The sequence below is a fragment of the Streptomyces sp. NPDC054770 genome (genome assembly GCF_053611985.1).
Genome location: NZ_JBSHBL010000008.1, coordinates 56,630 through 109,613, shown reverse-complemented (window position 1 = coordinate 109,613; position 52,984 = coordinate 56,630). Strand labels below are relative to the sequence as shown.

Annotated in this window: 39 protein-coding genes, 1 tRNA gene and 1 pseudogene (1 of these 41 only partly in view); 18 read left to right on the top strand and 23 right to left on the bottom strand. The window is 70.0% G+C overall.

From position 1 onward, the window contains the following. Positions 1-161: 161 nt before the first annotated feature. Together ACWGKQ_RS10435 and ACWGKQ_RS10430 are read right to left on the bottom strand one after the other, a co-directional pair. The gene (locus ACWGKQ_RS10435; RefSeq protein ID WP_453291474.1) at positions 162-1,190 is read right to left on the bottom strand and encodes an amidohydrolase family protein; all 1,029 of its coding nucleotides are present in this window, start codon (positions 1,188-1,190) and stop codon (positions 162-164) included. Between the two features lie 47 nt (positions 1,191-1,237). Beyond that, positions 1,238-2,857 carry an FAD-dependent oxidoreductase gene (locus ACWGKQ_RS10430; protein ID WP_453291552.1) on the bottom strand — a complete coding sequence of 540 codons (1,620 nt, stop codon included), beginning with the start codon at positions 2,855-2,857 and terminating at the stop codon, positions 1,238-1,240. A 285-nt stretch (positions 2,858-3,142) separates the two neighbouring features. On the opposite strand from ACWGKQ_RS10430, the gene ACWGKQ_RS10425 reads away from it, so the two are divergent. After that, positions 3,143-4,447 (top strand): cytochrome P450 family protein, encoded by a 1,305-nt coding sequence (locus tag ACWGKQ_RS10425; RefSeq protein ID WP_453291473.1) that lies wholly within the window; start codon positions 3,143-3,145, stop codon positions 4,445-4,447. 488 nt (positions 4,448-4,935) lie between these two features. Next, a complete protein-coding gene (locus ACWGKQ_RS10420) occupies positions 4,936-5,247 on the top strand; it encodes a recombinase family protein (protein ID WP_453291472.1) in 312 nt (103 codons plus the stop codon). A gap of 166 nt (positions 5,248-5,413) precedes the next feature. Here ACWGKQ_RS10420 and ACWGKQ_RS10415 read toward each other — a convergent pair whose 3' ends face one another. The 4 genes from ACWGKQ_RS10415 to ACWGKQ_RS10400 form a co-directional block, all read right to left on the bottom strand. Beyond that, positions 5,414-5,932, bottom strand: coding sequence for a hypothetical protein (locus tag ACWGKQ_RS10415; protein WP_453291471.1), 519 nt, complete (start codon positions 5,930-5,932; stop codon positions 5,414-5,416). Positions 5,933-5,980: 48 nt separating this feature from the next. Next, positions 5,981-10,249, bottom strand: coding sequence for an nSTAND1 domain-containing NTPase (locus ACWGKQ_RS10410; RefSeq protein ID WP_453291470.1), 4,269 nt, complete (start codon positions 10,247-10,249; stop codon positions 5,981-5,983). Between the two features lie 24 nt (positions 10,250-10,273). Next, the gene (locus tag ACWGKQ_RS10405; RefSeq protein WP_453291469.1) at positions 10,274-10,594 is read right to left on the bottom strand and encodes a CU044_2847 family protein; all 321 of its coding nucleotides are present in this window, start codon (positions 10,592-10,594) and stop codon (positions 10,274-10,276) included. Between the two features lie 277 nt (positions 10,595-10,871). Beyond that, entirely contained in the window at positions 10,872-11,069 is a 198-nt protein-coding gene (locus ACWGKQ_RS10400; protein WP_453291468.1) for a hypothetical protein, read from the bottom strand. Positions 11,070-11,665: 596 nt separating this feature from the next. Here ACWGKQ_RS10400 and ACWGKQ_RS10395 point away from each other — a divergent pair. Next, positions 11,666-12,686 (top strand): annotated as a pseudogene (locus ACWGKQ_RS10395) (recombinase zinc beta ribbon domain-containing protein); the annotation flags it as partial. A gap of 359 nt (positions 12,687-13,045) precedes the next feature. On the opposite strand, the gene ACWGKQ_RS10390 reads toward ACWGKQ_RS10395, so the two are convergent. The 4 genes from ACWGKQ_RS10390 to sucC form a co-directional block, all read right to left on the bottom strand. Next, a tRNA-Leu gene (locus ACWGKQ_RS10390) sits at positions 13,046-13,130 on the bottom strand. Between the two features lie 249 nt (positions 13,131-13,379). Beyond that, on the bottom strand, positions 13,380-14,915 hold the full coding sequence (locus ACWGKQ_RS10385) for an aldehyde dehydrogenase family protein (RefSeq protein ID WP_453291467.1): 1,536 nt from the start codon (positions 14,913-14,915) through the stop codon (positions 13,380-13,382). A 3-nt stretch (positions 14,916-14,918) separates the two neighbouring features. Continuing rightward, positions 14,919-15,815, bottom strand: a complete 897-nt coding sequence (gene sucD / locus ACWGKQ_RS10380) for a succinate--CoA ligase subunit alpha (protein WP_453291466.1) — start codon at positions 15,813-15,815, stop codon at positions 14,919-14,921. 11 nt (positions 15,816-15,826) lie between these two features. Next, positions 15,827-16,957, bottom strand: a complete 1,131-nt coding sequence (gene sucC / locus ACWGKQ_RS10375) for an ADP-forming succinate--CoA ligase subunit beta (RefSeq protein ID WP_453291465.1) — start codon at positions 16,955-16,957, stop codon at positions 15,827-15,829. A gap of 144 nt (positions 16,958-17,101) precedes the next feature. Here sucC and ACWGKQ_RS10370 point away from each other — a divergent pair, with 144 nt between their 5' ends. The 7 genes from ACWGKQ_RS10370 (at position 17,102) to ACWGKQ_RS10340 (ending at position 26,842) form a co-directional block, all read left to right on the top strand. After that, a complete protein-coding gene (locus ACWGKQ_RS10370) occupies positions 17,102-18,784 on the top strand; it encodes a thiamine pyrophosphate-binding protein (RefSeq protein WP_453291464.1) in 1,683 nt (560 codons plus the stop codon). A gap of 12 nt (positions 18,785-18,796) precedes the next feature. Continuing rightward, positions 18,797-20,029, top strand: a complete 1,233-nt coding sequence (frc, locus tag ACWGKQ_RS10365; protein WP_453291463.1) for a formyl-CoA transferase — start codon at positions 18,797-18,799, stop codon at positions 20,027-20,029. Between the two features lie 4 nt (positions 20,030-20,033). Beyond that, positions 20,034-22,178, top strand: a complete 2,145-nt coding sequence (locus ACWGKQ_RS10360) for an acetate--CoA ligase family protein (RefSeq protein WP_453291462.1) — start codon at positions 20,034-20,036, stop codon at positions 22,176-22,178. 126 nt (positions 22,179-22,304) lie between these two features. Then, positions 22,305-23,693, top strand: coding sequence for an OFA family MFS transporter (locus tag ACWGKQ_RS10355; RefSeq protein ID WP_453291461.1), 1,389 nt, complete (start codon positions 22,305-22,307; stop codon positions 23,691-23,693). A gap of 1 nt (position 23,694) precedes the next feature. Continuing rightward, a complete protein-coding gene (locus ACWGKQ_RS10350; protein WP_453291460.1) occupies positions 23,695-25,092 on the top strand; it encodes an OFA family MFS transporter in 1,398 nt (465 codons plus the stop codon). A 282-nt stretch (positions 25,093-25,374) separates the two neighbouring features. Continuing rightward, positions 25,375-25,758 (top strand): VOC family protein, encoded by a 384-nt coding sequence (locus ACWGKQ_RS10345; RefSeq protein WP_453291459.1) that lies wholly within the window; start codon positions 25,375-25,377, stop codon positions 25,756-25,758. Positions 25,759-25,852: 94 nt separating this feature from the next. Next, on the top strand, positions 25,853-26,842 hold the full coding sequence (locus tag ACWGKQ_RS10340) for a hypothetical protein (protein ID WP_453291458.1): 990 nt from the start codon (positions 25,853-25,855) through the stop codon (positions 26,840-26,842). 42 nt (positions 26,843-26,884) lie between these two features. Here ACWGKQ_RS10340 and ACWGKQ_RS10335 read toward each other — a convergent pair whose 3' ends face one another. The 4 genes from ACWGKQ_RS10335 to ACWGKQ_RS10320 form a co-directional block, all read right to left on the bottom strand. Continuing rightward, positions 26,885-27,562 (bottom strand): GntR family transcriptional regulator, encoded by a 678-nt coding sequence (locus ACWGKQ_RS10335; protein ID WP_453291457.1) that lies wholly within the window; start codon positions 27,560-27,562, stop codon positions 26,885-26,887. A gap of 140 nt (positions 27,563-27,702) precedes the next feature. After that, positions 27,703-28,650, bottom strand: coding sequence for a beta-ketoacyl-ACP synthase III (locus ACWGKQ_RS10330; protein ID WP_453291456.1), 948 nt, complete (start codon positions 28,648-28,650; stop codon positions 27,703-27,705). 147 nt (positions 28,651-28,797) lie between these two features. Next, a complete protein-coding gene (locus tag ACWGKQ_RS10325) occupies positions 28,798-28,932 on the bottom strand; it encodes an MFS transporter small subunit (protein ID WP_302832638.1) in 135 nt (44 codons plus the stop codon). Further along, positions 28,907-30,235 carry an OFA family MFS transporter gene (locus tag ACWGKQ_RS10320; RefSeq protein WP_453291455.1) on the bottom strand — a complete coding sequence of 443 codons (1,329 nt, stop codon included), beginning with the start codon at positions 30,233-30,235 and terminating at the stop codon, positions 28,907-28,909. The genes ACWGKQ_RS10325 and ACWGKQ_RS10320 overlap by 26 nt, the downstream gene beginning before the upstream one ends. 206 nt (positions 30,236-30,441) lie before the next feature. On the opposite strand from ACWGKQ_RS10320, the gene ACWGKQ_RS10315 reads away from it, so the two are divergent. The 5 genes from ACWGKQ_RS10315 to fdhD are packed head-to-tail and all read left to right on the top strand — an operon-like array spanning position 30,442 to position 36,865. Continuing rightward, positions 30,442-31,413, top strand: coding sequence for a 2-dehydropantoate 2-reductase (locus ACWGKQ_RS10315; RefSeq protein ID WP_453291454.1), 972 nt, complete (start codon positions 30,442-30,444; stop codon positions 31,411-31,413). After that, a complete protein-coding gene (locus ACWGKQ_RS10310) occupies positions 31,410-33,329 on the top strand; it encodes a molybdopterin oxidoreductase family protein (protein ID WP_453291453.1) in 1,920 nt (639 codons plus the stop codon). Before ACWGKQ_RS10315 ends, ACWGKQ_RS10310 begins: the two co-directional genes overlap by 4 nt. A gap of 5 nt (positions 33,330-33,334) precedes the next feature. Further along, a complete protein-coding gene (locus tag ACWGKQ_RS10305; RefSeq protein WP_453291551.1) occupies positions 33,335-35,152 on the top strand; it encodes an NADH-ubiquinone oxidoreductase-F iron-sulfur binding region domain-containing protein in 1,818 nt (605 codons plus the stop codon). Next, positions 35,149-36,009: a 2Fe-2S iron-sulfur cluster-binding protein gene (locus tag ACWGKQ_RS10300; RefSeq protein WP_453291452.1), complete on the top strand. Its 861-nt coding sequence runs from the start codon at positions 35,149-35,151 to the stop codon at positions 36,007-36,009. Before ACWGKQ_RS10305 ends, ACWGKQ_RS10300 begins: the two co-directional genes overlap by 4 nt. A gap of 7 nt (positions 36,010-36,016) precedes the next feature. Continuing rightward, positions 36,017-36,865, top strand: a complete 849-nt coding sequence (fdhD, locus tag ACWGKQ_RS10295; protein ID WP_453291451.1) for a formate dehydrogenase accessory sulfurtransferase FdhD — start codon at positions 36,017-36,019, stop codon at positions 36,863-36,865. A gap of 71 nt (positions 36,866-36,936) precedes the next feature. Here the strand turns inward: fdhD and ACWGKQ_RS10290 are convergent, their stop codons facing one another. Beyond that, a complete protein-coding gene (locus ACWGKQ_RS10290; RefSeq protein WP_453291450.1) occupies positions 36,937-37,767 on the bottom strand; it encodes a LysR family transcriptional regulator in 831 nt (276 codons plus the stop codon). Positions 37,768-37,906: 139 nt separating this feature from the next. On the opposite strand from ACWGKQ_RS10290, the gene ACWGKQ_RS10285 reads away from it, so the two are divergent. Next, complete coding sequence (locus ACWGKQ_RS10285) at positions 37,907-38,626, top strand: SDR family oxidoreductase (RefSeq protein WP_453291449.1); 720 nt, start codon at positions 37,907-37,909, stop codon at positions 38,624-38,626. Positions 38,627-38,630: 4 nt separating this feature from the next. Here ACWGKQ_RS10285 and ACWGKQ_RS10280 read toward each other — a convergent pair whose 3' ends face one another. Both ACWGKQ_RS10280 and ACWGKQ_RS10275 read right to left on the bottom strand, forming a co-directional pair. Further along, a complete protein-coding gene (locus ACWGKQ_RS10280) occupies positions 38,631-39,158 on the bottom strand; it encodes an isochorismatase family protein (RefSeq protein ID WP_453291448.1) in 528 nt (175 codons plus the stop codon). A gap of 104 nt (positions 39,159-39,262) precedes the next feature. After that, positions 39,263-40,285 carry a bile acid:sodium symporter family protein gene (locus ACWGKQ_RS10275; RefSeq protein WP_453291550.1) on the bottom strand — a complete coding sequence of 341 codons (1,023 nt, stop codon included), beginning with the start codon at positions 40,283-40,285 and terminating at the stop codon, positions 39,263-39,265. 186 nt (positions 40,286-40,471) lie between these two features. Here ACWGKQ_RS10275 and ACWGKQ_RS10270 point away from each other — a divergent pair, with 186 nt between their 5' ends. After that, entirely contained in the window at positions 40,472-41,335 is an 864-nt protein-coding gene (locus ACWGKQ_RS10270) for a LysR substrate-binding domain-containing protein (protein ID WP_453291447.1), read from the top strand. Positions 41,336-41,396: 61 nt separating this feature from the next. On the opposite strand, the gene ACWGKQ_RS10265 is transcribed toward ACWGKQ_RS10270, so the two are convergent. Next, entirely contained in the window at positions 41,397-42,377 is a 981-nt protein-coding gene (locus tag ACWGKQ_RS10265; RefSeq protein WP_453291446.1) for an Lrp/AsnC family transcriptional regulator, read from the bottom strand. Between the two features lie 351 nt (positions 42,378-42,728). On the opposite strand from ACWGKQ_RS10265, the gene ACWGKQ_RS10260 reads away from it, so the two are divergent. After that, the gene (locus ACWGKQ_RS10260; RefSeq protein WP_453291445.1) at positions 42,729-44,555 is read left to right on the top strand and encodes an AMP-dependent synthetase/ligase; all 1,827 of its coding nucleotides are present in this window, start codon (positions 42,729-42,731) and stop codon (positions 44,553-44,555) included. A 7-nt stretch (positions 44,556-44,562) separates the two neighbouring features. On the opposite strand, the gene ACWGKQ_RS10255 is transcribed toward ACWGKQ_RS10260, so the two are convergent. The 5 genes in view from ACWGKQ_RS10255 to ACWGKQ_RS10235 are tightly spaced (at most 12 nt apart) and all read right to left on the bottom strand, a layout consistent with a single transcriptional unit that may run on beyond the window. Beyond that, on the bottom strand, positions 44,563-46,593 hold the full coding sequence (locus ACWGKQ_RS10255; RefSeq protein ID WP_453291444.1) for a PQQ-dependent sugar dehydrogenase: 2,031 nt from the start codon (positions 46,591-46,593) through the stop codon (positions 44,563-44,565). Between the two features lie 11 nt (positions 46,594-46,604). Next, entirely contained in the window at positions 46,605-47,948 is a 1,344-nt protein-coding gene (locus tag ACWGKQ_RS10250) for a glycoside hydrolase family 27 protein (RefSeq protein WP_453291443.1), read from the bottom strand. Next, positions 47,945-51,181 (bottom strand): glycosyl hydrolase family 28 protein, encoded by a 3,237-nt coding sequence (locus ACWGKQ_RS10245; protein ID WP_453291442.1) that lies wholly within the window; start codon positions 51,179-51,181, stop codon positions 47,945-47,947. The genes ACWGKQ_RS10250 and ACWGKQ_RS10245 overlap by 4 nt, the downstream gene beginning before the upstream one ends. 12 nt (positions 51,182-51,193) lie before the next feature. Next, positions 51,194-51,982: a Tat pathway signal sequence domain protein gene (locus ACWGKQ_RS10240; RefSeq protein ID WP_453291441.1), complete on the bottom strand. Its 789-nt coding sequence runs from the start codon at positions 51,980-51,982 to the stop codon at positions 51,194-51,196. 5 nt (positions 51,983-51,987) lie between these two features. Beyond that, on the bottom strand, positions 51,988-52,984 hold the 3' portion of the coding sequence (locus tag ACWGKQ_RS10235) for a glycoside hydrolase family 88/105 protein (RefSeq protein WP_453291440.1). It continues 194 nt past the right edge of the window; the window shows 997 of its 1,191 coding nt (coding positions 195-1,191); its start codon lies beyond the right edge, outside the window — the gene reads right to left on this strand; its stop codon occupies positions 51,988-51,990.

Below are 52,984 nucleotides of genomic sequence, written 5' to 3'. Positions count from 1 at the left end.
GGGGGGGTGAATGTGACTGTGCCGTGGCGACCCCGGGCGTGGGCGGTGCGGCTCGGTGAGACGTGCCGCACGGCGAACGTCCGTCCGAGCGCCGAGCGAGTCGGGCAGCGATTCTCCGTGGCACCCACACACGCGGCACGAGGACGACCCACCGTGCGTGCTCAGGCCGACGCGAGGGCGGGCAGGAGACGCAGGGCGTTCCCGCGGTTGATGTGACCGCGCTCCTCGTCGCCGAGGGCGGGATCCCTGTCCAGAGCCGGAGTTGTCACATCGGCGACCACCCGGGTGGGGGTCGGCGGCCAGTCGCTTCCGTAGAGGATGCGGGAGGAGCCCGCGGCGGCCAGAAGAGTGGGGGTGGCCGACGGCGACATGGGCGCGGCCGTGTCGTAGTAGAAGCAGTGCAGGTAGTCGCGGACGCGGCCGGGATCGACGGCGGGGACGAGCTGGCGCCCGAAGACCTCGATCCGGCTCGCGATGTAGGGGAGGTACCCGCCCCCGTGCGGGAGGATGAACGTGAGCCGCGGGAAACGGTCCAGAGTGCCGTTCATGATCAGGCTCAGTGCGGCGCGGGTCGTGTCCATGAGGAAGTCGCACACGAACGGCGGTACACCCTCGGGGGCGCCGGAGGTGTTCACCTGCATGGGGTGCGTGCTGATCACAGCGGCGCGTTCGTCGAGTTCCGCCATGATCGGGTCGAGCCCGGGGTCGCCCAGATACGTGCCGCCCGTGCTGGTGCGCGCACTGACGCCCACCGCGCCGAGCTGGTCCATCCCATGAGTGACGGACCAGCGGGAGAGCTCGGCGTCGTCGAGGAAGACGGGTGTGAAGAAGGCGAAGCGGCCTGAGTGCCGGACGGCCAGGTCGCCCGCGGCCTCGAGGGCGACACGCGTGCTCTCCTTGCGTGTCGCCGCGTCCTGGAAGCGTCCCAGCATGGCGACGGTGAGGATGCTGGTGCGCGTGCCGGTCAGATCCATCAGATCCAGGGCGGCGGCCTCGTCCCACCGGGTCCACGGCGGCAGCCTGTCACGGTCCGCGATCCCGTTCTTCTCGGCCCACCGCACCCATTCGGGGGCGGTGTAGTGGTGGTGGACATCTATTCGTTCGTGCCGGGCGTCGTCGGCGCTCAGGGCGGTGCGCAGGCCTATGTCGCCCGGAGCCTGCGCGGCAGTGGTCTCGGCGGCGTGAGGCATGGAGGGCTCCCTGTGGTGGAACGGTTCGAGGGCGTCGGAGAGCGGGATCAGCGGCTGAGGAGGCCTTGCAGAACGTGCGTCAGCTCGTCCTCGGGGTTCGCAGGGAGGCCGCCGGAGCGCCAGGCGACCATTCCGTCGGGGCGCACGAGCACCGCGCCCTGCGGGGTGACCCCGTGCGTGGCGGCCCAGTCCTCGGCACCGGCGGCCAGGGCGGGCGAGGTGTCGACGTCGAAGTCCGGGCCGGCGCCGGCGCGGTAGGACACCAGGGGCACGCCGAGCCTGGCCGACGCGGCATGGGCGGCCGACGGCCACGGTCCGTCCACAAGACCGCAGAGGAGGACGAAGCACCGCTCGTACAGGTCGATGGTCGACTTGGTGTCCCCGTCGTGCACGACGGTCATATGCGGGGCGCGGGTGCCGGGGTCCGCCTGCAGGCGAAGCTTCTGCGGGATGGTCGGCGCGTCGGTGTCGGCGCCGGACACGGCCGAGGAGACATAGCGGTAGCCGAGGGACACGGTCATCAGGTCCGTGCTCTGGCCCGCCCCCTGCGCGGCGGTGTAGCCGGGGTGCTGCTCGCGTGCGGCCTGCTCGATGGCCCGGGCACTCGTGGCCAGTGCGACCGGGCGCCGTTCGTTCTCGTAGGTGTCCAGCAGGCCCTCTCCCGCCCAGCCGTGCAGTACGGCCGTGATCTTCCAGGCGAGGTTGTGCGCGTCCTGGATGCCCGTGTTGGATCCGAAGGCGCCGGTGGGGGGCATCTCGTGGGCCGAGTCACCGATGAGGAAGACGCGTCCCTGCCGATAGCGGTCGGCGACCCGGTCCGCCGCGTGCCACGGGGCGCGTCCCGTGACCTCGACGTCCAGGTCCCGTACGCCGGCGGCGGCCCTGATGTGGTCGGCGATGCGCGTGTCGGTGAAGGACTCGAGCGTCTGGCCGCGCTCGGGGAACCACGGGACGTGGAAGACCCACTTCTCCTCGTTGTCGACGGGCAGCAGGACCCCATCGCCCTCGGTTCCGTTCAGGTAGCACACCAGGAACCGCTTGTCCCCCACCACCTGACGCAGGAGCTTGCTGCGGAAGGTGACGCTCACGTTGTGGAACAGGTCGCCCCCGCCGCTCTGCCCGATGCCCAGCCGCTCGCGCACGGGGCTGCGCGGCCCGTCGGCCGCCAGGAGGTAAGCCGTGCGCGTGGAGTATGTGCGGCCGCTCTCCCGCTCGCGCAGTTCGCACGTCACGCCGTCCCGGTCCTCGGTGAAGGAGATCAGCTCCGTACCGAAGCGCACGTCCCCGCCCAGTGCACGGGCGTGTGCCAGCAGGACCGGCTCCAGGTCGTTCTGGCTGCACGCGCACCGCCGGGTGGAGCACACGTTCGTCTCTGGGGCTCCGCCGGTGAGACGGGCCGAGAGCCATCTGCTCTCACCGCCCGACAGCTTGTCCGTCTGCATGATGCCGTGATTGCCGGACAGGACGGCCGCGGCCTTTCTGATGTCCGGTTCCAGCCCGGCGGTGCGGAACAACTCCATCGTCCGCATGTTGTTCCCCCGGCCCCGGGGATGTTCGGAAGTGGCGGCCCGACGCTCGGCGACCATATGGGTGACGCCCAGTCTTCCCAGAAACACCGATGCGGACAGTCCGACAAGCGAACCGCCCACGATCAATACCGGCACCATTTCTCTGTCGCGCGTGTCCACAGCCCGTCCTCCTCCAGAGACCCAGCGGTAGTTCGGGCAGCGATTCGCAATTATGGCGGCCCTGAATCCGAACCTGTCACAGGCCCCCGGGGTCGGCAATCGGTCCTTCCCCCGGACGGCACACTCTGCCTTTCCGCTTCCGTACCGTGCCGACGACTTGGGTCCGCGTCAGGGTGAATCGCGTTTTCCCTTTCCGAGCGGCGTCAATGCATTCCAAGCTTGCAGCCGACCTGTGCCACCGTGGGAAGAGAAGAAGGACCGTCGATGACTCAGATGCAGGAGCAGGAGATCGCGGACGAGACAGCCCGGGCGGTGGACGCGGCATCCCGTGGTTGCCCGGAGTACCGGGCCAACCCGCACCCCCTCTACCGGCACCTGCGGGAGAACGCGCCGGTCTGCCGCATCACCCCGCCCCACGGTGTGCACTCGTACCTGATCACCCGGTTCGAGGACGCGAAGGCCGCCCTTGCCGACCCCAGGATCAGCAAGGACATGTACGCGGCCATCGACGCCTACCGGTCCATCTTCGGCGACTCCTCCATCGCCCTGGACGACAACATGCTGTTCGCCGACCCGCCGAAGCACACGCGGCTGCGCCGACTCGTCAACCGTGCCTTCGTGCCCCGCCGTATCGAGGCGCTGCGCCCACGGATCCAGGAGCTCACCGACACGCTGCTCGACAACTGCTCCACTCTGCAGCCCGTCGATCTGCTGTCGGCCTTCGCCTTCCCGCTGCCCCTGCAGGTGATCTGCGAGCTCATCGGCGTCCCCGAGGAGGAACGGCAGGAGGTCCAGCAGTGGTGCAGTGTCGTCGCGCGGACCGGTTTCAGCAAGAAGGACAAGGATCGCCTCGCCGAGGCGGAGAACACTCTCCGGGAGTACTTCGAGGTCCTGATCGCCCGTAAGCGCAAGGCCCCCGAGGACGACTTGCTCAGCGTCCTCATCCAGACGCGGGACGAGCAGGACTCGCTGACGGACGGTGAGTTGCTGTCCACGCTGTGGGTGCTGCTGTTCGCGGGCCACAAGACGACCGCCTACCTCATCGGCAACGCCGTCTACACGCTGCTCACCCATCCGGAGCAGCTCAGGCAGGTGATCGACTCGCCCGACCTCCTCCCGAACGCGATCGAGGAGATCATCCGCTTCGAGGGCTCGGTCGAGAACGCGACCTTCCGGCACGCCCTCGAGGACATCACCATCGCGGGGACGCTCATTCCCAAGGGTTCGCTGGTACAGATCGCGGTCACCTCGGCCAACCGGGACGCCGCCGCGTTCGAGAGCCCCGACACCTTCGACATCACCCGGCCGGGCGTACAGAGCAAACACCTGGCCTTCGGTACGGGGCCGCACTTCTGCCTCGGCGCACCGCTGGCGAGGATGGAGATGCAGATCGCCCTGGCCTCGCTCTTCCGCCGCTTCCCGAAACTCTCCCTGGCCCAGCCGGCGGACGAGGCCAAGTGGCTCACCGTGCCCTTCCCCGCCTTCCGGGGCCTGACCGAACTGCCCGTCGTCCTGGACCCCTCCAGGATCCTGGACGACTGGGCGTCCGGGATGGTCGACATCGCCTGACATCACGGGCGTAGCCCGCGACCCCGGCCAAGCACGCTGCCGGTACGGCCGACACGACGCCGGGGTCGCGGCGCACTCGCATGCCCGATCGCGAGAACGGCGCGGCGCTCCGGCGGCCCTGCTGGCGGCGATGACCGACACTGACTGGATTTTCGATGCGGTCGTCATCGGCTCCGGTGAACGCGCCTTCTACGGCGACCAGTTCCCGACCATGGCTCCGCTCTTCGACCACTACGGCAACGAGGTGTGGGTGCCGGAGCTTGGCGGCGCCGTAGACCCGCACACCGCCGGGCAGGAGGAGCTGATGATCCTGCTCGGCATCCTGTCCAAGCGGGAGATCGCCCGGGCCCGGATCCGGGTGCGGGCCGCGATGACCGTGCAGACCCGCGACCAGGGCCGCTACCTCGGCGGCCGCCCGCCCTACGGCTACCGCCTCGCCGACGCCGGCCCGCACCCCAACCGGGCCCTGGCCCCGCCGCGGCGTGCGCATGCAGCGCCTGGACACCGACCCCGAGTGCGGGCCGATCGTGTCCTGGATCTTCGCCCAGCGCCTGCCCGGGCACAGCATCGCCCGCATCACCCGCGCCCTCGACGACGCCGGTATCCCCTGCCCGTCCGCCGCCGACCCCACCCGCAACCCGCACCGCAGCGGCCGGCGCTGGGTGCTGAACACGGTGCAGGCGATCCTCACCAATCCCCGCTACACCGGCCGCCAGGTCTGGAACCGTCAGCGCACCGACCACGACCTCCTCGCCCCCTCCAACACCACCCTCGGCCACCGCGACGTCACTGCCGGCTGAGGCCGCCCGCGGCCGCACCAGCCCCGCGAGAGTACCGATTCAAGTGTCCGCGCCCGAGGCCCCGCGATTCCCGCAGTCCGGCTCCCATCAGGGCGGATGAGGTTTTCGGCAAGGGCAACCGCTTGGCAGCTCGACGCTGCGCAGGTGAGGCTCGCTGCTGCCTTGATCAGTAGCAGATTCCCGACGGCGCGCTGGGGGCGCACCAATTGAGGTTCAGCGCTTTGATGAGAGAGTTCGCCGTGTCGAGGGTGAAGGTAACCGGCCCTGTTGGTAGCCGAGAGCTGTCCGTGCTGTCCGTTATATCGCCTTTGGCGACCGTCCCGGACGTCGACTCCAGTGTCCCGTGCGCGATTGCGCCGTCGGTGATTTTTCCGTTGGTAGCCATGGAGTCGCAGGGTTGGGGATTCTCGTTGCAGTCCAGGTAGGTGCGTTCTTCCATGGTGAACGTGCCGTCGGCCTCAATGGTCATGTCGTTGCCGTGCCCGCTCCACTGCCCTGTGAATATGGAGTAATCGGGCGGGCTCGACTGCGCCGAGGATGAGGGGATGTGAGTGGTCGGGTCCGGTGCTGGCGTGGGTGCGCTGGTGCAACCGGCCGAGCAGGCCGCCGCCGCGATGATGATGCCGAATCCGGCGAGTCGCGGAGCGATGATCCTTCGCGGAGCCGCTGTTCGCGTTGAACCCATGGTTGATCCCCCCTCGAACGAACGTGAAAGCAATGCCCTGCTTTGTGGTCAGCCTGCGCTTCGGCATGGGTCGGAGTGGTCTGCGCCCGGCGCATACCGGGCCCACTGTTCCTTGGTGAGGGTGTCGCCGATGGTCTGGCACAGCCTCTTGACGACAAGGTCGGCGTCGCTGGTCCAGATCTGGGTACGGCTGATGTCGCCGGCGGTGACGGCCAGCCTGCCTTCGCGGGGAAGCCGGGGCGGTCCGACGGTGATCGAAGCCCCCTGCAGCAGGAGGCCAGACGGATCTGGCTGGTAGTAGGATCCGAGCAGTACTGGACTGGTCGCGGTTGACAGGTCCCACATGCGCACGGTGCCCGTGACGTCGACGCTTACCAGGAACCGCCCGTCCGCGCTGTAGCGCAGTGCGGCCACGACCGATCCGGAACCTGAAGTCGAGGTGAGCCGCTTCGGTTTGCCGCCGACTGTGACCTGCCAGAACGTGACAGCGCCGTTGGCGCTGCCGGCCGCCAGCACGGACGCGTTGGGCGCGAAGTCCATAGCGGTCACAGTGCCTAGACGGCCGGCTAGATCAGGCAGTGGCCTTGGCTTGGCCGGGTTCCGGATGTCCCAGATGCTGGCCCTGTGGGTGCCCTTGGGCTTTACGAGGACGTCACTCATCCCGAGCAGTGACCCGTTCGCGCTGATCGTCCCGGACCCGCCCGGAGTGCCGGTGAGGGCGGCGAGTACAGCGGGCTTGGTGACAGTTCTCGTATCGATGATCCAGGCTTTGGACAGGAACGCGTCCCGGGCCTCGAGCAGGTGTCCGTCCGGGCTGAACCGGATTTCGAGGTAGTCCGTGCCGCCGCCGGTTCCCGGGAGGCTGATCGAACCGCGTTGTGCGGGGTGGCTCGGGTCGCCAAGGTCCCAGAACGTGATCTTTCCTGGTGCCCCGACCGCCAGAGTGCGGCCCGAGAGAGAGACGCTCGCGCCGATGTCTCCTCCCCAGATGCGGTGCTTGTGCTGGGGATCGCTCACGTTCCAGATGCCGACGCCGATGCCCACTCCGGCTGCGGCGAGCAGCTTTCCGTCGGTGGAGAACTCGACCGAGGAATAGCCGACGATACCGGCGAGGGGCACGGTGGCGACCGCGGTCGGCATCCACGGGTTGGCCATGTCCCGGAGCTGGACCTGGTCGTTGGGGGATCGCAGGTCGCCCGACGCCTTGCCCAGGGTCGCGAGCGTGCTCCCGTCGGGGCTGAAGGCAAGGTCGGTATTCCCGCTCCCGTCGGGGAGGTTCGGCAGTGGCGAGGGGTACGCCGGGGTTGAGACGTCCCACAACTGCGTGGGTTCAGTGTCATTGACGCCGGTGGCGGCCAGGAACAACCCGTTGGGTGAGAAGGCCACCGAGGCCTTTGCGGGGGAGCCGGCTTTGTCGAGCACGGTCAGCGAGTCCGGTTTGCGGGCGTTGCGGGTACTCCACAGGTGCACTCGGCCGTCGACGCCGGCTGCGGCCAGCACATTGCCCAGAGGACTGAAAGCGACCGAGCGCATCGGCCGGTCGCCGTCGATTCGCGCCAGGAGAGTGGGGGCGGCGGGATGCGAGACGTCCCACAGGCCTGTAGAGCCGTCCGAGTTCGCGTCGGCCACCTGGTGCCCGTCCGGGCTGAAGGCGAGTCCTGCAATGGTGCCCGCTCCGCCGTCGAAGCGTGCCAGCGGGGCAGCGCCGCCGCCCGATCCCACATCCCACAGGCCGATACCGTGATCCGAGCCGCCAGCGGCGAGTAGTCGCCCGTCAGGGCTGAACGCGACGGCCTGGATCGACTTCTTCGTGCCGGTCAACCTCCTGTCGCGAACCGGGTGGTCCGGTTTCGAGACGTTCCAGATCTCGACGTCGCCGCCGATGGTGGCTGCGGCGAGAGTGCCGCCGTCGGGACTGAACGTCGCAGCGGTCACGCCTTGGGTCGACAGGCCGGAGATGAAGGCGTGGTCCTTGCGCTTCCACAGGCGCAGCCGCCCGTCGGCCGTGACGGCGATCAGATGGTTACTGATCGCGACATGGTCTACTCCTGGGGTGGAGATGGTTCCGGGCAGCGGCAGCCCTGTCGACAGCGCACCGAAGGCCTGTGTAGTCGGCGCCGTGCGGTAGGCCGCGATACGCAACTGTTTGGCGATGTCCGGCTGTGAGCCGTCCAGCGCGGCGGCTTGCGCGGCCAGTTGTCTGGACAGCGCGTTCTGGTGTTGCCGAACGCTGCTGCGATGCTGATCGATGGCGATGCCCGCCGCGATCGACCCGAGAGTGCAGACGGTCGCCACAGCCGCCGCGGCAATACGCCGTCGGCGCTTGCGACGGGCGGAGGCGAGTCGGCCGGCGTCGATGAAGGCGAGTTCGTCGGCGGTGATCTCGTCGCGGCGCTGCTGTGTCCACTCCTGTGCCGCCTCGACCTGTGCGGGGTGCAGGAGTCTGGAAGGGTTGTGCGAAGCGTTCTCCCACGCCCGTAGCGCCGTGCGCAATTCCTCCTGCCAAAGGCGGAAGTCCCGGTTCGCCTCAACCCATGCGGCCAGCCTGGGCCAGGCGCGCAGCAGAGCTTCGTGGGCGAGTTCGACGGTATGGATGCCTGTGGGCTGGCGGGTCGAAACCACCAGCCGTGTGGTGGCCAGTCGCTGGATCAGCGCCTGTTCGACGGCGCTGAACTGGTCCCGGTCGGCCACGCGTCGGGTGTCCGGAGCGCGCTCGCCCGCGTCGAGTTGGGCTCCGGGCCGAACCAGCTGGATGAAGATCCGTTCCAGGATCGTCTGCTCTGTCGAGTCCGCCCAGGACCACAGCGCCTTCTCAGCGGTGGCGGCCAGCGCGCCCCCTACTGCGCCGAGGGCATGGTACGACCGTGCCGTCAGTTCTCCGCGCCGCTGGTGCTGCCACAACCGGTCGAGGGTGAATTCGAGTAGTGGCAGTCCGGCCGCGCCCGCCGGGGTGTCGTCGAGGATGCGCTCGAGCAGGCCGTCGGCAAAACGTACGCCGCCGAATCCTGCCAGAGGCCGGGTGGCGGCTTCGCGCAGCTGATCTCGGGTCATGGGTGGGATCACGACCTGCGTGGCATTCCACGCCGCTGCGATCTGCGGAAGTGCCTCCATGTGGCGCAGGAAGTCGGTCCTGGAGACCGCCACCGCCTGAACTGCCCGCGCCCCGTCCGCTCGTCGCGCGGTGAGAGCCCCGAGGAGGGCGTCCAAGCGCGAAGCCACCTCGGGTGCTTCGGTGAGGAGCCCTTCGAGCTGGTCCGCGATCACCAGGAGGCGTGTGCCGTGCGGCCGACCCGCCAGCAACCGGTCGACAGCCACGGCCAGTTCGCTCTTGTCTCTGAGCCGCCCGACCAAAGCGCGCCATCGCGCATGCCACGAAGTTTCGTCCTGCGCCCCGTCATCGATTGGCGACACCAGTGCCCAGGCCAGCAGTTCCTCCGCCGTGTAGCGCTGGCCATGAGGAATCCGAGTGACGAGGTAGCGCCCCGATTGGAGCAGGTGACTGACCAGGCCTGCACTCACCAACGAGGATTTGCCCACCCCTGACGCACCCAGGATCGGCACGATTGCCGTGTTGTCGCGCTCCACCAGCTCGACCAGCCGACGCGTTTCGTGCTCCCGGCCGAAGAACACAGTCGCGTCGTCTTCGGTGAACGCGGACAGATCCCGGTAAGGATTACCTGCCAGCAGCGCTCTGCGTAACTCCGGCCAGTCGCGTTCGACCGCTGCCACCGTCAAGGCGTAACCCGTGCGCAGGCGCGCATCCGCTTCGACCGTGACGACGATGCCGACAACAGCGCCCAGCTCTTCGTCCCAGACCGGTCCGCCGCTGAAGCCCTGAGCGAGCGGGAACGCCGCATCCGGGTCGGCTCTTAGCTGCCACCAACCGGTGGCCTCCCGGCCTTCGATCAGACCCGAACTCCACACGCCTGCGTCTTTTCCGATGCCGCTCCGGGTGGGGAACCCGAACGCCCGCCATCGGTGCCCCGCCAAACCGTCGACGTCCGCCAACCTGAGTGGCACGACATCGGGAGGGGGATCGCCGGACAACTTCAGTACGGCGAGATCTCCGCTCAAGTCGGCACCGACCGGGCTGCTGAAGCAGACCTGGGCCTCCCGCGGGCCCGGCTGGACCGACAGGGGAAAGTCCACCACCGCGCTGCACCCCACCGGCAGCGCCTCATCAGCTGTGAGGCCGGCCACTTCCGCCACGACATGTGTGCACGTCAGCAGGTAGCCGTCGGCGACGAGGAAAGCGGCACCCTCAGGACGGTCACCGTCCAGAACCCTCGCGATCGCCGTTTCCCAACTCGATGCCACTGCCTTCTCTCCCCCCGGATCGGCTCACTCCGCCACCGCGGAGCGACTCCATTCGAGCTCAAGGACGAAATGGGCGTCGGCGGTCCCCTTCACGACGACCATGCCCGTCTCCGCCGAGAACTTGATGCCGAACTCGGCGCGAACACGGCTAGGCCCGTCTTCAACGGCGGCGAATCGCTGCACGATCATCTCCGCGATCTGTCCCACTCTGGCCAAACTCTCCTGGAACGTCTCCACCGACGCCTGGACCGCGTCCCGGCCACGCCCGGCTCGGACGACTCCCGGACCGCTATCGCTCTCGACGAGGAATGCCCGGCCGTCACTAAGCGGAACTTCGAGGTACAAGGATCCTCCCCAGTCACCATGCGGGATGCCTAGCCGATCATGTCGGGCGGAAGAACAGCCTAGTGAGCATTTCCGATCTACGTCCTGGCGATCGCAGATCGCTTCTGGGTGTTTGTGAAGACCGCGTGTGGGAGGGCGGTGATGCGCTTGGGGCTGATGCGGACGAGATCTGGCAAGTACCAACGCTTGAGGACGGCGAAAAACCGCTCGACGGGGGTTCGGGGCTTGGCGCGGGCGAAACTGCCTTGTTTCACGTAGCCGTTGGGGCACTGACCCTTCAGGCGTCGTACCGACGTACGGGCGATTCCACCGGCACCCAGGCAGACCAGGTCAGCGGCGGTTTCCGTATCAGCGCGAAGCCCAGCTTCCCCGCCCCGCGCCTGGCGTCGACCGGATCGCGCTTCTCGCGCAGGACCCTCCAGCGCTCGACCAACTCGCCCATGCCCCGGCGGGACCACGTTCTACGGCTGTGCATCCTGCCGCACTACTAGCCCCGCAGTACCGGAGCCCATCCACCGCGATCTGACCGTGAAACCCCCTCAGAAACTGCACCACGCCTGCGCGTGTGATCCACAATTTGGTGGCTGGCGCTCGCTTCGTCAACGCTCAGTGGATCTTGATATCGAATCCAGTCGCCGGTCACGTCCGCGGACGTGACCTCCCGTTGGGGTAATCTTCCCAGAGCTGCGAACTGCGCTGTGGCCGAGCGGTATCTCCTCAACTGACCGCGTTGCCGACCGTGCGAGGAGTTGCAATGACCGCCGCTGCCCCTGGGCCGCCCTTCGGGAGGACGGAGTGGCTCGCCTCATGATTACTGCTGCGGACGAGAACACGATCCGTGCCATCGTTACCAGCCTCGGCCCGCGCCACACCGTGTAGGAGCCCGATGTACGGCCTACCAGCGATGGTGTCGTCGCATCGCGGCTCTACCTGTTCGTTGGGAATCAGGCCGGCGAACCGGGGCGGGGAACGCTGGGTGCAGTCCTGCCGCCACGATCCTGTGCCGTTCAGAAACTCATCGCCGCTGCTCGGAGTAGGTCTGGCGCGATGGCCTCCTGGAACCCTGGCCGGATGTTCGTCTCACCGGTGTACGGGGTGACCCGGAAGCTGCTGTCGGTCCCGGCGGTGCTGGTGCGCCGGCGCGCGGCGAAGGATGCCGAGTTACTGGTGCTGCAGCATGAGAACGCGGCGCTGCGCAGGCACCTCACAAGCCCGGTGCGGTATGAGCCGACGGACCGACCGTGGTTCGCGGCACTGTCCGGGCTGATCCCGCGACGTCGGTGGGCCCGCGTGTTCCCGGTCACGCCCTCTTCCGGCGTGGCACCGAAGACTCATCGCACGCAAGTGGGACTACAGCAAGCGCCGGAGCAGGCCGGGCAGGCCGGCGACCATGAGCGCGGTAAGGGCGTTGGTGGTGCGGCCGGCCCAGGAGAATCCGCGTTGGGGCTGCCGTCGGATCAGGGGCGAACTCGTTCGTCTGGGGCATCCGATCGGCACCACGACGGTCTGGGAGATCCTGACGGCTTCCGGCATCGACCCGGCCCCGCGTCGCAGCGGACCAACATGGCGCGAGTTCCTGACCGCGCAGGCCGAGGGCATCATCGCCTGCGACTTCGTGCACTTCGACCTGATCGACCTGCGCCGCGTGTACGCATTGGTCTTCCTCGAGCACGGCACGCGCCGACTGCACATTGCGGGGGTGACTGCGCATCCGACCGGGCCGTGGACGGTCCAGCAGGCGAGAAACCTCGCCCTCGAGTTGGGTGTCCGGGTCGACTCTCTCCGCTTCCTGATCCGCGACCGGGACACGAAGTTCACCGAGTCCTTCGACACGGTCTTCGCAGCCGACCACATCGAGACCCTGAGGACCGCGCCGCGAGCTCCTCGGATGAACGCGCACTGCGAACGGACCGTCGGAACCCTGCAGCGCGAAGCCCGCAAGACGGCACCCGAACGCACCTATCTCCTGGCAGGGCTGCTGTGCTGCGGGGTCTGCGGCCGCCGCATGGAATCCCACTGGAGTCACCACCGTCCCGGCTACCGGTGCCGTCATGGCCACACCAGCGCCACCCGCCCAAAACCCGGCCGCACCCCCAACACCTACCTGCGCGAAGACCAGGTCCTGCCACATCTGCCGGCCCTGCACCTCCGCCTCACCAGCCAATTGGATCTTCTCCGCCCGGTGAGCCGTGCATCGGTGCGGCCCACACCTGCTCAGGCGATTGCCCACCTACGCAGCGAGGCGATCTCGCTGACCTACGACGCCGCAGCCAGAACCTTGACCGCGGACACACCCGAGACAGAGAGGATCGCCATCAGCTGACCGGACCCGCCGAAACGCCGATCGAAGGGAGAGTCCAAGCCGAGACGACAAACACCCGCCCCGGCCGAAGGCCGCAAGCGGGTGCCGATGTCCCCTGCCCTGAAACCGGGCGCTGCGGGGCTACTCTGTGTCCGAGGGGGGACTTGAACCCCCACGCCCGATAAAGGGCACTAGCACCTCAAGCTAGCGCGTCTGCCATTCCGCCACCCGGACTAGGTGTCTGCCGCCTGGCCGGGGGTGTTCCCCGCGGCGACATGGACAACAATACCAAGCTTTCGGAGTGCCTTTCACCTGCGTCTCCGTCGGCATACCCGCAGGTGGGCGCCCCCTCACCATGCGTGTCCGGCCCGCTACCGTACCGGCGGCGACCCGTGTCACGGTCACTGTCCGGGGTCCGGCCGGGACGGACCGCATCGTGAGGAGGGCGTCACGGTGCGGAGGCTGTCGCTCCGGTGTTCGGCGTCACGGCATGAGCTGGTACTCCGGGAAGTTCCCCGGCGGCCGCTCCCCCGCCGGTCCCCGCGTCACCGCCCGCACCAGCAGTTCCCCGCCGACGAAGGCGCCCCGCCAGGACGCTCCGAAGCCGCCGAACAGCTCGTCGCGGTCGCCGCGGGAGCGTGGTGTGCCGTGGCCGACCTTGAAGGCGCGGATCTGCGGGGCCAGCCGCGCGAACGTGGCCTCGTCGTCGGTGGAGAGCGTGGCGACCAGCGCGCCGTTGGAGGCGTTCATGGCGGCCAGCAGCTCGGCTTCGGTGTCGACCAGGACGATCGTGTCGACCGGGCCGAAGGGTTCCGCGTGGTGGAGCGGCGAGGACGGCGGCGGATTGAGGAGGGTGACCGGGTGGACGTACGACGACGTGTCCTGGCCGGGCAGGAAGCGGGCGTCGGCCGGGCTGCCGCGGTGCAGCGGGACAGCGCCGCGGTCGACGGCCTCGGCCACCTGGTCGGTCAGGTCCTTGGCCTTCGCCGCGTTGATCAACGGGCCGAAGTCCAGCTCGGGGAGCGGGTCGGCGGGATCGGCGACCGCGAGGGGGTGGCCGATCCGGAGCCGGCGCACCGCCGGGAGGTAGGCCGTGAGGAACTCGTCGAAGAGCTCGCGCTGGACGACGAAGCGCGGGTAGGCGGTGCAGCGCTGTTTGCCGTAGTCGAAGAGCTTGGGGACGACCGCGGTGAACGCGGGCCAGTCGGTGAAGTTCCAGATGCCCCAGGTGTTGAGTCCCTCCTGTTCGAGTACGTGCCGCTTGCCGAGGTCGGTGACGGCCGTGGCCACCGCCGCCCCCGTGTCCCGGCCGCCGACGAAGGAGACGCAGCCGATCTCGGGCGCCCGCACCAGCGCCGCCGACAGCTCGCCCCCGCTGCCGCTGAGCAGTGTCACCGGCAGGCCCTCGCGGGCGGCCAGTGCCGAGGCCAGGGTGAGACAGGCGACCCCGCCGTCGGTCGGGGTCTTCGCCACCACCGCGTTGCCGGCCAGAGCCTGGACCAGTACCGCGTGAACGAGCACGCTCATCGGGTAGTTCCAGCTGGCGATGTTGGACACCGGTCCGTCCAGCGGGGTCCGCCCCGCGAGCATCGGTTCGATCCCGTCGACGTACCAGCGCACCCCGTCGATCGCCCGGTCGACGTCCGCCTGGGCGAGCCGCCAGGGCTTGCCGATCTCCCAGACCAGGAGCAGGGCGAGGAGCTCGCGGTGTTCGGTCAGGGCGTCCAGGGTGGCGGCCACCCTTGCCCGGCGCTCCGCCAGCGGGACGTGCCGCCAGGCGCGGTGCTGGTCGAGGCAGGCGCGGACGGCCCGGCGGGCGGTGTCCCGGTCCAGGCGCGGGGCACCGGCTATGGGGCTGCCGTCGACGGGGCTGGTCGCGGGCAGCGGGCGGCCGTCGGGCCGCCACGCGGCGGCCCAGAGGTTGAGGACACGGTCGTCCCGGAAGGCCTCGGGGGCGAGGGCGAGGCAGCGCGCCCAGGCGTCGTCCCAGCCGGTGCCGGGCTTGCGGAGAAGATCCATGGCTCAGCTCCCTTCCGGCTGTCGCGCGTCCAGCAGTTCCAGGACCAGCCGGGCGGTCTCGGTCGGCGTGCTCCCCACCCGCACCCCGGCCGCTTCCAGCGCCTCCTGCTTGGCCCGTGCGGTGCCGGCCGAGCCGGAGACGATGGCGCCCGCGTGGCCCATGGTGCGGCCCTCGGGCGCGGTGAAGCCGGCGATGTAGCCGACGACCGGCTTGGTGACGTACTCGCGAATGTAGGCGGCGGCCCGTTCCTCCGCGTCGCCGCCGATCTCCCCGATGAGGACGACGAGTTCGGTGTCCGGGTCCTCCTGGAAGGCGGCCAGGCAGTCGATGTGGCTCGTCCCGACGACCGGGTCGCCGCCGATGCCCACGCAGGTGGAGAAGCCGATGTCCCGTAGCTCGTACATGAGTTGGTAGGTCAGCGTGCCCGACTTGGAGACGAGCCCGATCGGACCGGGCTTGGTGATGTCGGCGGGGATGATGCCCGCGCCGGACTGGCCGGGCGTGATCAGCCCCGGGCAGTTGGGGCCGATGATCCGGGTGCCCGTGCTCCGGGCGTACGACGTGAAGGCCACCGTGTCGTGGACCGGGATGCCCTCGGTGATCACCACCGCGAGTCCGATGCCGGCGTCGGCCGCCTCCAGCACCGCCGCCCTGGCGAAGGCGGGCGGCACGAAGACGACGGTGACGTCGGCGCCGGTCGCCGCCATGCCCTCGGCGACCGTGCCGAAGACCGGGACGGCACGGCCGTCGAAGTCGACGGACCGCCCGGCCTTGCGCGGGTTGACCCCGCCGACGACGTCCGTCCCGGCCGCGAGCATCCGGCGGGTGTGCTTCATGCCCTCGCCGCCGGTCATGCCCTGGACGAGGACCTTGCTCTCCTTGGTGAGGTAGATCGCCATGTCCCGGCTCCTCAGGCGGTGCGGGCGAGTTCGGCGGCCCGGCGGGCGGCGCCGTCCATGGTGGTGGCCTGTTCGACCAGGGGGTGCGCGCGACCGTCCAGGATGGCCCGGCCGCGGGCCGCGTTGTTGCCGTCGAGGCGGACGACGAGAGGCCTGGTCAGCCGGACCGTGTCCAGGGCCCGGACGATGCCGTCGGCGACCGCGTCGCAGGCCGTGATCCCGCCGAAGACGTTGACGAAGACGGATTTCACGGCCGGGTCGGAGAGGATCACCGCGAGACCGTCGGCCATGATCTGCGCGGACGCGCCGCCGCCGATGTCCAGGAAGTTCGCGGGCCCCGCACCGCACCCGGCCACCACGTCCAGGGTGGACATCACCAGGCCCGCGCCGTTGCCGATGACGCCGACCTCGCCGTCCAGCTTGACGTAGTTGAGCCCCTTCGCCGCGGCGGCCGCCTCCAGCGGGTCCCGGTGGCCGGCCTGCGAGGTACCCCAACGGGCCCGCCGGAAGCGGGCGTTGTCGTCGAGGGTGACCTTGCCGTCGAGGGCCAGGATCCGGCCCTCCGCGGTGCGCACGAGCGGGTTCACCTCGACGAGCAGCGCGTCCTCGCGGACCAGCACCTGCCACAGCCGTACCAGCGTGTCGACGGTCTGCGCGGGCAGCCCGGCGGCCTCGGCGATCCGCTGCGCCTTCGCCGAGGTGATGCCCTCGGCGGGGTCGACGGGCACCCGGGCCACCGCCTCCGGCCGGGCCGCTGCCACCTCCTCGATCTCCGTGCCGCCCTCGGCGGAGGCGATCGCCAGGAAGCCGCCGGCCGCCCGGTCGAGGACGTAGGAGACGTAGAACTCGCTCTCGATGTCGACGGGTTGGGCCAGCATCACCGTGCCGACCGGGTGACCCTTGATGTCCATGCCGAGGATCTGACGTGCCGTGAGTTCCGCCGCTGCCGGGTCGGCGGCGAACTTGACCCCGCCCGCCTTGCCCCGGCCGCCGGTCCTGACCTGCGCCTTCACGACGACCCTGCCGCCGAGCCGGCGGGCGATCTCCCGGGCCTCCTTGGGCGAGTCGGTGACCTCGGCCCTCGGGACCAAGATGCCGTGTTCTTCGAAGAGTTCCCTTGCCTGGTGCTCGTACAGGTCCATTTCGGCTCCTGTCTGGAAAGTGCCGCACGCCCCCTGGACACCACCCACCGGATGCGGGATAACAAGGTTCATACAGTATTCGTCGACTGTATGCAATGTACCGCGAGAGCCTTCCAACCCCCTACGAAGGGACAGGACTTCGCCATGCCCGACGACACCCAGGACGTGATTTCCGGTGGTCATCTCGTTGCCAAGGCGCTGAAGGCAGAGGGCGTCGACCGCATCTACACCCTGTGCGGCGGCCACATCATCGACATCTACGACGGCTGCGTCGACGAGGGCATAGAAGTCGTCGACGTCCGCCACGAGCAGGTGGCCGCCCACGCCGCCGACGGCTACGCGCGCATCACCGGCAGGCCCGGATGCGCTGTCGTGACCGCCGGTCCGGGTACGACCGACGCCGTCACCGGGGTCGCCAACGCCTTCCGCGCGGAGTCCCCGATGCTGCTGATCGGCGGCCAGGGGGCGCTCGCCCAGCACAAGATGGGGTCCCTCCAGGACCTGCCGCACGTCGACATGATGACGCCGATCACCAAGTTCGCGGCGACCGTCCCGGACACCGCCCGCGCCGCCGACATGGTCTCCATGGCGTTTCGCGAGTGCTACCACGGCGCGCCCGGACCCTCCTTCCTGGAGATTCCGCGCGACGTCCTGGACGCCAAGGTGCCGGCGGCGAAGGCGCGCATCCCCAGGGCGGGCGCCTACCGGGCCGCCACCCGCTCGGCCGGCGACCCCGAGGCCGTCGAGAAGCTCGCCGACCTGCTCGTGCACGCGGAGAAGCCGGCCATCCTGCTCGGCAGCCAGGTCTGGACGACCCGCGGCACCGCGGACGCCATCGAGCTGGTGCGGACCCTCAATATTCCCGCGTACATGAACGGCGCGGGGCGCGGCACCCTGCCGCCGGGCGACCCGCACCACTTCCAGCTCTCCCGCCGGTACGCCTTCTCCAACGCCGATGTCATCGTGATCGTCGGCACGCCCTTCGACTTCCGCATGGGCTACGGCAAGCGCCTCTCCCCCACCGCGACCGTCGTCCAGATCGACCTCGACTACCGCACGGTCGGCAAGAACCGGGACATCGACCTGGGGATCGTCGGGGACGCGGGCCTGGTCCTGAAGTCCGTGACCGAGGCGGTCTCCGGGCGCGTCAACGGCGGGGCCTCCCGGCGCAAGGAGTGGCTCGACGAGCTGCGGGCCGCCGAACAGACCGCGATCGAGAAGCGGTTGCCGCAACTGCGCTCGGACGCCTCCCCCATCCACCCGTACCGCCTGGTCAGCGAGATCAACGACTTCCTCACCGAGGACTCCATCTACATCGGCGACGGCGGCGACATCGTCACCTTCTCGGGGCAAGTGGTACAGCCCAAGTCCCCCGGCCACTGGATGGACCCGGGCCCGCTCGGCACCCTCGGCGTGGGCGTCCCCTTCGTGCTCGCCGCCAAGCAGGCCCGCCCCGACAAGGAGGTGGTCGCCCTCTTCGGCGACGGCGCCTTCTCCCTCACCGGCTGGGACTTCGAGACCCTGGTCCGCTACGACCTCCCCTTCGTCGGGATCGTCGGCAACAACTCCTCGATGAACCAGATCCGTTACGGCCAGGCCGCCAAGTACGGCAAGGAGCGCGAGCGGGTCGGCAACACCCTCGGGGACGTCCACTACGACAAGTTCGCCCAGCTGCTGGGCGGTTACGGCGAGGAGGTGCGCGACCCCGCCGACATCGGCCCCGCCCTGCGCCGGGCCCGCGAGTCGGGCAAGCCGTCGCTGATCAACGTCTGGGTCGACCCGGACGCGTACGCCCCCGGAACCATGAACCAGACCATGTACAAGTGAGGTGGAACGCCCATGACCACCAAGGCACTTGAGGGCATTCGCGTCCTCGACATGACCCACGTCCAGTCGGGCCCCTCCGCCACCCAGCTGCTCGCCTGGCTCGGCGCGGACGTCGTCAAGCTGGAGGCCCCGACCGGTGACATCACCCGCAGGCAGCTGCGCGACCTCCCGGACGTCGACTCCCTCTACTTCACGATGCTCAACTGCAACAAGCGGAGCATCACCCTCAACACCAAGACCGAGCGCGGCAAGGAACTCCTGACCGAGCTGATCCGGCGCTCCGATGTGATGGTGGAGAACTTCGGTCCCGGCGCGGTCGACCGGATGGGGTTCACCTGGGACCGCATCAAGGAGATCAACCCCCGGATCGTGTACGCCTCCATCAAGGGGTTCGGGGACGGCCCGTACACCGACTTCAAGGCGTACGAGGTCGTCGCCCAGGCGATGGGCGGCTCGATGGCGACCACCGGCTTCGAGGACGGACCGCCGCTGGCCACGGGTGCACAGATCGGTGACTCCGGCACCGGGGTGCATACAGTAGCCGGAATACTGGCGGCGCTCTTCCAACGGGAGCGCACCGGCCGCGGCCAGCGCGTCAACGTCGCCATGCAGCACGCCGTGCTGAACCTCTGCCGGGTCAAGCTCCGCGACCAGCAGCGGCTCACCCACGGCCGGCTCGCCGAGTACCCGAACGAGGACTTCGGCGACGAGGTGCCACGCTCGGGCAACGCCTCCGGCGGCGGCCAGCCCGGCTGGGCGGTCAAGTGCGCGCCGGGCGGGCCGAACGACTACGTGTACGTCATCGTGCAGCCCGTCGGCTGGCAGCCGATCACCGAGCTGATCGGCCGGCCGGAGCTCGCGGCCGACCCCGAATGGGCGACCCCCGAAGCGCGCCTCCCCAAGCTCAACAAGATGTTCCAGCTGATCGAGGAGTGGTCCTCGACGCTGCCCAAGTGGGAGGTGCTGGGGCGGCTCAACGCCCACAACATCCCGTGCGGGCCGATCCTCTCCACCAAGGAGATCATCGAGGACGAGTCGCTGGTCGCCAACGAGATGGTGGTCACCGTCCCGCACCCCGAGCGCGGCGAGTTCGTCACCGTCGGCAGCCCGCTCAAGCTCTCCGACTCCCCGGTCGACGTCACCGGTTCGCCGCTGCTCGGCGAGCACAACGAAGCGGTCTACATCGGCGAACTCGGGCTCGGCGACGAGGAGTTGCGCCTGCTCAAGTCGAACGGAGTGATCTGACGTGATGGCAGAGGACCGGGAACTGCGGGTCCGCGCGCTCCTCGACTCCGTGCGGGCCGAGGGTCGTACCGCGCTCACCGCGCCGGAGGGCAAGGTGATCGCCGACGCGTACGGGATCGCCGTACCGGGCGAGGAGTTGGCGACGGATGTGGACGAGGCGGTGGCGTACGCGGCACGCTTCGCCGGACCGGTGGTCATGAAGATCGTCTCGCCGGACATCCTGCACAAGACCGACGCGGGCGGGGTCGTCGTCGGGGTGGCGGGCGCGGCGGACGTACGCGCGGCCTTCCACCGGATCGTCGAGAACGCGAAGGCCTACGACCCCGCTGCCCGGATCGAGGGCGTCCAGGTCCAGGAGCTGCTGCCGAAGGGTACGGAGGTCATCGTCGGCGCGGTCACCGACCCCACCTTCGGGAAGGTGGTCGCCTTCGGCCTCGGCGGGGTGCTGGTCGAGGTGCTGAAGGACGTGACCTTCCGGCTCGCGCCCGTCTCCGCCGACGAGGCGCTGTCCATGCTCGACTCCATCCAGGCCGCCGAAGTGCTGCGCGGGGTGCGCGGACAGGCGGGCGTGGACCGGTGGGCGGTCGCCGAGCAGATCCGCCGGGTCTCCCAACTGGTCGCCAACTTCCCGGAGATCGCCGAGGTGGACCTCAACCCGGTGATCGCGACACCGGAGGGCGCGGTCGCCGCCGACATCAGGATCATCCTGGCCGAGCAACAGCCGCCACCCCGCAGGAAGTACACCCGCGACGAGATCCTGGCCTCCATGCGCCGGCTGATGCAGCCCCGCTCGGTCGCCGTGATCGGTGCCTCCAACGAGCCGGGCAAGATAGGCAATTCGGTGATGCGCAACCTCGTGGACGGCGGCTTCACCGGGGAGATCCATCCGGTGAACCCCAGGGCCGATGACATTCTGGGCCGCAAGGCGTACAAGAGTGTCACGGACGTTCCCGGTGAGGTGGATGTGGCCGTCTTCGCCATTCCCGCCAGGTTCGTGGCAGCGGCGCTGGAGGAGGTGGGCCGGAAGCGGATCCCCAACGCCGTCCTGATCCCGTCCGGTTTCGCCGAGACCGGCGAGCACGAACTCCAGGCCGAGATCGTCGCGATCGGCGAGCGGTACGGCATCCGTCTGCTCGGCCCGAACATCTACGGCTACTACTCCACCTGGCAGGACCTGTGCGCCACGTTCTGCACGCCGTACGACGTGAAGGGCGGGGTGGCGCTGACCTCTCAGTCGGGCGGGATCGGCATGGCGATCCTGGGCTTCGCGCGCACCACCGGGACGGGTGTGTCGGCGATCGTCGGCCTCGGCAACAAGTCGGACCTGGACGAGGACGACCTGCTGACCTGGTTCGGCGAGGACCCGCACACCCAGTGCATCGCGATGCACCTGGAGGACCTCAAGGACGGCCGCGCCTTCGTCGAGGCGGCGCGGAACACCGTACCGAGGAAGCCTGTCGTGGTCCTCAAGGCGGGCCGTACGGCGGCCGGGGCCAAGGCGGCCGGTTCGCACACGGGCGCGCTCGCGGGCGACGACGCGGTGTACGACGACATCCTGCGGCAGGCGGGCGTGATCCGGGCGCCGGGCCTGAACGACATGCTGGAGTACGCGCGCGGCCTGCCGGTGCTGCCGGCCCCGCGGGGCGACAACGTCGTGATCATCACCGGCGCCGGCGGCAGCGGTGTCCTCCTGTCCGACGCGATCACCGACAACGGGCTCTCCCTGATGGAGATACCGCCGGACCTGGACGAGGCGTTCCGGCGCTTCATCCCGCCCTTCGGCGCGGCCGGCAACCCGGTGGACATCACGGGCGGCGAGCCGCCGTCGACGTACGAGGCGACGATCCGGCTGGGTCTTGAGGACCCGCGGATCCATGCGCTCGTCCTCGGCTACTGGCACACCATCGTCACCCCGCCGATGGTGTTCGCGGAGCTGACCGCACGGGTGGTCGCGGAGTTCCGGGAGCGGGGCATCGAGAAGCCGGTCGTCGCCTCGCTCGCGGGGGACGTCGAGGTCGAGGAGGCCTGCCAGTACCTGTACGAGCGGGGGGTCGTGGCCTACCCGTACACGACCGAACGGCCGGTGGCCGTGCTCGGCGCCAAGTACCGCTGGGCGCGCGCGGCCGGGCTGTTGGGGGGCGGGTCATGACGTAGCCGAGGAAGGGGCCGGCCGGCGGAGCGCGTCCTCGGCCGGCCCCGGGACCCGTGCGCGCGCGAAAGGCATTGGACAGGGGGCGCTGGCCAGAACTTTCGACGCAAGGGGTGCTGAGCGAACATGTCATCCATCGATCTATCGGTGTCCGTCCCCGTCAGGGAGGTGACGGACCGCAACGGCCGCAGGTACCGGATCGGCGAGACCGACGTCGATCTGATGGGCCGGACCCGCACGTGGATGGTCGTCCTGCCCTGGGTGGGCATGATGGGCATCAGCTCCGCCGAGTACGCGTTCACGTCGGCACAGGACACGCTGCACGAGGCGCATCTGTGGAGCAGCGGGCACATCTTCTGGCTGCTGGGCGTCTGGGTGTTCTTCCAGGCGGCCGTGGCCTTCCCGGCCGGGCAGCTGCGGGAGAGCGGACGGCTCCCCGCCCGTACGGCCATGCTGATCGGCGCGGCCGGCACGCTACTGGGCTACCTGGCACTGGCGTTCGCGCCGAACGTGGTCGTCGCCTTTCTCGGCTTCGGCATGTGCAGCGGTATCGGCGCCGGTCTCGTGTACGCGACCTGCGTGAACATGGTCGGCAAGTGGTATCCGGAGCGCAAGGGCGGCAAGACGGGCTTCGTGAACGGCGGTTTCGCCTACGGGTCGGTACCGTTCGTGTTCCTGTTCACCTCGGTCCTCGACCTGGGCAACTACAAGGCCGTGCTCAGTGCGGTGGGGGTCGGGCTGTGCCTGGTGGTGGCGTCGGCCGGCTGGTTCTTCAGGGACCCGCCGAAGAACTGGTGGCCGCCGCACGTGGATCCGCTGAGGACCACTCAGGACCCGCGTGTACGGCGGGCGTTGGAGAAGAACCCGCCGGCCGTCAGGCAGTACACCCCGAAGGAGGCCGCCCGTACGCCCGTCCTGTGGATGATGTGGTTCTGTCTGCTGTGCACGGCCGGGATCAATGTCTTCGGCATCGCCTTCCAGGTGCCGTTCGGCAGGGACATGGGGTTCGCGGGCGGGATCGTGGCCACGGCCATGTCCCTGAAGGCCATCGTCAACGGCACCGGACGCGGCGTCATCGGCTGGATCTCCGACCGCCGCGGCCGCCGCAACACGCTCATCATCGTCTGCATCGTGCTCGGCACGGCACAGTTCGGAGTCCTGGCCTCCGGCCAGATGCACAGCATGCCGTTCTTCCTGATCTGCTCCATGGTCTCCGGCTTCGGCGGCGGCGCGATCTTCCCGCTCTTCGCGGCCATGACGGCGGACTACTTCGGTGAGAACAACAACGCCACCAACTACGGGATGGTCTACAGCTCCAAGCTGATCTCCGGCCTGGTGGGCTCCGGTCTGGGCGCGGTCGTCGTCGGTGAGTGGGACTACCACGGCGCGTTCGTGCTCGCGGGCTCCGTCGGCCTGGCCTCCGCAGTGCTGGCCCTCTTCCTCAAGGCACCGGGCAGGCCCAGCGCCCGGCGCATCGTCCCCAACCCGCATCCGCTCGGCGAGGAGATGGCGTGACATGACGGCAGACCCTGTAGCCACGAACAGCACCGACGCCGGACGACGCCCGTACCGCGAGGTCACGGACGCCCGCGGCCGCGTCTACCGGATCGGCGAGACCGACCGGGACATCCTCGGCCACTCCCGCAACATCATGGTGTACCTGCCCTGGGCAGCCATGATGGCCATCAGCGTCTTCGAGTACGCGTACGGCTCCGCGGAGGACACCCTGTCCCACGCGCACGGCTGGACGCAGTCCAACACCTTCTGGATCCTGAGCGTCTGGGTGTTCTTCCAGGCGGGCATCGCCTTCCCGGCGGGCTGGCTGCGCGAGAAGGGCATCCTGACCGCGCGCCGCGCCATGTACACCGGCTCCGGGATGTGCCTGCTCGGCTTCCTGGCGCTCTCCCACATCAGCGAGATCTGGCTGGCGATCATCGGCTTCGGCGTGATCGGCGGCCTCGGCTCCGGCCTGGTCTACGCGACCTGCATCAACATGGTCGGCAAGTGGTTCCCCGAACGCCGGGGCGCCCGCACGGGTTTCGTGAACGGCGGCTTCGCGTACGGCTCGCTCCCCTTCATCTTCATCTTCAACTACGCCTTCGACACGGCCAACTACCACCGCGTCCTGGATCTCATCGGCGCCTACGTGATGGTCGTGGTCCTGGTGACCGCGTTCTTCTTCAAGGATCCGCCGAAGAACTGGTGGCCGGCCGACGTCGACCCGCTCACGCACACGGGCGACACCGGGACCGGCGCGGCCCTCGCCAAGAACCCGCCCGCGGTACGGCAGTTCACACCGAAGGAGGCGATCCGCACCGGCATGCTCCCGCTGATGTGGATCTCCATCGTCATGACGGCGGGCGTGTCGATCTTCGGTATCTCCTTCCAGGTGGACTTCGCGAAGGACGTCGGCTTCGGCCCCCTGGTCGCGGCCTCCTCGATGGGCGTGATGGCGGTCATCAACGGCGTAGGCCGCGGCGTGGTCGGCTGGCTCTCCGACCGCCTCGGCCGCAAGCCGACCCTCGTCTTCGTCATCGTCGTCCTGGGCCTGGCCCAGTTCGGCGTGATCTGGGCCGGTGACATCAAGAGCGAGTGGCTGTTCCTGTTCTTCGCCTTCCTGTCCGGCTTCGGCGGCGGCGCCTTCTACCCGCTCTTCGCCGCCCTCACCCCGGACTACTTCGGCGAGAACTACAACGCCACCAACTACGGCCTGGTCTACAGCGGCAAGCTCGTCAGCGGCCTCTTCGGCGGCGGCCTGGGCTCGATGGTGGTCGGCGCGTGGGGCTACAACGGCGCGTATGCGCTGGCGGGCGGCGTCTCGATGCTGGCGGCGGGGGTGGCCCTGCTGCTCCGGCAGCCGGGCCGGGGGACGACGGCGACGGTGGGGGCGGTGCAGCCGCGGACGGCCACCTGACGGTTTCCGCCGAGCCTCAGGTCGAGGTCTTCCCGGCGGTGAGTCCCGGACCCGTGTCCGGGACTCAGCCGCTTCCCGAACACGGCCTTCGCCGCCCTCCCGGACAACGCTGTGCCCGGTCCCACGAGCGGCGGACCTCGGCGGACAGCCTGGAGCGCCTGAGACCGGCCCACCGACGAGACCGGCAGAAGGAGCCCCTTGCCATGGGACCGGGCACACCGATGATCTGGGGTTCGTCGTTCCGCTCAACGCAGTGCCCGCGGCACCGCGATAGGTTCAACCATGCGATCTCGAACAAGCGGCATGTGGTGGGGAACGGCCGTCGAGGCACCGGACCCGGCACTCCTGGCCCGTTTCTACGCGGGACTGCTGGAGTGGCCGATCGTGCACGAGGAACCCGGCACGGCCGTCGTCGCCCCGCCCCAGGGTGCCGTCTACCTCGTCTTCCAGGAGGCCGCCGGCTATCGGCCGCCGACCTGGCCGCCGGTCGACGGTGAGCAGCGCACGATGATGCACCTCGACTTCCAGGTGGACGACCTGGACGCGGCGGTGGCCGAGGCCGTCGCCATGGGAGCCGCGCTTGCACCGGATCAGCCGCAGGACAACGTGCGCGTGCTGTTCGATCCCGCCGGTCACCCCTTCTGCCTGTGCCGCGACGACGGATAGGAGCAGGACGCGAGAAATTCGTACACGCTGACTGCGCAGGGTCCCGTAGATTCCCGGCGGAGCCCGTCCGAGGTGCTCCGATTGGGGGGCATCGATGACCGTGGAGTCGATACCGGTGAAGGCGGCGCCGGAGTCGCTGGTGTGGCAGGGCGACGAACTGGTCTCCGTGGTCGGAGGCGGCCGACGCTGGGACCGCGACGGGGTGGAACGCAGGGCGCCCTTCGCGTGGAGCTTTCCGTTCGACGCCGGGACCGTCTCGGCGTCGGGGACCTACTCCGCGGTGTACCAGGAACGCGGCACCAAGGGCGTGCTGCTCGAAGGCGAACGGGTCGTGCGGGAGCTGAACCGCAGCTACTACCGTGCGCCGAGCTACGACTACCCGCTCGCCCTCGGCAGGTTGGGCGACGGACGCGAGGTCGTCGTGCACTGCCCCGACGAATACAACGTGCTCCAGATCGAGGACGCGGCGACCGGCGAGCGGCTGACCGCCGGCGGGCGTGAACCGCAGGACGTCTTCCACTCCAGGCTCGGCCTGAGCCCGGACGGTCGGTACCTGCTCTCGGTCGGCTGGTTCTGGCATCCCTTCGGGACGGCCCTGGTCTACGACACCGTGCTCGCGCTCACCGATCCCGGCACCCTGGACGGCGACGGTGTGCTGCCGCCGGAGACGGCCGCGAACGGCGAGGTGACGGCGGGCTGCTGGCTCGACGCCGACCGGCTGGTCCTGGCGACGGGCACGGAGGACTGGAACGACGAGCAGATGGCCGCGCTTCCGCCACGCCACCTGGGCGTGTGGTCGATCTCCGAGAGCCGCTGGCTCCACCGCAGTCCCGTCGCAGATGCCGACCCGGGTGTCCTGCTCCTGCCCCGTGGCGACCAGGTGATCTCGTTCCTCGGCCACCCGCGGCTGCTCGACCCGATCACCGGGCTCATCGTCGCGGAGTGGCCCGAGGTCCCCGTGCCCGCCAAATCCGCCTGCTTCGGCAACCGCCGCGTCCCGACCCCCGTCGCCGCCCTCCACCCCGACGGCACCCGGCTGGCCGTCGCGACGGCGGAAAGCATCGCCCTCATCACGCTGCCGTGAGCCGACTGGCCGGGACAGACGCGCCCCGCGCCGCCACCCGGCTCAGGACTTCGCCCGCTCGTGGTACGACCGCCGCGTGTGCTCCGTGTGTTCGCGCATCAGGCGGGTCGCGAGCTGCTCGTCCCGGGCCGTGATCGCCGCGATCAGTTCACGGTGCTCGATCCAGGACTGGTGGCCGCGCTGGCGGGCCACCGGGGTGTAGTACCAGCGGACCCTGCGGTCGACCTGGGCGGCGAGTTCGGCGAGGACCGCGTTGCCGGCCAGGTCCATGATCTTGGCGTGGAAGGCGGCGTTGAGGGCGACGGCCGCGTCCACGTCGTCCGCGACGACCGCCTTCTCGCCCTCGGCGCACAGGGATTCGAGGGCGGCGACGCCCGCACTGCCCGCCTCGGCCGCTGCCAGCCGGGCCGCCTCCGCCTCCAACAGGGTGCGGACCGTGAGGAGTTGGTCGGCCTCCGCCTCCGTCGGCTCGTGCACGAACGCGCCCTGCGCGGGCCGGAGGTCGACCCAGCCCTCGGTGTTCAGCCGCTGGAGTGCCTCGCGCACCGGCTGCCGGGAGACGCCGAGGTGGCCGGCGAGTTCGCTCTCGACGAGGTGCTGGCCGGGCTGGAGGGCGCGGGTCGTGATGAGCTCCAGCAGTGCCTCGTAGACGCGGTCGCGGAGCGGGCCGGGGCGTTCCAGCTTCGGCACCGCGCCCTGCGGCAGTCCGGCAGACAACATCGGTCTCCCCCTCCTCGGCAGACGCGCAGAGAGTCCGTCCCAGTATCGATTGTCTTTCGTCTACAGTCTACGGCGCACAAAGGCCGCCCGGGGCGGGAGTTGGCCACGTCCCACGGCCCGGGACACCCGGTGCGCGCCCCTCACGGGCAGCGGACGACCTGACCGGCGTAGGACAGGTTGCCGCCGAAGCCGAACAGCAGGATCGGGTCGCCACCGGAGACGCGTCCCTGTTCGACCAGCTTGGACAGGGCCAGGGGGATGCTGGCGGCGGAGGTGTTGCCCGATTCGGTGACGTCGCGGGCGACGACCGCGTTGACCGCGCCGATCTTCGCGGCAAGGGGTTCGATGATCCGCAGGTTGGCCTGGTGCAGGACGACCGCCGCGAGGTCGGCGGGGGCGATCCCGGCCTTCTCGCAGGCGCGCCGGGCGATGGGCGGCAGCTGGGTGGTGGCCCAGCGGTAGACGCTCTGCCCCTCCTGCGCGAACCGGGGCGGGGTGCCCTCGATCCGTACGGCGTGGCTCATCTCGGGGACGGACCCCCACAGCACCGGTCCGATCCCGGGCTCCTCGCCCGCCCCGCACGCCTCGACCACGGCCGCGCCGGCCCCGTCGCCGACCAGGACACACGTCGTGCGGTCGGTCCAGTCCGTCACCTCGGACATCTTGTCGGCGCCGATGACCAGCGCGCGGGTGGCGGCGCCCGCCCGGACGGTGTGGTCGGCGGTGGCGAGGGCGTGGGTGAAGCCGGCGCACACGACGTTGACGTCCATCGCGGCGGGCTGCGGGATGCCGAGCCGGGCGGCGACGCGGGCCGCCATGTTCGGGGACCGGTCGATCGCGGTGGAGGTGGCGACCAGCACCAGGTCGATGTCCGCGGGGGTGAGGCCGGCCGCGGCGAGGGCCTTGGCGGCGGCGTGCGCGGCCAGTTCGTCGACGGGTTCGTCGGGTCCGGCGATGTGCCGGGTGTCGATGCCCACCCGGCTGCGGATCCACTCGTCACTGGTGTCGACCATGCCCGCCAGGTCCTCGTTGGTGAGTACCTTCGCGGGCTGGTAGTGGCCGACGGCGGCGATGCGCGAGCCGTTCATGGGTGGTGGGTCCCCCTTGTTGCCTCGGTGTGGGCCCACCAGTCTGTTCAGTGACTCACGGGTACGGGGGCACGTAAGGCCACAGGAAACGGGCGCCCGAGTTGTCGGCTTCTTGCAGACCCTCGGACGCCCGGGCATTCCCCTGACTCACCCGTTGAACAGCTGTGTCGCTTTCTGTACGAGTTCGTACACTCCGTAGGCGAACGGCGCGCCCACCCAGAGCCAGGCGACGGCGATCAGCCAGCGGCGGTCCGGCTCAGGCCGGCTGCTCTCGTTCGACATCGACGGCCTCCCTCGGGGCGGGGATGTGGTGACGGACGTTGACGGGCCGGACCAGCTCGTTGGCGACGAAGCCGACGACGAGCAGGCCGATCATGATGCCGAAGGACAGGGTGTACAGGTCCGAGCCGTGCTTGCCGGCGTCCTTCTGGTGGTCGGCGATCCAGTTGACGATCAGTGGCCCGAGCACCCCGGCGAGGGACCAGGCGGTGAGCAGCCGGCCATGGATGGCGCCGACCTGGTAGGTGCCGAAGAGGTCCTTCAGGTAGGCGGGGACCGTCGCGAAGCCGCCGCCGTAGAAGGAGAGGATCACCAGCGCGCAGAGGATGAACAGCGGCTTGGAGGAGTCCCCGAAGAGGGCGATGAGCAGGTACATCAGCGCGCCCACGCCGAGGTAGACGCGGTAGATGTTCTTGCGGCCGATCAGGTCGGAGGTGGACGACCAGCCGATGCGGCCCGCCATGTTCGCGGCGGACAGCAGGGCGACGAACCCGGCCGCCGCGGACACCGACACCGGGGTGGAGCTGTCGGCGAAGAAGTCCGCGATCATCGGGGCGGCCTTCTCCAGGATGCCGATGCCGGCGGTCACGTTCATGCAGAGCACGACCCACAGGCACCAGAACTGCGGGGTGCGGATCGCGCTGTTCGCGGAGACCTGCACACCCTCGAAGGCGCTCGGCGCGTCCGCGACCGGCTTCTCGGTGCGCGGGACCCGGATCAGCAGCACGCCGAGGGTCATGAAGACGGCGTACGACAGCCCGTGCACCAGGAAGGCGAGGGCGATGCCATCGTTGTCACTGCCGAAGGAGGAGAGCATCTGCGCGGACCAGGGCGAGGCGATCAGCGCGCCGCCGCCGAAGCCCATGATGGCGATGCCGGTGGCCATGCCGGGCCGGTCCGGGAACCACTTGATCAGTGTGGAGACCGGCGAGATGTAGCCGATGCCGAGGCCGATGCCGCCGACGAAGCCGTAGCCGAGGACGATCAGCCAGAACTGCTTGGTCTCGGCGCCGAGCGCGGAGATCAGGAAGCCGGTGAAGAAGCAGACCAGGGCGACGGTCATGGCCCAGCGCGGGCCGTTGCGCTCGACGAGGGTGCCGCCGAACGCGGCCGACAGACCGAGCATCACGATCGCGAGCTGGAAGGGCAGCGCACTCTGGGTGCCGCTCAGGTTCAGCGCGGATTCGAGCGGCGGCTTGAACACGCTCCAGGCGTAGGCCTGGCCGATGGAGAGATGGACGGAGAGGGCGGCGGGCGGGACGAGCCAGCGGCTCCAGCCCGGCGGTGCTACAGGGGGGCTGCTCATGAGTCCCGAACGGTAGGGCCACGTCAGGGTGGTTGAGAACCCGACGACTCGATCGTGTGCGTTGAGCGGTATCCAGAATGCGCCGAACGGTCGCTGCCCGAACCCTTGTCCGCCCCGACTCCATACTGTAGACAATATTTCGTCGACATCATTCGGCCCGCTCCGGGCCGCCTCCGCGGTATCCCTCAAACCGAACGGAGTGTTCCGTGAAAGTCGCAGTCCTCGGCGCCGGTGCGATCGGCGCCTACGTCGGTGCCGCGCTCCACCGCGCGGGCGCCGACGTGCACCTCATCGCCCGTGGACCGCATCTGACGGCCATGAGGCAGTACGGGGTACGGGTACTGAGCCCGCGCGGCGACTTCACCGCGCACGCCCACGCCACCGACGACCCGGCCGAGGTCGGCCCGGTCGACTACGTCTTCCTGGGCCTGAAGGCCAACTCGTACGCGGCGTGCGGGCCGCTGGTCGGGCCGCTGCTGCACGAGCGGACGGCGGTGGTCGCCGCCCAGAACGGCATCCCCTGGTGGTACTTCCACCGGCACGGCGGCCCCTACGACGGCCACCGCGTCGAGAGCGTCGACCCGGGCGGTGCCGTCAGCGCCGTACTCGCCCCCGAACGCGCCCTCGGCTGCGTGGTCTACGCCGCCACCGAGCTCGAAGCCCCCGGCGTGGTACGGCACTTGGAGGGCACCAGGTTCTCGATCGGCGAGCCCGACCGCAGCGTGTCGGCGCGCTGCCTGCGGTTCGGCGAGGCCATGCGGGCCGGCGGGCTGAAGTGCCCGGTGGAGCAGGACCTGCGCAACGACATCTGGCTCAAGCTGCTCGGCAACATCTCCTTCAACCCGATCAGCGCGCTGGCCCGCGCCACCATGCGGCAGATGTGCCTGCACGGCGGTACCCGCCGGGTCATCGAGATCATGATGCGCGAGACGCTCGACGTCGCCGAGGCGCTCGGCTGCGAGGTCGGCGTGTCCATCGAACGCCGGCTGGCGGGCGCCGAGAAGGTCGGCGACCACCGCACCTCCACGCTCCAGGACCTGGAGCGCGGCAAGCCGCTGGAACTCGACGTGCTCCTCGCGGCCGTCGTCGAACTGGCGGAGATCACCGGTGTGCCGGTGCCCACCCTGCGCACCGTGCACGCCATCTCGGACCTGCTCGCACTGAGGAGCGCCGCATGAGGAAGAGGCAGCAGAGGACCTACACCCGGCTCACCCACCCCCTGGTCAGGGACTCGCGTGACGAGCCCTTCCGGCAGGCGAGTTGGGAGGAGGCCCTGGACCGCGCGGCCCGCGGCCTGGGGCGCAACCGGGACGCGTTCGGGATGTTCTCCTGTGCCCGCGCCACCAACGAGATGAACTACGTCGCCCAGAAGTTCGCCCGGGTGGTGATGGGCACCAACAACGTCGACTCCTGCAACCGGACCTGTCACGCCCCGAGCGTGGCCGGCCTGAGCGCCGCCTTCGGGTCCGGCGGCGGCACGTCCTCGTACGAGGAGATCGAGCACACCGACGTCATCGTGATGTGGGGCTCCAACGCCCGCTTCGCGCACCCGATCTTCTTCCAGCACGTGCTGAAGGGGATCAGGAACGGCGCCCGGATGTACGCCGTCGACCCGCGTCGCACCTCCACCGCCGAGTGGGCGGAGAGCTGGCTCGGGCTGAACGTCGGCACGGACATCCCGATGGCGCACGCGATCGGCCGGGAGATCATCCACGCGGGGCTGGCCAACGAGGCGTTCATCGGGCGGGCGACCACCGGCTTCGAGGCGTACCGGGCGCTCGTGGAGCCCTGGACGCTGTCCCTCGCCGAGAAGGTGACGGGCGTACCGGCGCGTGCGATAGGGGAGTTGGCGCACGCCTACGCCCGCGCCGAGCGCGCCCAGCTGTGCTGGACCCTCGGCATCACCGAGCACCACAACGGCACCGACAACGTCCGCGCCCTGATCAACCTCTCCCTGCTCACCGGTCAGGTGGGCCGCTGGGGCGCCGGGCTGCAGCCGCTGCGCGGCCAGAACAACGTGCAGGGCGGCGGGGACATGGGCGCGATCCCCAACCGCCTGCCCGGCTTCCAGGACATCCTCGACCCGGACACCCGGCTGAAGTTCGAGTCGGCCTGGGACACGGTCATCCAGCCGCACTACGGGCTGAACCTCACCGAGATGTTCGAGGCGATGGAGGAGGGCACGCTCAGGGCGGTCTACTGCATCGGGGAGAACCCGGCCCAGTCGGAGGCCGACAGCGAGCAGGCGGTACGTCGGCTGAGGGCCCTGGACTTCCTGGTGGTCCAGGACATCTTCCTCACGAGGACGGCGGAGCTGGCGGACGTGGTGCTGCCCGCGACCGCCGGGTGGGCGGAGACCGAGGGCACCACCACCAACAGCGAACGGCGGGTCCAGCGGGTGCGCCGGGCCGTCACCCCGCCCGGTGAGGCCCGCGAGGACATCGACATCCTCTGCGCGCTGGCGGCCCGGCTCGGCCACGACTGGACGTACGCCGACGCGGAGGCCGTCTGGAACGAGCTCAGATCGGTCTCCCCCGACCACTACGGGATGACGTACGACCGTCTCGCCGAGCACCAGGGCATCCAGTGGCCGTGCCCGAGCACCGAGCGCCTCGAACCGACGTACCTGCACGGCAGGTTGTGGGAGACGGACCCGGCCAGGCGCGGGCTGCCGGCGCCCTTCGGGCTGGTCCGGCACGATCCGCCGGTCGACCTGACCGACGAGGAGTACCCGATCCGGCTCACCACCGGGCGCCGGCTCGACTCCTACAACACCGGGGTGCAGAGCGGCGGTTACGCCTCCCCGCTGCGGCGTGGCGAGTACCTCGAGCTGTGCCCGGAGGACGCCGAGCGGTACGGGGTGGTGGTCGGCGAGGAGGTCCGGGTGTCCTCGCGGCGGGGCGCGGTGGTGGCGCCGGTCTGGATCGACACCGCGCTGCGCCCTGGTCTCGCCTTCATGACCATGCACTTTCCCGACGAGGTGGACACCAACCAGCTGACGATCGAGGCCAACTGCCCGATCGCGGGGACGGCGGAGTTCAAGGCGTCGGCGATCCGTATCGAGAAGCTCCCGGTCGCGACCATCGTGAGGTGACACAGGTGGACCTGCACTTCGGCGACAGCAAGCCGACCGACGAGGAACGGGCCGCCGTCGACGCCCTGTTGGGGCCCCCGGAGTCCTCCTGGGAGGGCGCCGACCGCACCGACGCGGACCTGCGCTGGGCGCGCGGCGGCCGGGAGGCCCGGGACCGCCGCGACCTGCTGCTGCCGGGGCTGCACGCGCTCAACGACCGGATCGGCTGGATCAGCGAGGGCGCCCTCGGCTACCTGTGCCGCCGCCTGACGGTCCCTCCGGCGGAGGCCTACGGGGTCGCCACCTTCTACGCGATGTTCTCCGTACGGCCCCGCCCGGCGACCGTCCTGCACGTCTGCACGGACCTGGCGTGCACGGCGGCCGGGGCGTCCGCACTGTGCGCCGGCGTGGAGAAGAGTGCCGGTCCCGGGGTGCACGTCGAGCGCAGCCCCTGTCTGGGCCTGTGCGAGCGCGCCCCGGCCGCCCTCGCGATCCGGGCCGGGGATCCGGTGCGTACGGCGGTGTCGGCCCCGGCGACGGTCGCAACGGCCGTCCTCGCGGCCACCGCGCCCGACTCGGCGCCCGAAGAGCCCCCGGCCGCCATGGCCGTACCCCAGGCCGGGCAGGGCAGCCTCGTCCTCCTCAAGCGTGTCGGCGTGGTCGACCCGGCCTCGCTCGACGACTACCGGGCGCACGGCGGCTACACCGCCCTGCGGCACGCCTTCGGGCTCGGCCCCGCCGGGGTCATCCGCGAGGTCACCGACTCGGGCCTGGTCGGGCGCGGTGGCGCCGCCTTCCCCACCGGCCGCAAGTGGCAGGCCACGGCGTCCCGGCCCGACCACCCGCACCACCTGGTCTGCAACGCCGACGAATCGGAGCCGGGCACCTTCAAGGACCGCGTGCTCATGGAGGGCGATCCCTACTCCCTCGTGGAGGCGATGACGATCGCGGCGTACGCGATCGGCGCGCACCGGGGCTATCTGTACCTGCGCGGCGAGTACCCCCGGGCACTGGGCCGCATGGCACACGCCGTGGCGCAGGCACGCGCGCGTGGCTTCCTCGGTGCCGACGTCCTCGGTCAGGGCTTCGCCTTCGACATCGAGATCCGGCGCGGCGCCGGGGCGTACATCTGCGGTGAGGAGACGGCCCTGTTCAACTCCATCGAGGGGTACCGGGGCGAGCCGCGCTCGAAGCCGCCGTTCCCGGTGGAGAAGGGGCTGTTCGGCAGGCCGACGGTCGAGAACAACGTGGAGACGCTGGTCAACGTCCTGCCGATCCTGACCATGGGCGCCCCGGCGTACGCGGCGATCGGGACCGCCAGGTCCACCGGTCCGAAGCTCTTCTGCGTGTCCGGGAGCGTGTCCCGCCCCGGCGTCTACGAGCTCCCCTTCGGCGCCACCCTCGGCGAACTCCTCCAACTGGCCGGAGCGCGCGACAACTTGCGGGCGGTCCTGCTCGGCGGGGCCGCAGGCGGCTTCGTACGGCCGGACGAACTCGGCATCCCGCTCACCTTCGAGGGCACCCGGGAGGCGGGCACCACGCTCGGCTCGGGTGTGGTGATGGCCTTCGACGACACCGTGCCCCTGCCCGAACTCCTGCTGCGGATAGCCCGGTTCTTCCGGGACGAGTCCTGCGGGCAGTGCGTGCCCTGCCGGGTCGGGACGGTCCGGCAGGAGGAGGCACTGCACCGGATCGTCGCGCGTACCGGCGCGGACGCGGCCGGGGACGTGGCGCTGCTGCGCGAGGTCGGCCGGGCGATGCGGGACGCCTCGATCTGCGGTCTCGGCCAGACCGCGTGGAACGCCGTGGAATCCGCCATCGACCGTCTGGGGGCGTACCGATGACCGTCACACCGCTGGGGATCCCGCGCCGGCTGCTGGAGTTCACGATCGACGGCGCGGAGGCGCGGGTCCCGGAGGGCTCGACGATCCTGGACGCCTGCCGGGCGGCCGGGACGGACGTGCCCACCCTGTGCGAGGGCGACACGCTCCGCCCGAAGAACGCCTGCCGGGTGTGCGTGGTGGAGGTGGAGGGGGCCCGGACCCTCGTGCCCGCCTGCTCCCGGCAGGCCGAACCGGGGATGGTGGTGCGCACCGGCGGCGAACGCGTCCGGCACAGCCGCCGGATCGTCCTGGAGCTGCTGGCCTCCTCGGTGGACCTGTCGACGACCCCGCGCGCCGCCGAGTGGATCAAGGAGTACGAGGCGAAGCCGGACCGCTTCGGCCCCGACGCGGCCCGCGTCGACGAGGAACCCAGGGTCGACAACGATCTGTACGTGCGCGACTACGGCAAGTGCATCCTCTGCTACAAGTGCGTGGACGCCTGCGGCGACCAGTGGCAGAACAGCTTCGCGATCTCCGTCTCCGGGCGCGGCTTCGACGCCCGGATCGCCGTCGAGCACGACGCCCCGCTGACCGACTCCGCCTGTGTCTACTGCGGGAACTGCGTGGAGGTGTGTCCCACCGGGGCGCTGTCGTCCAGGTCGGAGTTCGACATGCGGGCGGCGGGTACCTGGGACGAGTCGCGGCAGACGGAGACGACCACCGTGTGCGCGTACTGCGGTGTGGGCTGCAACCTCACCCTCCACGTGCAGGACAATGAGATAGTCAAGGTCACCTCGCCGCACGACAACCCGGTGACCCACGGCAATCTCTGCATCAAGGGCCGTTTCGGCTACCAGCACGTACAGAACCGGGGCTGATCAGACCATGGGACGAGTCACGGAACGACGCAAGGTCATCCGGATCCGCGACGGAGCGGTCTCCGCCCGGCCGGACACGCTCGTCGCCGAGGAACCGCTGGAGATCAGACTCAACGGGAAACCCCTGGCCATCACCATGCGCACCCCCGGCGACGACTTCGCGCTGGCGGCCGGGTTCCTGGTGAGCGAGGGGGTGCTGGCGGCCGACGACGACCTGCAGAACATCGTCTACTGCGCGGGCGCCACGGTCGACGGCTCCAACACCTACAACGTGGTCGACGTGCGGACCTCGCCGGGCGTCACGCTCCCCGACTTCACCCTGGAGCGGAACGTCTACACCTCCTCGTCCTGCGGGCTGTGCGGCAAGGCGAGCCTGGACGCGGTGCGTACGACGGCCCGCTGGCCGATAGCCGACACTCCCCCGGTCCGGGTCGGACCCGAGTTGCTCGCGAGCCTCCCCGACCGGCTCCGCGCGGCCCAGCGGGTGTTCGACCGGACCGGGGGGCTGCACGCGGCGGCCCTGTTCACGGAGGACGGCGAGCTGCTGGACATCCGTGAGGACGTGGGCCGGCACAACGCGGTGGACAAGCTGGTCGGCCGGGCCCTGCAGAACGGTGACCTGCCGCTGTCCCGGACGATCCTGCTGGTCTCCGGGCGGGCCTCCTTCGAGCTGGCGCAGAAGGCCGTGATGGCGGGCATCCCGGTGCTGGCGGCGGTCTCCGCGCCGTCCTCGCTGGCGGTGGACCTGGCGGCGGAGAGCGGGCTGACCCTGGTCGGTTTCCTGCGGGGCAGCAACATGAACGTGTACGCGGGCGAGGACCGCATCGCTCTGCGGGCCGCGGCCGCCCAGGGCTGACCGCTTCCCCGCGGCACGGCGGCGGGGCCCCGAACGGCGGGGAGCGCCCCCTGCGCCGCAGGGGCCCCGCCTCAGTCCGAGCCGGGCGCCCCGACGCCCGCCGCGGCCTCGGCGAACGCGGCGACCAGCGCGGAGCGGCGGCCGGCCGCCCAGGCCAGCAGCACCCGGTCGGGTTCGGCGTCGACGACCGGGACGTAGACGATGTCCGGGCGGGAGTACTGCTCGGCGGCCGAGCGGGGCACCATCGTGATGGCGGTGCCGGCGGCCACGCATTCGAACTTCTCCTCGATGGTGCGCAGCGGCAGGTCGCCGGGCCGCGGGTCGTTGTAGCGCAGCCACTGCTCGCCGTCGAGGTCGGCCAGCGAGATCTCCTGCTTCCCGGCGAGCCGGTGCCGGTCCGGGAGCATGGCCACGCGGGGCTCGCTGTACAGGGGCCGCAGTTCGAGCCCCTCCTCGCGGATCGGGAGTCGTACGTAGGCGATGTCGACGGTGCCGTCGAGGATCAGCTGCTCCTGGTCGTCCCACTCGACCCGGCGGGCGCGCGCCTCGATGTCCGGGTGGCCCGCGTTGAAGGCGCGCAGCGCCTCGGTGACCACGACGCCGGCCCGGAAGCCGACGACCAGCCGCCGCCGGCCGCGTGCGGCCTGTACCACCCGGCGCCGGGTCCCGTCGGCGACGGCGAGCAACTGCCGTGCGTCTTCGAGGAGTTGACGCCCGGCGTCGGTCAGGGTCACGCCGTGGCTGTCCCGTGTGAACAGTTCGGCGCCCAAGTCCTTCTCCAGCGCCCGGATCTGACGGCTCAGCACCGGCTGGGCGATGTGCAGCCGCTCCGCCGCCCGGCCGAAGTGGAGGAGTTCGGCGACCGCCGTGAAGTAGCGGACCTTGCGCAGGTCCAGGTCCATGACCGGGGCTCCTTCCCAGGTGGCGATGTCTTCAGGGTATCGCCGCAGCCGAAAGAGGTCTTGGACGGCCGACGCCCCGCGGCCGCAGGCTGGAGATGTCCGAACGGGACGGAACACCGGCTTGGAAAGGGGATCTGCCATGGGTCTGCAGGGACAGCGTGTCGTCGTCATCGGGGGTACGGCGGGCATCGGGCTCGCGGTCGCCGAGGGCGCGGCGCGGGAGGGCGCGCGGGTGGTCGTCGCCTCGCGTCGGCAGGAGAGTGTGGACGCGGCGCTGAAGGTGCTGCCGGAGGGCGTCGAGGGGCAGGTCCTGGACGCCACGGACGAGGCCGCGGTGCGCGGCTTCTTCACCCGTGTCGGAGCCTACGACCACCTGGTGTACACGGCCGGTGACTCGCTCCTGCTGGAGACCCTGGCCGGGACGGACATCGCGGCGGCCCGGAGCTTCCTGGACACCCGGCTGTGGGGTGCGTACGCGGCGGTGAAGTACGGCGCCGGGTCGATCCGCCCCGGCGGGTCGGTGGTGCTGACCACGGGGACGGCGGGGCTCCGGCCGCTGCCCGGTTCGAGCGTCGCGTCGGCGCTGTGCGGGGCGATGGAGTCGCTGACCCGGGCGCTGGCCGTGGAGCTGGCGCCGGTGCGGGTCAACGTGGTCTCGCCGGGGGTGGTGCGGACCGAGCTGTGGCGGGAGCTGCCGGAGACCGACCGGGAGGGGCTGTACCGGTCGTCCGCCGAGTCGCTGCCGGTGGGGCGGGTCGGCGAGCCGGCGGATGTGGCGGAGGCGTACCTGTACCTGATGCGTGGGGGGTACAGCACCGGGTCGGTGGTGGTCGTGGACGGCGGCGGGACGCTGGTCTGAGCGGTCAGGCGGGGGTGAGGCGGATGTCGGCGGCGGCCACGACCGTGCCGAGGCGCGGGAAGTCGAGCCGGACGGACGCCTCGTGCTCGGCGCCGGTGAGGGCGGCCATCGCGTCCTCGACGAAGACCAGGTCGTAGCCGAGGTCGGCGGCGGCGCGGGCGGTGGACTCGACGCCGAGGTTGGTGGCGATGCCGCCGAACACCAGCCGGGTGACGCCGAGCCGGCGCAGCCGGGCGTCGAGTTCCGTGCCCTGGAAGCCGCCGATCGTCCGCTTGACGATCTCCACGTCCCCCTCCTTCCTGAGTCCGGCCACGAGCCCGCTGCCCGGCGGCTGCTCGGCGAGGGAGGGCCGTTCGACGCGGACCAGCACCACGGGTGCGCCGGCGGCGCGGAAGGAGTGGGCCAGTTCCTCGGCGGCGTGCAGGACTTCGGTGCCCTTGCGGGGCTCCAGGGGCAGCGCGACGATGCGGTCCATCAGGTCGACGAGGACGAGGGCGGTGCGCGCCGGATCGAGCGCCAGGGGTGCGGTCATGACGGAACGTTAGCCGTCATGAGCCGTCCGTACCGGAAATCCGGATCAACAGGCCTGTGAACTGGTCGCGTTCGGCGGCCGACAGGCAGCCGGCAGCGGGGCGCTCAGCGGCGGAGCGTCCCGGTACCGACCGCGGGCCGTGACTCCGCCGCGGGGGCGGCCGGGGGCTCGGCCGTCTCCTGGGCCTCGGGGTCGTGGGCGCGGCGCTTGGCGATGACCGCGCACACCATGAGCTGCATCTGGTGGAAGAGCATCAGCGGCAGCACGGCCAGCGAGGCGTGGGCGCCGAACAGCACGCTGGCCATGGGCAGCCCGGAGGCGAGGGACTTCTTCGACCCGGCGAACTGGATGGCGATGCGGTCCCCGCGGCCGAAGCCGAGCGCCTTGGCTCCGTACCAGGTCAGCAGGAGCATCACGGCGAGCAGGACGGCTTCGACGGCGAGGAGGCCGGCCAGCCGCACGGCGCTGACCTGGTGCCAGATGCCCCGGACCATCCCCTCGCTGAACGCGGTGTAGACGACGAGCAGGATGGAACCGCGGTCGACCAGGCCGAGGATCTTCTTGTGCCGCGCGATGAACTCCCCGATCCAGCGCCGCAGCAGTTGCCCGGCGACGAACGGCACCAGCAGCTGGAGCACGATCTTCACGATCGAGTCGGCGGAGAACCCGCCCCCGCTGTTGCCGAGCAGCGCGGCGGCGAGCAACGGCGTGAGGACGATGCCGACGAGCGAGGAGAAGGAGCCGGCACAGATCGCGGCCGGCACGTTGCCGCGCGCGATGGAGGTGAAGGCGATCGACGACTGGATGGTCGAGGGGACCAGGGTCAGGAAGAGCAAGCCCTGGTAGAGCGGATGGGTGAGCAGGACCGGCACCAGGCCGCGGGCCGCCAGGCCGAGCACCGGGAAGATCACGAAGGTGCAGACCAGGACCGTGACATGGAGCCGCCAGTGGCGCAGCCCCTCGACGGCCTCACGGGTGGACAGGCGGGCCCCGTAGAGGAAGAAGAGGAAGGCGATCGCGGCCGTGGAGGCGCCGGACGCCACGTCCGCGGCCGTGTCCCGGGCCGGGAGGAGCGCGGCGAGGCACACCGTCCCGAGCAACAGCAGGACGTACGGGTCGATCGGCATCCGACTGGGCCGGCTGAGGCGTTTCACGGTGCTCCACTTGCGGGTCGGTCAAGGTGTCGTACCGGCGAGTACGGCCGGGTTCTCGCCGGGGCCGGAAGGGCCCTCTCCATCGTCCTCCTCCGGCAGGTGATCGGGAATCCGGTATACCACTCTGACTGCCATCGCGTTCCGCGATAACATGTTCGAGTGTACGACCCCTCACAGCTGCGCACCTTCCTGGCGGTGGCCCAGACGCTCAGCTTCACCCAGGCCGCCCGCCGCCTCGGGCTGCGCCAGTCGACGGTCAGCCAGCACGTGCGCCGCCTGGAGGACGCGGCCGGCCGCCAGTTGTTCTCCCGCGACACGCACTCCGTGGAGCTGACCGAGGACGGCGAGGCGATGCTCGGGTTCGCCCGCCGGATCCTGGAGGTGCACGAGCAGGCGGCGGCCTTCTTCACCGGCACCCGGGTACGCGGCCGGCTCCGCTTCGGCGCGTCGGAGGACTTCGTCCTCACCCGGCTGCCGGAGATCCTGGAGGGCTTCCGCCACGACCACCCCGAGGTCGACCTCGAACTGACGGTGGAGCTCTCGGGCACCCTGCACGAGCAGCTGGCCGCCGGGAAGCTGGACCTGGTACTGGCCAAGCGGCGCGCCGAGGATCCGCTGGGCGAGTTGGTCTGGCACGACGACCTGGTGTGGATCGGTGCGGAACGGCTCCGCCTGGACCCCGCCCGCCCGGTCCCGCTGATCGTCTACCCCCCGCCGGGCATCACCCGCGCCCTGGCCCTGGAGGCACTGGAGCACCAGGGCCGCGACTGGCGCATCGTCTGCACGAGCGGCAGCCTCAACGGCCTGATCGCGGCGGCAAGGGCCGGCCTGGGCGTCATGGCCCACTCAAGAGGCCTGATCCCCCCGGGCCTGTTCCGCGTCCCGGACCGAGCGGGCCTACCGGAACTGGGCAAGGTCGACTTCGTCCTGGTGCACGGGCACAGACGCTCACCGTCACAGTCGGCGGCGGACGCGTTGGCGACAGCGATCCTGGCAAGCGGCACACACTTGAGGCGCCCCTGACCGAAGGCGCCCCCGAAGGGGCGCGGGGAACTGCGCGACCAGCCCCCACCGGCCCGCACTCTCAATGTGACCCCACATACGTCAACTGCTTCACCCTCCGCAAAAACGGCATGGCCTCCACATGCTGCACCCCCTCCAGCCGCCCCACCGGCCCGCTCAGGTACGCGTACAGATGAGCCGTGTCCCGCAGCACCGCCGTCACCACGACATGCGACGGCCCGGCGGTGGCCGCGGCGAACGCCACCTCGTCGTGCGTCGCCAGCGCCTGACCCACGGAGTGCATCGCGGCCGGCGTGGTGGTGATCCACAACACCGCGGACCTCGAGAATCCCAGTACCTCGGCCCGGTACTCGACATCGATGTACACCGCCCCGGAGCCGATCAGCGCCGCCAGCCGCCGCTTCACCGACGACTCGGACCGCCCCGTCGCCCGTTGCAACTCCGGGTAGGTCGCCCGCCCGTCCCGCTCCAGCGCGGCGAGCAGCGGCGCGTCCTCGGGTTCCAGCCGTACCGGCCCGTCGGCCTCCGGCGCCACCGGGCGCAACGCGGCGACCTGGTCCTCCGACAGCGCCCGGAACTTCCGCACCCACCCGGACGGCCCCCCGTAGAACCGGTGCAGCAGCTGCTGCGCACGGATCTCCACCACGCTCGGGGTGCGCGGCAGCTTGCCGAGGAGCAGGTCGTCGTGGTCGCCGGGGTGGCGCGGCCGGGTCATGCAGGCGATCTCCGTGCCGCCGGAGGCCAGCCCGATCCAGGCGGTGTCGGGACGTCTGGCGAGCGCGTCGGCGATGACGGTGGCACCGTCGGGCGCGCAGCGCAGCCGGAGCATCCACTGGTCCTGGCCGAGCGTCTCGGCGTCGCGGACCGCGACGACCCGCAGCCCGGCCTCGGCGCACAGCCGCCGGTAGCGGCGGGCGATCGTCTGGTCGGAGACGCCGAGCACGGCCGCGATCCGGCTGAAGGAGGCACGGCCGTCGACCTCCAGCGCGCAGAGCAACTGCACGTCCAGCGGGTCCAGCGTGTCGGATTCCAGCTCCAGCATGGCGGCCATCCTAGGGAGCGACGCGGCGGGCGGAGTGACGGAATCGGCCACGCCGGCGCTGTCCTCAGAGAGCGCCGCGGCAGCCCGCACCTGACCGGTGGGTAACCGGCCGGGGGCCGTAATCGGGTCGTACAGATTCCGTGGAGATTACGGAGCCGGAACTTACTGAACCGTAAGGATTCTGTCCGACCCTTCCCCATGTGGGCGTATTTTCTCGACGTGAGCGCGGTCATACGAGAGCAATGCTCGTTTTCGCACCCCCTCCCGCACGGTCTTCCGGTGGGGTAGCTTTCACGGCGCTGTGCGGAGCGTCACTGCCGTCACTGTGGAGCGAGGAGCGGGGAGCGGGGTTTGCGCGAGTTCACCAACCCGCCGTTGGCGTCGGCACCGCCGGTCGGCGGCCTGGCCGACTGCGTGTTCGAACGTGCCCAGACGGACCCGCTGCATGTCGCCCTGGGCCGCAAGGACGAGCTCGGCCAGTGGCGTGATGTGACCTCCGCCGAGTTCCGCGACGAGGTCCTGGCCCTGGCCAAGGGGCTCCTCGCGCGTGGCATCCGGTTCGGCGACCGGGTCGCGATCATGTCCCGCACCCGCTACGAGTGGACGCTGTTCGACTTCGCGCTGTGGACGATCGGCGCCCAAGTGGTGCCGGTCTACCCGACCTCGTCGGCGGAGCAGTGCTTCTGGATGCTCTACGACGCCGAGTGCACGGCCGCGATCGTGGAGCACGAGGACCACGCGATGACGATCGCCACCGTCATCGACCGGCTGCCGCAGCTGCGCCAGCTGTGGCAGCTCGACGAGGGCGCGGTGCAGGAGCTGTACGACGCGGGCGCACACCTCGAGGACGAGGTGGTGCACCGGCACCGGCAGGCGGTCACCCCCGACTCGATCGCCACGATCATCTACACCTCGGGCACCACGGGCCGCCCCAAGGGCTGTGTCCTGTCGCACGGGAACTTCATCTACGAGGCGGACACGGTTGTGGCCCGCTGGGAGTCGGTGTTCCGCGCGAAGAAGGGCGAGGAGGTCTCCACCCTGCTCTTCCTGCCGCTGGCGCATGTCTTCGGCCGCATGGTGGAGGTGGCGGCGGTCCGGCACGGGGTGCGCTTCGGCCACCAGCCGCAGCTGCACGCGGCCGCGCTGCTGCCCGACCTGGCCGCGTTCCGGCCGACGTTCATCCTGGCCGTGCCGTACATCTTCGAGAAGGTGTTCAACGCGGCGCGGCGCAAGGCGGAGAAGGACGGCAAGGGCGGGCCGTTCGAGAAGGCCGTCGAGATCGCGGTGAAGTACGCGGACGCCGTCGAGGCGAAGGCGTGGGGCACCGGGCCCGGCCCGTCGGCGTCGCTGCGCATGCAGCACCAGGTCTTCGACAAGCTCGTCTACGCCAAGTTGCGGGCGGCGATGGGCGGCAGGATCCGCAACGCCATGTCCGGCGGCTCGGCCATGGACCGCCGGCTCGGCCTGTTCTTCGCCGGCGCGGGCGTGCAGATCTACGAGGGCTACGGCCTGACCGAGTCGACGGCGGCGGCGACCGCCAACCCGCCCGAGCGCACCCGGTACGGCACGGTCGGCCAGGCCATTCCGGGCAGCACCGTGCACATCGCGGACGACGGGGAGATCTGGCTGCACGGCGGCAACGTCTTCCAGGGCTACCTCAACAACCAGAAGGCCACCGACGCCACCCTGCACGACGGCTGGCTGGCCACCGGCGACCTGGGCTCTCTGGACGAGGACGGCTATCTGACCATCACCGGCCGCAAGAAGGAGATCCTGGTGACCTCCGGCGGCAAGAGCGTGTCCCCCGGTGTCCTGGAGGAGCGGGTCCGCGACCATCCGCTGGTCAACCAGTGCATCGTCGTCGGCAACGACCGCCCCTACATCGCCGCCCTGGTCACCCTCGACACCGAGGCCGTCGAGCACTGGCTGCAGATGCGTGGCAAGCCCCAGATGTCCGCGGCCCAGCTGGTGCGGGACGCCGACCTGGAGACCGAGGTGCGGCGCGCGGTGGTGGCCGCCAACACCCTGGTCTCGCAGGCCGAGTCGATCCGTACGTTCCGTATCCTCGCCCAGCCGTTCACCGAGGAACACGGCCTGCTGACCCCGTCGTTGAAGCTGAAGCGCAAGGCGATCGAGAACGCCTACGCCAACGAGGTCGAGGCCCTGTACCGGGCCTGATGTCCCGTCAGCTCATACTGACCCGGAAGATCTTGTCGGATCCGTCCGGCTCGTTGCCGTTGTTGTCGCAGTTGGTGGTGGACAGCCACAGCTGGTCGGCGCCCGGCACCTTGGTCACGGTCCGCAGCCGGCCGTAGGTTCCGACGTAGTACGCCGTCGGGGTGCCGACGCTCTCGGTGTCGCCGTTGATCGGGATGCGCCACAGCCGTTCGCCGCGCAGGGACGCCATGTAGACGACGTTGCGGACGATGGCGATGCCGCTCGGGGAGGCCTCGGAGACGTTCCAGGTGGCCTTGGGGTTGGTCATCCCGGCGACCGAACAGGTGCCCTCGCAGGTCGGCCAGCCGTAGTTGGCGCCGGGCTTGATGAGGTTGAGTTCGTCCTTGGAGCTGTTGCCGAACTCGGCCTCCCACAGGCGCCCGCCCCGGTCGAAGGCGAGGCCCTGCGGGTTGCGGTGGCCGAGGCTGTAGACGTAGTTGCCGAACGGGTTGCCGGGGGCCGGTTTCCCGTCGGTCGTCATGCGCAGGATCTTGCCGTTGAGGGAGTTCTTGTCCTGGGCGAGGTCGGGTGTCTGGGCCTCCCCGGTGGAGACGTAGAGGTAGCCGTCGGGGCCGAAGAGGAGCCGGCCGCCGTTGTGGTAGCGGTTCTTCTTGATGCCCTGGAGCAGGATCTTGTAGTCGCCGAGCGTGCTGCCGTCGTAGGTCATGCGCACGACCCGGTTGCCCTCGTCCGCGGTGTGCATGAAGTAGACGTAGTGGTTCGTCTCCCACTTGGGGTCGACGGCGACGCCGAGCAGTCCGCCCTCCCCGTTGGTGGTGACGGCGTTCGGGACGGTCCCGACCTGGGTCCGGGTGCCGTCCTTGGTCACCTTCCAGACCCGGAAGTCGTCCCGCTCGGTGACCAGCGCGGTCTTGCCGTCGGGCATCCAGTAGGTGCCCCAGGGGATCGTCCAGCCGCTGGAGAGCGTGGCGATGGAGGAGGGCACCCCGCCGTCGGTGGCACAGGCCTTCGTGGTGAAGGTGACGGCGTTGCTCGGCGGGGAGACGTTTCCGGCCGCGTCCCGGGCGACGACGTCCAAGGTGTAGGGGCTGTCGCAGGCAAGGCCGGTGAGAGTGGTGGTCGTACCGCCGGTGACCGTCTTGTAGACGGTGGTCCCGCTGCGGATGTCGTACGCGGTCACCGCCCGGTCGTCGGTGGACGCGCCCCAGGTGAGGTCGGCGGTGTTCGCGGTGATGCCGGTCGCGGACAGGGTGCCGGGGGCGGTGGGCGGTGTGCTGTCGCTGCTCGGCTCGGTCGTGCAGTCGACGACGGGACTGGCCGGCGAGGTGTTCCCGGCCGCGTCACGGGCGATGACGGTGAGGTCGTAAGTGGTGTTCGGGGCGAGCCCGGTGAGGGTCTTCGAGGTCGAACTCCCGGCCGCCTCACCGATCTTGTTGCCGTGCTCGTAGAGATCGTACGCCGTCACGCCCACGTTGTCGGTGGCGGCGCCCCAGGCGAGGGTGAGCGCGTCCTCGCCGATGCCGGAGCAGGAGGGCTGGCCGGGGCGGGTGGGGGCCTGGGTGTCGGCCGCCGCGCCGAGGCTGACCTTGTCCAGGTTGGGGCCGCCGTTCGCGGTGGTGGCGGTGGCGCGGATCTTGTTGCTGCCCGCGGTCAGCGGGACGTTCACCGTCTTCGTCGCCCAGGTGTTCCAGTCGGTGGTGGCCGGGAAGGAGACACCGGCGGCGACGACCGTGCCGTTCACGGAGATGTCCAACGGCCGGTCGGCAGCGGTGCCGTTGGCGAAGCGCAGGGCGAGCGCGGAGGTGCCCGCGGTGGCGGCGCTCACCGTGAACTCCACGTACGAGCCCTTGGTGTTGGTGTAGTCGACGAAGCCGGTGCCGGTGTACCCGGTGTGGTTGGTGGCGACGGTGCCCTGGGAGATCGTCGCGTCCTCGGCCTGGTAGTCGGTGGCCGCCCGCGCGGTCCCCGGCAGCAGGGCGACGAGAGGTAAGGCCAGGGCCAGCGGCAGGGCGCGGGCCAGCAGGGTTCTGGGGGTCATGACGGTCCTCCTCAGCCGAGCGGCCGGACGCGGATCAGCCGGGTCTCGCCCGGACGCAGGGTCGCGCTGTAGGTGGTGGCGACGGTGCCCTTGTGGGAGCCGGACCACAGATCGGTGACGTCCCCGGAGCCGGTGAAACCGACCTGGGACCAGTCCACGCTCACCGTGGAGCTGCCGGACGTGCCGGTGTTGAAGAGGGCCACCACGTACTGGCCGTCGCTCTCCTTCTTGCTCCAGACCTGCTTGACCCCGCTGTTCACGATCCGCTTCGCGGCCACCCCGTCCTGGTCGACGCCGATCAGCCGGTCGTTGGTGAGCATGGCCTTGTCGACGGTGTCCAGGTGGGTGAGGTCGGTGCCGAGGAGCAGCGGGGCGGCGGCCATCGCCCAGAGGGTGAAGTGGGAGCGCCGCTGGTCGGCGGTGAGGCCCACCTGGTCGCCGTTGCCGATCTCCAGCGAGTCCAGGTCGTTCCAGCCGCCGGGGCCCGCGTACTGCTGCCAGCTCGCCGCCGTGTTGAAGCGGGCGGAGACGTGCGACCAGTCGGTGAGCGGATAGCCGCTGCCGTTGTCGCCGGGTCCGCAGTAGCACTCGACGTCGCCCTGGGTGCGCCAGCTGTTGGCCAGGGACCTCCAGGTCGGGGCGTCGGCGATCGCGAGGTTGTTGGAGAGCGCGAAGGTGATGGGGCGCCCGCTCACGCGCAGCGCCTTGGACCAGGCCTGGACGTCGGGGATGTCCTGGCTGCCCACCCCGTCGATCTTCAGGTAGTCGACTCCCCAGGAGGCGAACTGCTTGGCCCAGGAGTTCACGAATTCCTGCGCACCCGGCTTGGAGTAGTCGATGTAGTACATGTTCTTGCAGTTGTAGTTCTTCTCGGTCTTCGAGGTGTCCGCGATGTCCCGCGCGTGGTACGAGGTGCCCTCGATCGGGGTGTTCTCGGTGACGGCGTTCTTGGCGATGCCGGGCGTGACGTAGAAGCCGAACTTCAGGCCCTTGGCGTGGACGTGGTCGGCGAGTGCCTTGATGCCGTCGGGGAACTTGGCGGTGTCGACGGCCCAGCGGCCGTAGGAGTCGACGGTGAAGCCGTTCGCGTCGCACTTCTGCCAGAAGTCGTCGAGGTTGACCTGGACGAAGCCGTGGTCCTTCAGGCCGCTCGCGGCGAGCGCGTCGGCCTGCGCCTCGATCTTGGCCTGGGTGGGCCACCGGCGCACATAGCTCCAGCTGCTCCAGCCCATCGCGGGCCGGACGGCCTGGCCGTTGTCGGAGGCGGGGGCCGGGTGGCCGGGGCTCAGCAGCGGCACCGCCGCCGCGGCCAGCAGCGCGGCGGCCGCCACGGTGAGGGTTCTGGTCCTGGTCACGGGCGTCCTCCGGTCACGGGTGTCGCGTAGGCGGTGCCGATCCACGCCTCGTCGATCCGCAGTCGCTGGTAACGGGTGGTGTCGGTGGCCGCGGCCCAGGTGGAGTCCACCTCCAGGCGGACGTAACGGGCCGTGGCCGCGGTGAGGTCGATGCCCTGGATACCGCGCCGGCTGGGCAGCTGCCCGGACTTGACCGCGCTCCCCCAGCTGGCGCCGTCGTTGCTGACGTACACCTTGTAGTCCTTGATCCGCGCCGGCTGCTCGGTGTCCGACCGGGCGTAGGCGACCGAGTCCTCGCGCTGGTTGAGCCCGAGGTACTGCACCTTCTTGGCCGAGCCCAGGTCGAAGGTGAGGTTCACGGGGAGCGTCCTGTTGTTGTCCCAGTAGGTGAGGTGGTCGCCGTCACCGGCGGCCGAGCCCGCGTGGCCGCTCGCCGACGCGCTCGCGCTCACCTTGACGCCGGACAGGATGCCCTGGCGGCCGGCCGTCATGACCTTGAAGACGGTGTCGTACGGGTCCCAGTCGCCGAGCCCGGTCAGGGTCAGCACCCCGCCGGACTGCGACCACGAGACCGCCTTGCCGGTACGGAGGTCGGTGACCGAGGCGATGCGGTAGCCGTTGTCGCGGATCCGCAGGGTGCTGGTCGACGGCGGGGTCAGGACGTGGACGTACTGGCGGTCCGGGTCGTCCTTGGCGATCGTCGTCACGCCGTGGGCGCCGTCGTTCCAGAAGCCGGGTTTGAGGCCGCCGTACAGGTAGCCGCCGCCCTCGGTGCCGTGCAGGGACTCCCAGATGGGGTTGAGGTAGGAGTCCGCGAAGTTGTTGAAGGCGGCCTGGTTCGCCGGGAACTTGCCGTTGACCTGCGCGGTTTCGGCCATCAGCGCCTTCACCGAGGAGCCCGCGTTGGTGACGAGGCGGCCGAGGGTGAGCATCCGGTCGACGGACGGGTCGGAGCCGTCGTACCACCAGGCACCGGTCGAGGGCAGTTTGAAGTCGGCCTCGGTCAGACGGGGTTGGGCGGTGTAGAGGGCCTGCGGGTAGTCGTAGGCCGGGGTCATTCCCGTCTTCTGCTCATTGCTGATCATGTCCATGATCGGCGTGTCTTCGTTGTTGTTGCTGAGCGTGTAGTCCGGGCGCTTCTGGTAGATCTGCCGGTAGAGGTCGTGGCTCTCCCAGTACGCGTTGTCGTTGTCGATCCAGAAGCCGCCGAGGTCGGGGTAGCGGTCCATGACCTCGAAGAAGTTGTCGTAACTGAACTGCCCGAAGCCGTCGTTGGTGGTGAGGTCGACGTTCTTGCCCTTGTAGGCGGAGTAGGCGGCCGAGTCGAGCCACTCGTGGCCGCCCTCGTCGTGCCACTGGGGGTCGTTCGTCATGTAGAGGATGACCTTCATGCCCTTGGCCTTGGCGGCGGTGATCAGCTCACCGAGGAAGTCCCGTCGGGTGGAGCAGGAGCCGGGGATCTTCGAGGGCCAGGGGCGAGCGTAGCCGAGCCGGCTGTGGAAGGTGGCGAGGACCAGGTACTGGGTGTGCAGCTTCTGGGCCTCGTTCACCCAGTAGTCCGGGGTCCAGCCGCCGTTCGTGACGTCGTTCTCCCAGGCGGTGCAGCTGGTGTGGGCGGGGGCGGTGCGCAGGCCCCAGTGCAGGAAGAGGCCGCCGACGGAGTTGCGGAGGAAGTCCTGGCGGGGGTTCTCCAGGTCGAGCGGTTTCACGGCCGCGGTGCAGTCCTGGCCGCCGGAGACGCGGAGTGCGCCGCCGGAGGTGTTGTGACTGTCCGTCAGGCAGGCTCCGGTGACGTCCTGGAAGCCGATGTCGTACGGGGAGTCGCTGCCCTTCTGGGCGGTGAAGCGGGTGAGACGGATGTCGTCGGCCGCGCTGGCGATGACCGCCGGCCGCCCGTCGTTCGCGGCGAACTTCACGCTGCTGTCAGTGAACTGCACGTGGTCGGCGTTGTGCAGGTACCAGCCGTAGGCCGGCCGGGTGCCGATGGCCTTCGGGTTGTAGTCGTTGGGGTCGTTGCTGGGCACGCCGGTGGACATGGTGCCGTTGCCGCCGGGGACGGTGATGTCGACGTCGGTGAAGGTCACCCCGCTGATGCGGTGGCCGCTCTCGCCCCACAGGGTCGGGCTGAAGGAGGGGCTGTCGCCGGTGGCCGTGATGTCGTCGTACGTGACGTCGCTGATCGATCCGACACCGGGGCTGTCGCCGCATCGCTTCCGGGTGCCGATCTTCTCCATGATCGGCGAGTGGACGTTCGTCATCCTGATGTCTCGGTAGTGGACGTCGGAGATCTTCGCTCCGTCCATGGAGACCATGCCGAGGCCGGACTTGTCGGCGCCGTCGATGCGGATGTTCTCGAACCGGTAGTCCGAGAAGTCGCCGCAGGTCTCGGAGCCGAACATCAGGGCGTTGCAGCACTTGGCGCCCAGGGTCGAACCGCTTACCCGGACGTGCCCGTTGGGCAGCTTGGCGCCGAGTGCGTAGTCGCTCTTGAAGACCAGGGCGTCGTCGTTGGCGTGGATCGTCGCGTCGGTGATCGTGACGTCGGTCGTGGAGATGACGTTCCAGCCGTCGCGGTCGCTCGCGGTGTCGATGGTCAGGTGGTCGGAGGTCACGTTGGTGCAGCCGTTGATCAGAGCCGCGAAGTGGCCGCCGCGGCGGAGGGTGAGTCCGTCGCCGATCCTCAGACCGTCGCACCGGGTCAACGAGAGGATCTTGTCGGCCTCACCCGTCTTCGGGTTGCCGGTGATCAGGTTGCCAGCGCCGTCGATGACGCCCTGGCCGACGAACCCGATGTCGGTGAGCCGGTCGCCGTAGATCATCGCGTCGTGGAAGTGGCTGTGGCCGTAGTCCTGGTAGGCATCGTACGGGTTGGACTCGGCCTTGTCGTAGGTGTCCGCGCCGGAGCCCTGGAGGGTGGCGCCCTTGTCGAGCTGGAGCGTCACATGGCTCTTCATGTGAATGGTGTTCTTGGACTTGTAGGTGCCGGCGGTGAAGCGGACCGTGCCGCCGCCCGCCGCGCCGGCGGCTGTGACGGCCTTGTCGATGGCCGGGGTGTCGTTGGCGGAGCTGTCCCCCTTGGCGCCGTAGTCGCGTACGTCGTAGACGGCGCCGGCGCGTGGTGGAGCGGGCTGCGGAGCGGCGAGGGCCGCGGGATGGGCGAGTCCGAGGACGACGGCGAGGACGAAGAGGACGGTCGCGGCAGCACTGTGCCGTGGAGCGGTGGGGGGTCTCATGGTGACGGTTCCTCACACCTGTTGGTAGCCGCGGAGGTTGGTGAGCAGGAGGTAGGTGTCCTGGAGTGAGCCCGAGGTGTCGCCGAGGGAGCGGTAGATGCCCCACTTGGGGCGCACCCGGTCGGCCAGGAAGGTATCCACACCGGTCTTCGAGGCGTCGATCACCGTGGCGCCGCCCGACTTGAGGATCCAGCGGACCGAACCCGCCGAGCCGTTGCCGACCTTGATCTGGAAGTCGACGTCGGTCCAGGTGTCGTGCAGCGGGTCCAGATCGGTACGGCCGACCAGGATGTCGTCGACGGCGAGCTTCAGCTCGATGGTCTGCTTGCCGTTCACCCTGCGCAGCGACTGCACGACGATCGGCGAGGTGCCGGTGCCGGGCTGCTTCATCTGCATGATGTGCGTGAAGGTGGTCGTCGCCTTGAGCGAGCTCGGGATGTACATGGAGTACGTCACCCGCCAGGTCTTGCCCTCGTTCCACGTGAGGTAGCTGCCGGCGCCGGTGCGCAGGCCGGTCACCTCCTGGCGCTGGCGGTCGGTCGAGGTGTCGCGGTCGACCGTGTGCATGTTGAAGCGCCAGTTGTTCCCCGTGGCATAGATGTGCGGCTGCCCGGCGGGATGGGAGTCGGCACGGTCGTCCTCGACGGTCTCGAAGGCGCCGAGGCCGTCAGCACTCGCCGATGGGGCCCACTTGAGCTGCCAGGACGCCGCGTGTGCGGTGGTCGCGGGCAGACCGACGGCGGCCGTGGCGGCACCGGCGAGCGCGGCGCCCAGAACCGCCCTTCTGGATGTTGTGCTCATGACACTTAATCACCTCGCAGTTGCTCGTTCATGATCAGGAAGGCCCCGAGGCCGTGGAAGTCGTTCACGGACCGGGTGCGGGCGACGTAGTACGCGTAGTCGCCGACGTTGGTGCCGACGGAGATGCCGGCGAGGTCGGTGCGGCCGTCCGCGCCGACCGACAGCTCGGCGAGCACGCCCTGGTAGCCGCGGCGGGCGACGTCCGCGTAGTGCGGGTCGAGGTAGTGCTGCTGAGCACCGCGCGAGAGGGCGTAGGTGAACATGCTGGAGCAGGAGGTCTCGGTCCAGTTGTCGGCGCGTCCACCCTTGTCGATCACCTGGAACCAGCGCCCGGTCGCCGGGTCCTGGTACTTCTCCAGGGCTGCCGCCAACCTGGCGAATATGGAGAGAAGTTGCGGGCGGCGTGGCTGGTTCGCCGGGATCGCGTCCAGCACGTCGACGATCGCCATCGCGTACCAGCCGACGGCCCGGCACCAGTGCTCGGGCGCGAGCCCGGTCACCGGATCCGCCCAGCTCGCGGTCTTCGACTCGTCGTAGGCGTGCTTGAGCAGGCCGCTCGCGACCTGGAGGTGGCCGCCGTAGACGGCGAGCTGCCTGGCCGCCTCGCCGTCGGTGTACGCGCCGTCTCCGAACTCCTTGCCGTACTCGACGAGGAACGGGTTCACCATGTAGACGCCGTCCGCCCAGAGTTGATGGGCGCGGCTGCTGGTGTCGGCGTGCCAGAAGCCGCCGTCGCCCGTGCGCGGATAGCTGTCCAGGCGGTCGCGGATCTTCTGCGCCGCCTTGCGGTAGCGGTCCTGGCCCGTCTCGTGATGCAGGATCACCAGGAGCCGGCCCGCCTGCATGCTGTCCAGGCTGTTGAAGGACTGGTCGATCGAGCCGTCGCTCTTCACGAACCGGTCGACGTAGTTCTTGATGTAGGTGAGGTAGCGGGCGTCGTGCGTGCGCCGGTAGGTGAGGTACTGGCCGTAGAGGTAGAGGCCGACCGGGTAGGACCAGCCG

What these genes read in the sequence shown, in the direction of transcription:
- ACWGKQ_RS10435 (WP_453291474.1), bottom strand. Translation starts at nt 1,190, where the DNA reads ATGCCTCACGCCGCCGAGACCACTGCCGCGCAGGCTCCGGGCGACATA.
- ACWGKQ_RS10430 (WP_453291552.1), bottom strand. Translation starts at nt 2,857, where the DNA reads ATGGTGCCGGTATTGATCGTGGGCGGTTCGCTTGTCGGACTGTCCGCA.
- ACWGKQ_RS10425 (WP_453291473.1), top strand. Translation starts at nt 3,143, where the DNA reads ATGACTCAGATGCAGGAGCAGGAGATCGCGGACGAGACAGCCCGGGCG.
- ACWGKQ_RS10420 (WP_453291472.1), top strand. Translation starts at nt 4,936, where the DNA reads ATGCAGCGCCTGGACACCGACCCCGAGTGCGGGCCGATCGTGTCCTGG.
- ACWGKQ_RS10415 (WP_453291471.1), bottom strand. Translation starts at nt 5,932, where the DNA reads ATGGGTTCAACGCGAACAGCGGCTCCGCGAAGGATCATCGCTCCGCGA.
- ACWGKQ_RS10400 (WP_453291468.1), bottom strand. Translation starts at nt 11,069, where the DNA reads ATGCACAGCCGTAGAACGTGGTCCCGCCGGGGCATGGGCGAGTTGGTC.
- ACWGKQ_RS10385 (WP_453291467.1), bottom strand. Translation starts at nt 14,915, where the DNA reads ATGGATCTTCTCCGCAAGCCCGGCACCGGCTGGGACGACGCCTGGGCG.
- sucD (WP_453291466.1), bottom strand. Translation starts at nt 15,815, where the DNA reads ATGGCGATCTACCTCACCAAGGAGAGCAAGGTCCTCGTCCAGGGCATG.
- sucC (WP_453291465.1), bottom strand. Translation starts at nt 16,957, where the DNA reads ATGGACCTGTACGAGCACCAGGCAAGGGAACTCTTCGAAGAACACGGC.
- ACWGKQ_RS10370 (WP_453291464.1), top strand. Translation starts at nt 17,102, where the DNA reads ATGCCCGACGACACCCAGGACGTGATTTCCGGTGGTCATCTCGTTGCC.
- frc (WP_453291463.1), top strand. Translation starts at nt 18,797, where the DNA reads ATGACCACCAAGGCACTTGAGGGCATTCGCGTCCTCGACATGACCCAC.
- ACWGKQ_RS10360 (WP_453291462.1), top strand. Translation starts at nt 20,034, where the DNA reads ATGGCAGAGGACCGGGAACTGCGGGTCCGCGCGCTCCTCGACTCCGTG.
- ACWGKQ_RS10355 (WP_453291461.1), top strand. Translation starts at nt 22,305, where the DNA reads ATGTCATCCATCGATCTATCGGTGTCCGTCCCCGTCAGGGAGGTGACG.
- ACWGKQ_RS10350 (WP_453291460.1), top strand. Translation starts at nt 23,695, where the DNA reads ATGACGGCAGACCCTGTAGCCACGAACAGCACCGACGCCGGACGACGC.
- ACWGKQ_RS10345 (WP_453291459.1), top strand. Translation starts at nt 25,375, where the DNA reads ATGCGATCTCGAACAAGCGGCATGTGGTGGGGAACGGCCGTCGAGGCA.
- ACWGKQ_RS10340 (WP_453291458.1), top strand. Translation starts at nt 25,853, where the DNA reads ATGACCGTGGAGTCGATACCGGTGAAGGCGGCGCCGGAGTCGCTGGTG.
- ACWGKQ_RS10335 (WP_453291457.1), bottom strand. Translation starts at nt 27,562, where the DNA reads ATGTTGTCTGCCGGACTGCCGCAGGGCGCGGTGCCGAAGCTGGAACGC.
- ACWGKQ_RS10330 (WP_453291456.1), bottom strand. Translation starts at nt 28,650, where the DNA reads ATGAACGGCTCGCGCATCGCCGCCGTCGGCCACTACCAGCCCGCGAAG.
- ACWGKQ_RS10325 (WP_302832638.1), bottom strand. Translation starts at nt 28,932, where the DNA reads ATGTCGAACGAGAGCAGCCGGCCTGAGCCGGACCGCCGCTGGCTGATC.
- ACWGKQ_RS10320 (WP_453291455.1), bottom strand. Translation starts at nt 30,235, where the DNA reads ATGAGCAGCCCCCCTGTAGCACCGCCGGGCTGGAGCCGCTGGCTCGTC.
- ACWGKQ_RS10310 (WP_453291453.1), top strand. Translation starts at nt 31,410, where the DNA reads ATGAGGAAGAGGCAGCAGAGGACCTACACCCGGCTCACCCACCCCCTG.
- ACWGKQ_RS10300 (WP_453291452.1), top strand. Translation starts at nt 35,149, where the DNA reads ATGACCGTCACACCGCTGGGGATCCCGCGCCGGCTGCTGGAGTTCACG.
- fdhD (WP_453291451.1), top strand. Translation starts at nt 36,017, where the DNA reads ATGGGACGAGTCACGGAACGACGCAAGGTCATCCGGATCCGCGACGGA.
- ACWGKQ_RS10290 (WP_453291450.1), bottom strand. Translation starts at nt 37,767, where the DNA reads ATGGACCTGGACCTGCGCAAGGTCCGCTACTTCACGGCGGTCGCCGAA.
- ACWGKQ_RS10285 (WP_453291449.1), top strand. Translation starts at nt 37,907, where the DNA reads ATGGGTCTGCAGGGACAGCGTGTCGTCGTCATCGGGGGTACGGCGGGC.
- ACWGKQ_RS10280 (WP_453291448.1), bottom strand. Translation starts at nt 39,158, where the DNA reads ATGACCGCACCCCTGGCGCTCGATCCGGCGCGCACCGCCCTCGTCCTC.
- ACWGKQ_RS10275 (WP_453291550.1), bottom strand. Translation starts at nt 40,285, where the DNA reads ATGCCGATCGACCCGTACGTCCTGCTGTTGCTCGGGACGGTGTGCCTC.
- ACWGKQ_RS10265 (WP_453291446.1), bottom strand. Translation starts at nt 42,377, where the DNA reads ATGCTGGAGCTGGAATCCGACACGCTGGACCCGCTGGACGTGCAGTTG.
- ACWGKQ_RS10255 (WP_453291444.1), bottom strand. Translation starts at nt 46,593, where the DNA reads ATGACCCCCAGAACCCTGCTGGCCCGCGCCCTGCCGCTGGCCCTGGCC.
- ACWGKQ_RS10245 (WP_453291442.1), bottom strand. Translation starts at nt 51,181, where the DNA reads ATGAGACCCCCCACCGCTCCACGGCACAGTGCTGCCGCGACCGTCCTC.
- ACWGKQ_RS10240 (WP_453291441.1), bottom strand. Translation starts at nt 51,982, where the DNA reads ATGAGCACAACATCCAGAAGGGCGGTTCTGGGCGCCGCGCTCGCCGGT.